Source organism: Ancylobacter defluvii (assembly GCF_018390605.1).
In the GTDB taxonomy this organism is placed as follows: Bacteria; Pseudomonadota; Alphaproteobacteria; order Rhizobiales; family Xanthobacteraceae; genus Ancylobacter; species Ancylobacter defluvii.
In genome coordinates this window covers 109328-166359 of the sequence record NZ_JAHBGD010000027.1, presented here as the reverse complement: position 1 = coordinate 166359, position 57032 = coordinate 109328, and the positions used below count along the sequence as shown (strand labels likewise).

The window sequence follows — 57032 nt, the reverse complement described above, 5'->3', positions numbered from 1 at the left end:
CCAGCCATCCCAGGCAATCCCCATTGGAGTGGCGGGCAACGGCGTCGAACACGACCTTGCCGTCCATCTCGATGGCGAGGGGCGAAGTCTGGAGCGCGTCCAGTTCTTCTTTCGGGAACGATGGACCCAGCAGGTATCCGTCATTGCCCATGCCGTCCGCGACGAAGAGGGAGAACGAGACCTTCCCGTTCTCCTGGAATACGCTTCTGACCAGCTCGGCGCCCAGGCGGCATCTGCCGACGGCGGCCAGCACATCGGCGCGCGTGTAGGGCGGGCCGGTTCTGATCGGCAGATCCCGGTCAAGCGTGACCGCGATTTCGATCTCAAGCATCGTTCCGGGACGCCAAACCAACGGCATGCCTTCACCAACGAGCGGGATCAGACGGGAAACCACCGTGTTGCCCTCCGGCGACTTCGCGACCTTCCATGCGTTGCAGGGGCCGCGGTGAAGGTGCTGGGCGTCGTTCGCCTCCTGAAGGGTGGGCTCCCAGCCGAACGAGGCGGTGGCCACCCTTTCGCCCGACGCGCGCAGCTTCGCGATGCGGCGCGCGGCTTCGGCAACCTTGTTCGACGCGTCGGCGAAAGGGGTCATGGATGGATACCCTTCCGGTCGCTGGCGCTTTCGGTCACCACCAACGCCGTCATGTTCATGACCCCGCGACTGGTGATGAGCGCGGTAAGGGAAGAGACGCGCGTGATGCCTTCAGTCCTGGGGATGATGTCGAGCGCCAGCCGGGTCTCCTGAGACCAATCGGCGGGCGTGCCGCAAAGCGCGGCGTCGACCAGCCCGGCCTTGAGCAGCATGGCTTCGGCAACTGTCGGCTGTTGCCGAAGCCGTCGCCTGGCGGCCGTCGGTGGAACCCCCCGACGTTCGACCAGGGCCACGCAGCGATCCGGCAAGACCGTGAGGCTCTCGGAGTCGCACGACGGCTCCAGGAGCGCGACGGCGTCGCAGAACCTAGCGACGTCCGACGTGTCCCCCTCGATGTCGAAGGCACCGATGCCCGCGAACTTCTTGAAGAGGACGGACTTCCCCTCCATCGCCGGCTTTGAGGCAAGCGGCCCAACATTGCCCAGCCCCAGCACCGCTGTCCCGTTCGTGATGACGCCGACCAGGTTGCCCCGGGCCGTGTAATCGCGTGCCGCTCGGGGGTCCGCCGCGATCGCCTCGCACGGGGCAGCGACCCCGGGAGAGTAAGCGAAAGCGAGGTCCCGCTGCGTCTCCATCCGCTTGGTCGTCCGAATGCCCAGCTTCCCCGGCTGCGGATGGCGGTGGTAGTCTGGGGCAGTTTGCCGAAAGTCTGCGATCATCGTCGGGCTCCAGATCACACGGCAGGTAAGCGGCGGACCCGGCGAACAGGGCCGCCGGGTGCCTCACTCCGCGAGTTCGCGCATGACCTTGATCAGGTCTGACTTGCCCTCGAAGCCGATGCCGGGAATGTCCGGCATCACGATGTGACCGTCCTGGACCTTCACCCCGTCCGGAAACCCGCCATAGGGCTGGAACAGGTCGGGATAGCTCTCATTGCCGCCGAGCCCGAGGCCGGCCGCGATGTTGAGCGACATCTGGTGACCGCCATGCGGGATGCAGCGCGACGGCGACCAGCCGAACTGGCGGAGCACGTCGAGCGTGCGCAGGTACTCGACCAGACCGTAGGACAGCGCGCAGTCGAATTGGAGATAGTCGCGGTCTGCCCGCATGCCGCCATAGCGCAGGAGGTTGCGGGCGTCCTGGTGCGAGAACAGATTCTCACCGGTGGCCATCGGCGCGTCGTAGAATTCCGAGACGGCTGCCTGAAGCGCGTAGTCGAGCGGGTCGCCGATCTCCTCGTACCAGAAGAGCGGGTAGTCGCGCAGCATCTTGGCGTAGGCGATGGCCGTCTCAAGGTCGAAGCGTCCGTTCGCGTCGACAGCAAGGCGCGCCTGCGAGCCGATCTCCTCCAGGACCGCCTCGATGCGACGGCGGTCCTCGTCGATCGGCGCGCCGCCGATCTTCATCTTCACGACGTTGTAGCCGCGGTCGAGGTAGCCCCGCATTTCCTTGCGCAGCGCCGAGTCGTCCTTGCCCGGATAATAGTAGCCCCCCGCCGCGTAGACGAAGACCTTCGGGTTTGCCTCGCGACCTTTCATCTCGGCTAGCAGCCGGAACAGCGGCTTGCCCTCGATCTTGGCGACGGCGTCCCAGACCGCCATGTCGATGGTGCCGACCGCCACCGAGCGCTCGCCGTGACCGCCGGGCTTCTCATTCATCATCATCTTCGCCCAGATGCGATGGGGGTCGAGATTGGTGCCCTCGTCGTTCAGGAGCGTGGCGGGGTCCGCCTCGGTGATCCGGTCGCGGAAACGCTCGCGGATGAGGCCGCCCTGTCCGTAGCGCCCATTGGAGTTGAAGCCGTAGCCCACGACCCGCCGGCCGTCGCGGACGACGTCGGTCACGACCGCGACGAGGCTCGCGGTCATCTTCGAGAAGTCGATATAGGCGTTGCGGATGGGTGAAGCGATCGGCTTGGTGATCTCGACAACGTCGACGATACGCATGGTCGTTTCCCTTTCTTGAACTTGGTTATGTGGACGTTTTCAGCAAGTGGCGTTGGCGAGGTGGTCGTCGTCCGGAGCTTCGTCCGGGTGCCGGGCAGGCTTTCGCGATGCAGGCACACATCCCGCGAGCCCGCATCCCCGCCCCGGCGAGACCGATCAGCAGGGCAAGGTCGAAATGATGGCGACGGAAAACAGCACTTTCGCGTCGATCTGGCCGATGGCCGCCAGGTCGCTCGCCATGTGGCTCGCCGCGGCTATGCCGACGACGGTGCCGAAGATGATGAGCCGGCAGGGGCAGCGGGTGGAATCTGTCAGGTGGGCGCGTCTTCATGGACGTGGACTCTCGCTCGCCCAAGAATGGATGTGCAGCGCTGACGAGCTGAACGGGGACATCTCGGATTTAGGTGGTCGATCGCCGGGCGGCTGCAGAGGAGCCGTAGCGGGGCCAACGAAGTGAGGCTAATGCTGATGAGGTCCCTGTTGATGACGAAGGTGCATAACCAATGGAGTCGATCTGGCTGGAGGATTACCTCGCGCTTGCGGAAACCTTGAACTTCTCACGCGCTGCCGAGCGACGTCATGTGACGCAGCCAGCCTTTTCGAGGCGGGTGCGAGCATTGGAGCAATGGGTGGGAACCGAGCTCTTCGTGCGGACGACCCATTCGGTGTCGCTGACTACGGCGGGCCAGCATTTCCGCACGCAGGCCCAGATGCTGAGCCGCACCATCCAGCAGTTGCGCCGCGACACGCTCGCGATAGCCGAACGCCACGCACAGACGCTGACGATCGCAGCGACGCACGTGCTGTCCTTCACGTTCTTCCCGTCGTGGATCCGCAGGAACGACGAACTGTTCGGCCGAGGCAACCTCAACCTGCTGTCCGACAGCATGGAGGCCTGCGAGCAGATCATAGCGCGAGGCGACGCTCAGTTTCTGCTCTGCCACTACCACGCCGCAGCGCCGGGCAGGTTCGATTCCCATCAGTTCAAGAGCGTCGTCGTGGGCACCGATACGCTCGTGCCGGTGAGCGCGCCAGCGCCAGACGGCCGGCCTCTATGGAGCCTGGAGAACGATGGTGTGTTCGACTACCTGGCCTATAGCGAAAAATCGGGGCTTGGCCGCATCATCGCGGCGGTAAAGGACGACACCCCGTCCCGCGCCACGCCTCACACCGTGTTCACATCCCACCTCGCTGCGACGTTGCTGACGATGGCGAGGTCGGGCGTCGGAGTCGCATGGCTGCCGACAACGCTGGCCGAGGACGACCTCCGGGAGAAACGACTCGTGCCGGCGGCAGGGCCGGACGCGGCCATCCCCGTCGAAATCCGTTTGTTCCGACCCGTAGCCCGGCAGAGCGAGGTCGTAGAGTCGGCATGGGCGGCGTTGACGTAACTCGGCTCCCTGTGTCGTCCGGGACGGCGAGGTCATCCAGGCGAAGTCGCGGCCGCTCTCGAACGCAGAGATACCGTTCACGCTGGTGCGGACGGCCGCGGCAATCAACGGCTCGCCAGACCTCGTTCTCGGTGCGCCTTATCGGCCGAAACCAGATCGTCGGGCAGAGCTGCCCATCTAGAGCGAACCGCCCGCCTTGAAGGCGGGCGGTTCGCTCTAGATGGGCCATGGGTGTCAAGCCGGCCAACGTGGTGAACGTCTAAGTTGGGGGGGCTAACGGGCCTTGGGGCGATGCCCCTTCTGACCGCTGTTGAACCATATCAGCCGAGCCGGTGGAGGTTCCCGAAGAACCTGCAGGGATGCCCCGCTTTCACGTAGCCGACTGCGAAAGCGCGAGGCATTCCGGTCACCCCATACGGCGAGGTAAGCCGACCCGGTCGCGTCATCACGATAGTAGGCTGAGCCGCCGAAGGCTGCTTCAAGGCCTTGTTCGCCCTTCATGCCGCCGCCGCCATAAACCGATACAACGAGCTCGAGCGGCGCAGCAGTCACTACGGCCTCACTCTTGGCAAAGCTTTCTGAACGGAAGACGTGTATCGGCCACTGCTCGCCCATGGCTCATGGTGACATGCGATTCAATAAGTCAGCAATAGAGATCGCGAGCTGACAGTCCCGCCAGGTCTCTGGCTTCTCTCCGAAGTCGGCGCTTGGGCCGCTTCATGGTTGGGTCCGACGAGTGGTGGATCACGCTTTTTCGCGGGGTGACCTTGCGGTCCCCAATCCGCCCTCGATCTCACCGCCCTTCGGTCCCTGGGGGACATCGCTCCGCCCTGCGGCGGATCTCGAAATGCTGTTGGTGAGGTCAGGCTTGGGCCGGCTCAGCCGTCCAGCGGAACGGCACGCGATCGACCCACATCCGATGCAGAATGACGGATAGTCGGCGCGCGACCGCGATCATCGCCTTGGCCATGCCCCGACGCTTGGCGACGCGTAGCCCCCAGGCTTTGAGAGCAGAGGGCTTTGCCTGCGGTCGCAAAAGGACCAGCGCCGCCTCGAACAAGGCTGATCGTAGTGTCTCGTCACCGTTCTTGGTGATCCTGCCGCGCCGCTCGATCTCGCCAGATTGATGCGTTCGCGGTGCCAGCCCGAAATGGGCGCCGACGGAGCGGGAGCGCTGGAAGCGGGCCGGTTCGTCGATGGCCGCTCGATAGGTCAGGGCTATGAGCGGGCCACGCCGGGGGCGCTCATCAGCAGGAGGCAATCGTCGTCGGCGCGCGCCAGAGCCAGCATCTTCTTGTGAAGGCCGACATACTGTTCACGAACGACCCGGCGTACCGCCAGCATCGGCTCGATGATCGTTTGCAATGAGGGCTCGTCCTCGATCAGCTCGAGGATGCGCGTTTCATAGCGAGCCCGCGTCACCATGCCGACCTTGAAACCGAAGTTGCGGAGCAGGCCGCGAATGCTGTTCTCGACATCGAGCAGCTTGGCCTGAAGGAAGCGTCGGCCGCTCAGCAGAGCCCTGATTTTCTGGCTGGCCAGCGTTTTGACGTGGACCGGGCGGTAGAGACCGACCCGCATCATCTGGGCTATGCCGCGCGCGTCGTTGCGATCGGTCTTGTTCGGCCGAGCGCTCAGCACCGCTTGGGCATGGCGGGTCTCGATGCAGATCACTGGGAAGCCTGCCTTAGCCAGCCCGGCATAGAGCCATTGGCAGAGCGGACCGGCTTCCAGGCCGACCCGCGAATAGCGGTCACCGCACACTGACAGGAACGCGCCGATCGCCTCCGGCGAACTCTCCGCCTTGCCTTCCCGGATGATCGTTCCGCCTGCGTCCATCACGCAGACACTCGTCGTCTTCACCGAAACGTCCAAGCCGACAAAGCACTCCATCGCTCTTCTCCTGATCCGCTGGGCTGGATCGGTGGAGCCTAGAACGCATCGGCCACCGCCGCATCGCATCCGCGACGCGAGCCCAATGGCCCAACCTTTTTCATGTCGCGGCGCGCAGGGAAGGAGAAGGAGGACGAGAGAGCGGCTCGCGCTCGCACCCGTCCCGGTCTGTGGTCCTGCCGGGCCCGGCGGCCCGCGCAACGGCTGCGCCGTCCTCCACTTACGTTCCGGTCCTGCGGATGCGCAGCCCTCCCGATCGACCCGGCTTCAGCACCGCCGTGACGGGGTCGCGATCGGCGCGACCTCCGGGACGGAGGTTCAGGAGATGAGCAGGAAAGAAGAGAAGCCACGCGTCGACATCTATGCGCGGATCACCGACAGGATCGTGGCGGACCTGGAGAAGGGCGTGCGTCCCTGGATGCAGCCGTGGCGTTCTACGAATGCCATCGGCCGGGTGACGCGGCCGCTACGGCACAATGGCCTGCCCTATTCCGGCATGAACGTGCTGCTGCTGTGGTCGGAGGCGATGGCGCGCGGTTACGTTTCGCCGGTCTGGATGACCTTCAAGCAGGCGATCGAACTCGGCGGCGCGGTGCGCAAGGGTGAGACCGGCACCATGGTGGTCTTCGCCAGTCGCTTCACCAAGGCCGAAGCCGATGGGAACGGAGGCGAGGTCGAGCGGGAAATCCCCTTCCTGAAGGCCTATACCGCCTTCAACGTCGCGCAGATCGACGGGCTGCCGGAGCGCTACACTGCGAAGTCGGAGCCGGTGCGCGATCCGATCGAACGGATCGAAGAGGCCGATCGCTTTTTCGCCAACACTGGCGCGGTGATCCGGCATGGCGGTGATCGCGCCTTCTATTCCCCCGGCAGTGACCACATCCAGATGCCGCCCTTCCAGACATTCCGGGACGCGGCGAGCTACGTCGCGGTCCTCAGCCATGAGGCCACCCATTGGACATCGGCGCCACATCGCGTGAACCGCGATCTCAGCCGCTATGGCAAGGACAGGAGCGAACGTGCCCGCGAAGAGCTCATTGCCGAACTTGGGAGCTGCTTTCTCTGCGCGGATCTCGGCATCGCACCGGAGCTCGAGCCTCGGCCTGACCACGCGAGCTATCTCGGGTCCTGGCTAAAGGTGCTGGCTGAGGACAAGAGGGCGATCTTCTCGGCGGCGGCGCAGGCGCAGCGCGCCGTCGCCTTCCTGCACAGCCTCCAGCCGACGGTCTCTGAACAGCGCGAGGTCGCCTGATGTTGCATGTTCCGATCATCTCGGGGAAGGCGGCGAGCCCTCCCCGATCCGGAGAGCCTCCATCCTGATGGCTGGTTATTGCGTCGCCAGCATGTGCAAGGGATGAGTGGTCGGGAGAAGGCTGGCAATTGTCATTCAATCGCATTACATTGGTCGGCAGAGGAGGCGCCGATGGTCGCAAACGCTCTCGTTCAAACTCGCATCGATGCCGAAATCCGGGATCGCGCGTCCGCCGTGCTCGAAAGCATGGGCCTGACGGTGTCCGATGCCGTGCGCATCCTGCTCACCCGGACCGCCAATGAGGGCGCGCTTCCGCTGGAACTGATGGCGAACGGCGAGGCGCATGATGTCTGGTTCCGGGCCAAGGTGCTACAAGCGCTGAACGACACCCGGCCCGATATCTCCGACGATGAGGCGGAGATGCATTTCGCGGCACGCCGCGAGTAACGTCCGATCGTGAAGCTTGTCTGGTCAGTCTGGGCGCTCTCCGATCGCGACGGCATGTTCTCTCATATCGAGGCGGATAACCCGTCCGCCGCGGTTTCCATCGATGAGCGGATCGCGGGTGCGGCGCGTCGCCTGCGTGATTTTCCCGAAAGCGGCCGTCCCTGAAGGATCGACCGGACGCGCGAACTGGTGATTTGCCGGCACGCCTTATGTCGCGGCCTATGTCGTGACGGAAACGACGGTTCGTATTCTTCGCGTCCTGCATGGCGCGCAGCGATGGCCGGAGACACTACCCGAGGGTTGACGTTTTCGCCCCTGGAAAGCGGTTCGCGGATCCAGATGGGGTGGGTCCTGATTCGCGGCAGCGGCGCCAGGCATGCGTCGATTCTCGCTACGGGCCTCGATGATGCCGCTGCCAGAGCGGCCAAGGCCGAGGCTGTCATCGCATGACGATATTATGGCGCCCATCTGCAGGGAGGCTTCCCCGCCATGCGGGAGCTGTCCCTCCACCGGGCCGGTCTGTTCGTGCGATGCTCTCCGGGAGATCGTTCCGCCTGATAGAGCGCAGCTGACGGATGTCGTGCTGTCGAGGTCCACCGACCCTAATGGTGGACGGGGCCGAGTGGGCCTTCGTGCGCGCTCCTTTCCCTTCTTTGAACGGCCGTCCCTCCTGCGGGCTCGATGGGGCATGTCTGACCGGAGAACGGCTTCGCCTCGATCGTTTTCCCGCAACGGCCTTGCGCGACTTTCTTCCCCTGCGAACGTCGTCCGCATTCCTCGCGGATCAACAAAGCCGCTTTCTGCCGCCCTCCACTGCGTTCCGGCCCATCACCACCCCGTCACGAAGGCGCGACGGGGACCCCGGTTGGGTGCGGTCCGATCGTCCCCGGTCCTTGCGACTGCCATCGAGGCCGCGAAGGGCGCGGCCCGGAACTCAGGACAAGGAAGACGACAATGGCGACCATCGGCACCTTCACCTCCACCGAGAACGGCTTCACCGGCTCGATCCGCACCCTGACCCTCAACGTCAAGGCCCGCTTCCAGCGCGTCGACAACCCCTCGGAAAAGGGACCGCACTTCCGCATCTTCGCGGCGGGCTCGGTTGAACTCGGGGCGGGCTGGCAGAAGCACTCCGAGCAGACCGGCCGCGACTATCTCTCGGTCAAGCTGGACGATCCGAGCTTCCCGGCGCCGATCTACGCCACGCTGGTCGAGGTGGAAGGCGAGGACGGCCTCCAGCTCATCTGGTCCCGCCCGAACCGGGACTGATCGGGACCGCCAGACGGCCCTGCCTCTTCAGGCAGGGCCGTTCCCATGTCAGGGGAGGCCGCTTCCCTCTCAGCGGCGGCCTCACAAAGACCAGGCATTGGCTGAGGTGCGACCTTCGCGGTCTCTTGGGCCGTCGGCCTATAACCGCGCTTTCGCTTGCCTCGCAGCAGTTCAAGGAACAGCCGGACGGCCTCGTCCTCGCGTTCGAAGGAGTGGTGCTTTGCCTGTCCGCGCGCGCCGATACGCCCCCAGCGGCGGGTGAGGCAGACGTCGCCGAACAGCGTCGGTTCGATCGACAGCACGTAATAGCGGGCCATGTTGCGGGCCGGGTCCCGCCGTTCGACATAGAGCTGGTAGGGCTGCGCAATCATGAGATCAAGAATCGCGCGCGCGGCAAGCCGCGTCCAACCAGAGTTTTGAATCGGTTGGGGCCGACTGATTCATTCCGGTGAAGTCCTGGACCGCCGTCGCGCGGCGCGATCATGCCTGTCGGTCCTTGCGGTGGAACCTGTTCGTCTCGACACAGGCCTTCATATCGCCACGGCGGAACCAGATGGCGCGTCCGCAGCGCAGTGGCGCATTGCCGGCGGTGAAGACGATCTGCTCGTCGGTGCGCATGCGCAGCACCTCGTGCGGCTGGATCAGCGGGCGGGCTGCGAGCTGCTTCGAGCGCGTGCGCGAGGAGCCGGAAGCCTGTGACGACCGGCTGACCTGGTCGATCTCGACCGTGGTGGTGCCACAGTGCTTCGAGATGTAATCGGCGGTCTCGGGATCGTTGATGGCGGCGAAGCTGATCCAGCTCGCCGACTCGAACCATTTGCTGGCGGCGTCGCGTCCGCCCCAGGTCTCGCGCATCTGGCCGATCGATTGGAAAAGCAAAGTGAGGGTGATGCCGTATTTGCGGCCGGCGTCGCGCGCGGTCTCCAGGATGCGCATGAAACCCAGCCGGGCCACCTCATCGAGTAGGAACAATGCGCGGCCCGTCACCTCGCCATTGCGGTTGTAGATGGCGTTCATGAACGAGCCGATGATCACGCGTGCAAGGCCGGCATGCGTTTCCAGCGTCTTCAGATCTAGATTGATGAACACATCGGTCTGACCGGCAGCGAGATCGTCGGAGAGAAAGCTGGAACCTGACACCAGAGCGGCATAGTTGGGGTAGCTCAGCCAGTGGGTTTCCTTCACCGCATTGGCGTAGACGCCGGAGAAGGTCTCCGGCGTCATGTTGACGAAGACTGCGACGTTCTCCTTTACGAACGGCGATTGCGAGCCGTCATAGATCTCCTGCAAACGCGATCGCAGCTTCGGCTCCGGCTCGGACAGATTGGCGCGCACCTGGCGCAGCGTTTGATCCTTCTCGTCCGTGTGCCCCGACAGGCAGACGTCGGCGATGAGCGCGGTCAAGAGCTGCAAGGCCGAGGCGCGGAAGAAGTCGTCACGGACACCGCGCGCACCACCGCTGTCGCTCATGATCCACGAGGCGACCGCGGCGATGTCCTCTTCCTTCGTGCCGCCGAAACGGCCGATCCAGTCCAGCGCGTTGAATCCGGTGACCGGCTCTTTCGGGTCGAGCACATGGACGGTGCGCCCGGCCGCGCGGCGATGGTCGATCACCATGGGCGCGACCTCGTTCGAGGGATCGAGCACGATGAGCGCGCCGCCCCATTTGAGCGCGGTCGGGACAGTCACCGAGGTCGTCTTATAGCCGCCGGAACCAGCGAAGACGATGCCGTGGGAGGAGCCGAAGGAGGCGTCGAAGCAGAGCAGCGGCGAGTGACCACCCGCGCCCCAGCTCTGCCGGTCCATGGCGCGGAACGGCATGGCTGCCGCGCTGTCCCGGTCGACACGATAGCGCTCACCGACGACGATACCGCCAGTTTCGGGAAAGAGCTTTGCCGCCTTTGGCCTCGACATCCAGTCGGCGTCACCGTGAAGCGCGCGTCTGCCGTGAACGCGCTTCGGCGCCGACGCGGCGAAGGCGGCGTTACCTTTCACGGCGACGCGCAGGGCGAAGCATCCGACGATCAGAGCGGCACCGGCGCCGATCGGGTATGCCGGATCGACCTGTGCAAGCGTCGACGACCGCGACGTCGCGCGCAGCACGGCGATGATGATCGCCATCGCGCATCCCGCGACCACGCCCCATCCGGCCGGGCGGATATTGGCGGCGCCGGCGGCGGCGAAGAGGAAGATCACGCCGACCGTAGCGGCGGCCAGGAACGGCAGCGCGAGCCCGGCGCGACCGAACAGCAGGCGCTGTGCGTCGGTCTTGCCGAGTGCGGCGAGCGCCTGCTCGAACCCGGACAGGCCGATCAGCACGCCGATCATCAGCGCGACCGGCACGATCGCGAGCAGGAGCCTACTCGCCGTCATTGCCGAAGGCTTTCGCGCCGATCGCCGCGAGCCGCGCTCGTTCGGCCTCGTCAGCCTTCAACCGTCGGCCAAGCTCGATCAGCGCCCCGAGCAGGACGGCGCGTTTCTCATAGCGAAGGCCCGCCTTGGCGATCAGGCCGCCGAGCTCGATCTTTTCGCGCGTGTCCTTCTTGCGGGCTTCTGTCGATGAGGCCTGGCGCATACGCTCACACCTCGCCAGCGCCATCCGCAGCCGCGCCAGCCGCGACCTTCGTGGCCGAAACGCCGGCATCGCTTCCTGCTCCCGCCCCCTTCCTCCCGATCGTCTTTTCTCCCCTCCCGCGAAACCGGCCGGCGATCTCCTCGAACGCGGCCTGCAGCTCGCCCTCGTCGATCTCGATCTCGCCAAGGCCCGCCCTCAGTGCGAGGCGACCGATCCGCTCGGCCTCTCGCGTTTCGGCAGACTTGAGCTGTTCCTGGAGGCGGGCGATTTCCTCGCGGATTTTCGACGATGGCTTCTTCATTTCCGGTTGGACCTCCTGTTGCGCTCGGTACGGATCGCATCGGGGAAGGGTCTTCCGGACGCCCTGTGATCGAAAGGTGCAGATTTGCACGTCGGCGTAGCCGACACTTTGGTCGATCATCCCGGCCGTCGAAGGAATGGTCCAAGGGCGCAGTAATACGTCGCTGCCGCGACGCCCTGCTCCACCTGCCGCGTGGGAGCTTCCCGTGCCGGCGGGGCTCGGCCGCCGCTCCCGACGAACGCCTGTGTTCCGTTGTCGTTCGGGAGCCTGCGCCGTCTTGGCCATCACGCATTTCACGCCCCAGCTCATCTCGCGCGGCTCCGGCCGCAGCGCGGTGCTGTCTGCGGCGTATCGCCATTGCGCGCGGATGGAGCACGAGGCCGAAGGGCGGATGGTCGACTATTCCGCCAAGCGCGGGCTCCGGCATGAGGAATTTCTGCTGCCGGCCGATGCGCCGGAATGGGCACTCCGCCTGATCGCGGATCGTTCGGTCGCAGGGGCCGCGGAAGCGTTCTGGAACGCCGTCGAGGCCTTCGAGAAGCGCTCCGATGCCCAGCTCGCCAGGGAATTCATCATCGCGCTGCCGGTCGAGCTGTCGGTGGACCAGAACATCGCTCTGGTGCGCGCGTTCGTCGAGACACAGGTGCTGGCCCGCGGGCAGGTCGCGGACTGGGTATTCCACGACGAGCCGGGCAATCCGCACATTCACCTGATGACGACGTTGCGACCGCTGACCGAAGCTGGCTTCGGGTCGAAGAAGGTTGCGGTGCTCGGCGATGACGGTGCACCGCTGCGCAATGACGCCGGCAAGATCGTCTATCGGCTGTGGTCCGGTGAGAAGACCGAATTCATCGAGCAGCGCGAGAGTTGGCTCGACCTCCAGAACAGGCATCTGGCTCTTGCCGGCCTCGACATCCACGTCGACGGGCGATCCTATGCCGAGCGGGGCATTGACCTCGTGCCGACGACCCATATCGGTGTGGCGGCGAAGGCGATCGACCGGAAGGAGGGGGTGGCTGGGTGGTCGCCCAGGCTGGAGCGTGTCGCGCTCCACGAGGAGCGGAGGCTCGAGAACCGGGAGCGCATCCTGCGCCGGCCGGAAATCGTGCTCGACCTCGTCACGCGCGAGATGAGCGTCTTCACTGAGCGCGACATCGCCAAGGTGCTGCATCGCTATGTCGATGATGCCGGTACCTTCCGGCAGCTCCAAGCGCGCATCCTTCAGAGCCCGGACGTGCTGCGGCTGGAAGCTGAGCGCATCGGCTTCGCAAGCGGTGTCCGTGAGCCCGCCAAATACACGACGCGCGAGCTGATCAGGCTCGAAGCCGAGATGGCCAATCGCGCCATGTGGCTCGCCGCGCGATCCTCGTATGGCGTTCGCGAGACGGTGCTCGAGGCGGCGTTCCAGCGTCATGCCCGGCTCTCGGAAGAGCAGCGCGTGGCGATAGCCCATGTCGTCGGCGACGGACGGCTGGCCGCTGTCGTCGGTCGCGCCGGTGCCGGCAAGACCACGATGATGAAGGCCGCACAGGAGGTCTGGGAAGCGGCCGGTTATCGCGTGGTCGGCGCCGCGCTTGCCGGCAAGGCGGCCGAGGGCTTGGAGAAGGAAGCCGGCATATCCTCCCGCACGCTTGCGTCATGGGAACTGGCGTGGAGCAAGGGACGCGAGGCGCTCGACAACAAGACCGTATTCGTGCTCGACGAAGCCGGCATGGTGTCGTCGCGACAGATGGCGCTCTTCGTCGAGACCGTGGTGAAGGCTGGTGCCAAGCTGGTGCTCATCGGCGATCCCGATCAGCTTCAGCCGATCGAGGCCGGCGCGGCCTTCCGCGCCATCGCCGACCGCACCGGCTATGCCGAACTCGAGACGATCTATCGCCAGCGCGAACAATGGATGCGCGAGGCCTCGCTCGATCTCGCGCGGGGGAATGTCGCCGCAGCGCTGAAGAGCTACGAGGCGAACGGCAAGCTCGAGCCCCGAACGTTCAAGTTCGATGCCCTCAAGGCGCTGATCGAGGACTGGAGCCGTGATTACGATCCGGGGAAATCGATGCTGATCCTCGCCCATCTCCGGCGCGACGTGCGTGCGCTCAACGATATGGCGCGGGCAAAGCTGGTCGAGCGTGGCCTCGTGGAAGAAGGCCATGCCTTCCGCACCGAAGATGGTGCGCGCAACTTCGCTCCCGGCGACCAGATTGTGTTGCTGAAGAACGATGCAGCGATCGGCGTGAAGAATGGCATGATCGCCCATGTCGTCGAGGTGCGGCTAGGCTGGTTCAAGGCCATGGTCGGCGAGGGCGAACACCGTCGAAGCATTGAGGTCGACCAGCGCTTCTACGCCCATGTCGATCACGGCTATGCGACCACCATCCACAAGTCGCAAGGCGCGACCGTCGACCGGGTCAAGGTGCTCGCCACGCTCTCGCTCGACCGGCATCTCTCCTATGTGGCGCTGACCCGCCATCGCGAGGATGTCGGCCTCTACTATGGAGCGCACTCCTTCCGGAAGGCCGGCGGCCTGACGCAGATCCTGTCGCAGCATCGGGGCAAGGAAACCACGCTCGACTATGAGCGCGCCGGTTCCTATCGCGCCGCTCTGCGTTTCGCCGAGGCGCGAGGCCTGCATCTCGTCCGCGTCGCCCGCACGCTCGCCGCCGACAGGCTGCGTTGGACCATCCGGCAGAAGGACAAGCTCGCCCGTCTGGCCGGCCGCCTCGCCGTGGTCGCTGCCCGGTTCGGCCTCGGCGTCTCCTCGAAACACACCATCCCGCAAACGAACAAGGAGGCCAGACCCATGGTCGCGGGCATCACCGCATTCGCCAAATCGATCGACAAGGCCGTCGAGGACAGGCTCGCCGCCGATCCCGCCCTATCGAGGCAATGGGAGGAGGTCTCGACCCGCTTCCGCTTCGTCTTCGCCGAGCCGGAGGCCGCGTTCCGCAAGGTCGACGTCGACGGCATGATCAGGAACGCCGACACCGCCAAATCCACCCTGTCGACGATCGCCGCGAAGCCTGAGAGCTTCGGTGCACTCAAGGGCAAGACCGGCCTTCTCACCAGCCGCGCCGACCGAGAGGATCGCGAACGCGCGGCGCTGAATGTGCCGGCGCTCGCCCATGACCTCGAGCGCTATCTGCGGCTACGTGCCGAGGCCAAACGCAAGCACGAGACGGAGGAACGCGCGGCGCGCGTCAAGGTCGCGGTCGACATTCCGGCGCTGTCGTCGATGGCCAGGCAGACACTCGAAAAAGTCCGCGACGCGATCGATCGAAACGATCTGCCTGCCGCACTCGCCTTCTCCCTCGAGGACAAGATGGTGATGGCAGAGCTCGAAGGGTTCGCTCGGACCGTCAACGAGCGGTTCAGCGAGCGGTCCATGCTTGCCAACAGAGCGAAGACACCTGACGGACCCACCTTCGAGAAGCTTGCCACCGGCATGAGCGCCGGCCAGCGCGATGAGCTGAAATCTGCCTGGTCAACGATGCGCACGGCGCAGCAGCTCGCCGCCCAGCAGCGCACCGCCGAGGGGTTGAAGCAGGCCGAGGCGATGCGCCAGGGGCAGCGACAAGGGTTGTCGCTCAAATGACGGTCGGTGCGTCTGTGGATATCGGAAGAGCAGCCGGAAGGTGGAGGGGCGAGACGCGGCGGCGGGCGCTCGCGATCCTGGTCGGCGGCGGGGTTGTGATGGCGGTGATCGCCGTTCCGGGTTGGCTCGGTGGATTGCGCATCAACCTGACTCCGAGCGAGCCGCTCGGGCTGTGGCGGATCGTGCCGCTCGATCGCCCCGCCGCCATCGGGGATCTCATCTTCATCTGTGCGCCGCCGGGGCCGGTCTTGGCCTTCGGCCTCGAGCGCGGATATTTCCGGCGGGGCTCATGCCCGGGCGGCGCCGCGCCGCTCATCAAGACCGTCGCGGCGCTCGCCGGCAGCCGCATCGAAATCGGCACCGACGTCGTGATCGATGGAGCCGCCCTGCCCCGCTCCAAACTGATCATACGCGACGGCGCCGGGCGCGCGCTCACCCCCTGGACCGGCGGCATCGTTCCGGCTGGCCAGATCTTCGTTCATTCCCCTTTCGCAGGTTCCTATGACTCCCGCTATTTCGGGCCAATCCCCGACGCCGGCCTTCTTGGCCCGGCGTGGCCGATCCTCACCGCCCATCCCTGATCGTTGGCGCCCTGCCCTGCTTCTCATCGCGGCCGTCGCCACCGGCTGGATTGGATGGTCCGGGCATGTCCCGACGTTGCCGCTCGCCATGCTGTTCCCGGCGCTTTGGGCGTGGGCGCCGGACCGGGTTACAGCAGCGGCGGTGTCGATGGGGTATTTCCTCGCGGCCTCCCGGGGCCTGCCGCAGGGCGTTTCTGCCTTCTATGCCGCCGATATCTGGCCCGGACTTGGCCTATGGATCGGCGCGTCGTGTCTGTTTGTCGGGGTTCACGCTGCGCTATGGACAACACAACCGGGATGGACACGCGCGCTTCGTTATCTGGCGGCTGCTGTCCTGATGGCGTTTCCGCCGTTTGGGATCACGGGGTGGGCGCATCCCGTGACGGCTGCCGGTGTACTCTTCCCCGGCTGGGGCTGGTGGGGGCTCACGGCTACGGTCGTGATGTTGCTCGTCATGACGACGCGTGCCTGGCCGGTCATGATGTTGATCCTCGCTGGGCTGTGGCTGTGGTCGGCGACGAACCGGACTGAGCCGGCACCGCCCATGGGTTGGAGGGGCGCTGACCTCGCTCTCGGGCGAAATCTTGGCCGCGAGCGATCGCTTGCCTATCAGGACATGCTCATCGCCTTGGTGCGTGAGCGGGCCGCAAGCGGTGCCCACGTTGTGATCCTGCCGGAAAGTGCGCTCGGGTTCTGGACCCCGACCCTCGAAGGCCTCTGGAAGAACGCGCTGCGTGATTCCGACGTTACACTTCTCGCCGGCGCGGCGGTGCTCGACCGGCATGGCTACGACAATGTGATGGTGGCAATTTCCACCGGCGAGGCGAGCGTTCTCTATCGCGAGCGAATGCCCGTACCCGTTTCTATGTGGCAGCCCTGGACGACATGGACCGGAGCGGGGGGCGGTGCCCGGGCCCACTTTTTTGCCAACCCGATTGCCGAACTCGATGACGTCCGGATCGCGCCGGTCATCTGCTACGAACAGCTCATCGTCTGGCCCATTCTTCAATCGATGTGGTTCGGCGCAGAGACGATCATCGCGGCCGGCAATGGCTGGTGGACTGAAGGGTCCTCGATCGTCGACATCCAGAAGGCCAGCATGGTTGCATGGGCGCGGCTGTTCGCCGTTCCCCTGGTGATGTCGTTTAACACCTGAAGCAAGGAGAGACGGGAATGGTCGATGCCGCCCTCCAAGGCAGAGATCGCACGTTCGAATCGTGTTGGGCGCGCCACTTCGGTACAAAACTGCGAACGCCGTTCGCCGCCGCTCCTACGCTTGATGCGGCAGCCAACGTGCGCAGAAGGTCCGATTTATTTCCCATGAGCCGAATCTCTGACTTGCTCACCACCTCGACGCGTTGAGCGAGCGCGCGAAGATGGTCGCGGTGATACTCGCCGGTCTCGGTGCGCAGCTTTGCGCGGGCGACCTCGGAGAAGTGCTTCAGGCTCTCGACGGTAACTTTCGGGCCAGTCCTCTCCACAGCCGCTTGCGCGCGCTCGGCGTCGGCCTGGGCCTGGTCGCGAATCGCGGTCAGCTCGGCGATGCGGTCCTTCAATGAGAGATCGGCCATGTTGATGAGGCCGTTTTCGATCGCCTCATAAAGGCGCTTCAGCTTAGCCTCGGACTCCGTCGCCCGCTTGTTGAGCTCGGTGATGTGGTTGCGCCGCCGCTCGACCCATTCCTCGCGCCGATCAAGAAGCTGTTCCAGAAGGACGGAAAGGCGTTCGGGGTCGAGGATGCGCCGTTCCAGATGATCGATGACGGCGCGGTCAAGCCGGTCCATACGGACCGCAAGACCCTTGCAGCCGGTTTTGCCCATGCGCGCTGTCGTCGAACAGGCGTAGTAGCGATACATGCCGCCGGAACTGCCCTTGCCGGTCCGGAGCGTCATGGCGCCACCGCAGCTGGCGCAGAAGCAGATGCCAGTCAGAAGCGTCGGGCCGCTCACCTCGCGTGGCGGCGTCCATTGCGGGCTTCGCGCCCTGAGGTTCGCTTGCACGGCGCGGAACTCAGCCTCGGTGATGATCGAAGGGACCTGGGCAATCGCGTGCTCGGCTTCCGGTTTGGGGGCTCGGGTCTTGTGGTCCCGCGTGTTGAACCGATGCTCCCCGATATAGGTGGTTCGGGTCAGGATCTGATGGACGGAAGCGATCCCCCAGCGCCCGCCATCGCGGGTGCGGATGTTGCGCTCATTGAGGTAAGCGGTGATCGATTTGATCCCCATCGGGCTGCCGTTGCGCTGCGGATCACCCGTCAGGGCCAGCCTGTAGATTAGCCGGACCGTGTCGGCATGGATCGGATCGATCTCCAGCTTCTTCTTGACCTTGGAGCCGCGCTGGCCGGCAATCACGATGCGGTAGCCGATGGGAGGGCGTGAGCCGTTCCAATAGCCCTGACGGGCATTCTCCTTCATCGCCCGCAGGGTGTGCTTCGCATTTTCCTTCGACTGGTACTCGTCAAACAGCGTCATGATCTGGCGCATCATGACGCTCATGGGATCGTCGCCGAGGTCCTGGGTGATGGAGATCAGCCGCACGCCGTTCTTCGCGAGCTTGCGGACATAAAACTCGAACTGGAACTGATCGCGGAAGAAGCGCGAGAAGCTGTGAACGATGATGACGCCGAAGGGTGCGGGCCTCGTCAGGGCGGCATCGATCATCGCCTGAAAGGCGGGACGCCGATCATCGGTAGCGGTATTGCCGGGCTCAACGAACTCCGCGACCCGCTCCCAACCCTTCGCTTGGCAGTAATTTTCGATCTGCCGGCGCTGATCGGGAATGGAGAGATCGCTATCAGCCTGTCGCCCGGTTGAGACGCGGAGATAGAGAGCGGCTCGCTCCGCGACGCCGGTTGTAGCTCCTACATTCCGCTCCGCTGCATGTCTGGCCACGTCCGGCGTCTCCTCTCACGGAAGAGGGCCGAACAGCTCGTCGAGCACCTCTGCGAAGTGGGCTTCGATGACCCGCAGCTCGACTTCCGTTATCGGCAGCACCTGGGGCCAGTCATCGGTCACGCGGATTCTAGCACGGTCAGATTCGATGGGGCGCGGATTATCAGAAGGCCCCGGCGTCTCTCTCGCATAGGCGTAAAGGTCCACCGGCAATGTGCCGTGGGGCGCACGCACGCGGGAACATCGATTTCGGAGCATACGGCATTTGGACATTTCGCCAGTCTGGATGGCTGACGGGCTTCACGAAATAGCCGTTACGCACGCCGCGGCTTCCGATGGTTGCCGGGTGAATGAGACGTGTCAGCTCGGCCGGTCTAGCCGGCCATTTTCCGCTGTCGAGCATGTCCACTTGCTTTCGATCAGCTCGATTGCGGCCCGCACGCAGTTCCGACCCCTTGCGGCCCCTCGGCTCCCCTCAGCGACGTCTGCTTTGCGCCGCCATTCCGGTCGTTCTGGCTGACTTTCCAAAATCCTGAAAGCGGACGTCGTTTAATGCGGGGCACCGCCACCGGCTTTGTCCGATGCCCTGCCGTCAGGGCGGATTTTCCACTTATGCAATCGGGGCCCATCAGGACTTTCGGGACTCGGGACTAGCCATCCATACCTATTGCTCGCACCATCCCACTTTGCCCTTGGACATGCCGGACGGCGTCCCGAATTCTCGGGATCGCATTGCGAGGGCACCGTACCGCTCACGACCGAGGAACTGATCGACATGCAACGCGCCCGAGAGATCCTCGCCGCAGACGAGCTGCCTTGGGTCGGCTAGATTAGAGCAAGAGTGATCGAAAATTCGGGCGGTGAACCCAGCCAATGAATTGCCCTAAAAGAAAAGCCCGGATACAGTCGAGGAATTAGGGGAGAGAGCACTTCGTCCGAATGCGCTCCCTCACCCTCAAGCCCCACTGGGATTCGGCGACTGTTCGATATGCTGCTCTATCTCCTGCGGTTGACCAACGGAGCGGTCAGCCCGAGTTGGGTGCCGGTATTGCAGCGAGAACCGGTGGAAGCCAATTTGGATCGGTGAAGTCCGTCTGGCAGAACCAGTTATCGACAGCCAGAGCGGCATACATGGTGCGGCTCCACCCGTTAAGGTCGGCGCCCGATCCTTGGGCATTCTCCAACAGATACGATCGGTAGTCCGCAGGCGTCAGACGGGACAGTATCCCGGCGCGCGAGGCGACGATGCGGGTCAGTTCGCCGCCCGCCTGCAGCTCGAAACGGGACGCGATGTCATAGTCCTCGAAATGTCTGACCGCGCGTTGCCTGTCGACCGCGGGCCAGGCATCCGGGGGACGGCATATGTATTCCATCACCAATGGTTTCGCCGTCGTGAGCCGGCCGAAGATCCAACGCTGCTGGAAGAACTGGTCGGCGTCGAAATAGGGATGGAGCGTCTGGTCAACATTGGCCGCTCCGAAGCTGCTTCCCTTGCCGGTATTACAGTCCCGGCAGCACGGCACGAGGTTTGCTGGAGAAACCGAGTGTGCCGGAAAGTTCGCCTTCGGCAAGTAATGGTCCAGCGTATGCACTTGGCCCAACCCCGCACAGAAGGGGCAGAGGCCCTTGGCGGCGACCATGATGTCGTCGTAGACCTTCCTCGACGGCCCCTTGGCTTGGACCATGTAGGCCGAATAGAGGTCGTTGAGCGACTTTTTCGTCAAGGTGCCGATGATGACGGCTCCGGGATTTCCCCTGGCGACCCGTGGAAGGCTCGCCCAAGACTTGGCGGCGCTCGCTGACGCGAAATCGCCCGCTGCCGTCGTCATGTGGTTCCTGTTCGAGACATACGCCGATCGGACTGCGATGTCGGTGACCTCGGCCACACACAGGTCGTAAACATCGACCGGATCGTTGGGCGGTAACGTCAACTTCCTCATGACAGCGTCGATCTGCTAGAATCACGCTCGGCGACCATGGCCCTGAGAATGCCCCTGGCCTCCATCCCGATCTGGCCGCCGTGTTCGGCGATGATCTCGTCGTACGTTCCCCCTGCTCGCACGGCACGTGCGAGCAGATCGTGGAAACCGGATTTTATGACCTCAAGGCCGAAAACCTCGCGGGTCAGGACGCCAGCGTTCTCGCCGAACGTCTCGATGGTGGGCGGTGTGACGACCATCGAGAGCCGCTGCCTGATCACCACGGAGGCGCAGGATCGAGGCACCTCCTGCAATACGACGGGCGAGTGGGTGGCGATGATGGCCACGCCGTTCCGGTTGTGGAGTAGTTCGCTGATGGCTCGGGTGAAAGCGGATAGCAACGGCGGATGGAGATGGCTCTCAGGCTCGTCGATGAGAACGAGGGTCTTTTCCTCCACCTTGGCCACTAGCCGCGATATCGTCAGCAGGACGACAGCGTGCCCCGAGCTCATCTTGTCGACGATGCTGCGGGACTCGCGTTGGAGGACGTCACCCGAATAGGTGACAAGCTGCCCCAGGTTCATCAGCGCGAAATTCTCGTCGGACTCCAGCGTCCTGATGGCCGTCAACCAACGCGTGGTTCTGCCCGAGTCGGAGAAGCACTCACGCAGGCTCGTGGCGCATTCGTCCCGCAGTGCGGTCAGGGATTTCAGCAGGATGCCCCCGTCGTCCTCGCCATCTTTCAGGCCGAGGTAATAGTACCGCGTCCCTTTCTCGGGATCCGGTTGTTCGGCTGGCGGCTTGAACGGATCGAAGGCGCTGAATGCGACCGATATCAGGCTGCTGAAATACGTGCGTTCTATCGGAGTATTGCCGAAGAGACCGGGGCGGTAGAACGCGGCCTGCGTTTCGGTGGGCGCCATGATGGCACGGACCATGTCGTTGAGGATCGTTGTCTTACCGACGCCGTTTCGCCCGATCAGGGCATGGATGTTAGTGCTGGGCTTGGACCCGGCGACTACCTTAAAGCGCATTTCGACAGCGGCCATGGTGTCGGACTGCGGGCGAGCGAAACCAAAGTCGAAATCGGTCAAGGGTGCGCGACCGTCGAGCACCCTCTTGAACTGGCCGTCCTTTTCCAACGAGGACACGCTGACCGACCTGAGCAGTGAGGTGCGAAACACCCGCTGTCCAGATGCAATGCGCTGGTATGCCTCGTCGAATGCCATATCGCGAAGGCCTCGGAGATAGGCTTCCGCAGTCTCGGCAGAAAGGTTGCTGCGGATCTTCTGATAGTACTCGACGTCCTGACCTAGGGAAAAATAGTGCTGTGGTAGGACATCGAACTGTTCTTCTAGGGTGGTGTAGGTGCTTATGTCTTCCGTCTGACTCACGAAACCGATCTTGACGGCTCCCAAGTCGGCCCGCTTGCCCGCGGCGTCGAAGACGACCACGTCGAACATCGTCACGAACGAATAGTCGTTCCAGTGATCGATCTTTAGGAAAGCGACATCGTTCCCGGAGCTTGGGAAAGTCATCGTGCGCGCGATGATGTGAAAGCGCATGTCCACCGTGTCTCTGTTCGTCGGCGGGACTTAAGCGGAACTCCTCAGGTCCCGCAACGCATTCGCCGCCGTTTCCGACATGTTTATGGTTGCGTCGGCATCATTCTGGAGCGCTGGCGTGGATCACGCGGAGCTTGGAATCCCATGCATACGCCCCAATGTCTGCTCAAAATAGGCCCTGGGCCAGAAGCTGACCATCTGCTACCGGCCCCAGAGCGGTAGTGATCCGCGACGTTTCTCCCTTGGCCAATCAAGGCCGAGGAGAACTCACTTGGGCCATTCTCAATTCGATGATGCTATCCGCGGGCGTGCAGCTTGGAGCGCTGGAAAGAAGGTCGGCACCAAGCGTCCGTTCACCCAGAAGCAGATCTGGGCTATTCGCTTCTTCCTTGATCGCGAAAGGCGCATTCGGGATCGTGCGCTGTTTGATCTGGCGGTCGACAGCAAGCTTCGCGGCTGCGATCTGGTCAAGATCAGGATCCGCGATGTGGTCGCCGGACCGGAAATCAAAACCCGAGGGATCGTCGTTCAGCAGAAGACCGCGATACGATCGTCTTTGATCGAGCCGTTAATCCCACAGGAGGCCAAGCCTCAATGCCAGCAAATGAGCGTAGCCGGCCGACTGCCTCCTACCCAAACGCTAGGCCAAGTCCGTTATCGCATTTTAGGCGCCAAGAAGTCGTCCATCCGGTTTCGGCTCCCGGCTGTGCCGTTTGATGAAACAGAACAAATGGCAAGTTTTCGGCGACGGCCGCAGCACTCCAAACGGCGACAAGGGGGTCGGGTGTAGAACGGCAGCTTTTACAGTTTCTAGGCCAGAAGCGGACAGGCAGCAGACGGCCCCAAGCCGGACGTTCAAACATGCACCGGCAAGGTTTGTTTCTGGCGAGTTCACCACCGACGGACTAGGCAATCCTCCGCGTGGTTGCGTTTTTTGCACGGGCGTTGCATCGGGCATTCCGACCGATCCGCCCCACGAGTGCGACGTGGTCACTCGGGATAAGTCTCACTCCGGTCCGGTAGATCCTTGTGGAACAGGATGAACACCAAGGGGTTGCCGGGCTCGGCCATCGCGTCGCTCCGCTGGCCGGTCACCTCTCCGGCCACGCCGCTTGTGTATTCGGCAACCACTTCGCCGAAGCTGTCGCGCTGGATGGCGACCTTCTGTCCAGGCTCCACCTTGTCATTGAGTGTGACCAGATGCTCGACGATCCCGCCTTCGGTTGCCAGGATCGGGAAGGCGCTGTTGCCGACGAAGACGCTCACGTCCTTCCCCGTGCGTCCCATCGGCCCGGCCACGATGCCGTGGTGCTTCAGGACGTTCATCGTGCCTTCCACGAACAGCGCGATCATCCCCAGGTCGAGGACGCGTGCCGCGCCGATTTCCGGCGTGAAGGCGGGGATGCCCACATCCATGAAGGCGTTGTGCAGCACACCCGGATAGACGTGATTGTCGAAGATCTGACCCACCGGATAGAGCTCCACCATCGCCTTGACCTCGGGCACGTCCATGCCGCCGATATTGAAGGCGGTGACCTCGAACCCAGTTGTTCCCGTATGGAAGTCGATGGCGGCATCGGCGTTCGGCCGCAGCAGCCGATTGAACAGCAGGCCGGCATGTCGGCTGGGGGCGGTGAGGCCGTTTTCATTGCCCGGCCATTCCCGGTTCATGTCGATCAGATCGGCGCCTCTGCCGGCATTGGGCCATCGGCGCTGCATGCCCTCCATAGCCGGGCGGGACACGTCGGTGACTGCCATAACGGTGCCCGACATCTGCGCCGGATCGAGCTGGTTCATAACCGTCTGGACCGTATGCACGGAACTAATTTCGTCGCCATGCACGCCGCTGACCAGAACGACACGCTTGCCCGGCTGCGCGCCCCTGGCGACGGTCACGGACACATACCAGTGCTGTCCGGTGGGCATCTCGACGCCCTGAAAATATAGAAGATGCTTCCTTCCCGGCTCCAGGTCGTCGACGTCCAGCGCGCTGACGACCTTTCTCCCCTGGATGACATCGCCGGTATACACCGTTGCTGATGCAGCGCCGTAAGCCGGACTGGAAGCGGTGTGCGTCGAGCCCTGGGCGCTGGCGGAAGGGGCATTGGCGACGAGCCCAGCCGACGCACCGATCGTCGCAACGGACGCGATCATGAAATCGCGGCGGTCGAGGAACTCGTTTGGCTTGTCCGACATGACGTGGATCCTTCCGGTGAGTTGCCCGCCCTTCTCCGAGCATGGTTACGCCCAGCGACGCTGAGTGCAATGCTGCCGGGAGCGCAGGTAGCCGCGTCATTCGCTCTCGTCCGACTGACCGCCGAACATCCGTAACCTGGAGCAAGCCGTAGGCCGGCTCCTGGGAGTCCGGATCATTCCGCGTCTTTCACCCGCCCGAATGAGCAAGTCACTCACACTCCACCTTACGCGATGGCCAGCCCCTGCCGGTCCGCCGCGGCGGGGTCAAGGCCGTAGCCGCGTGAGCGGTGGCGCGAAGCGCCAGCCTTGACGCGGCTGCGACGGACCGGCCTACTGGTTCTGCGCGGAAGCCCTTTTCTGTGAATGGCGTTGGTCGGCAAGCGGACCTGTCATCGAACGGCGATAGATTGCGGGCTTCCCGTTGACGTCGATCGCATATCCGCATGATCGCCCATGTCACCCGCCGCGAGATGTACGATCTCGTTTGGGCCGAGCCGCTTGAGACCGTCGCCGGCAAGCTCGGCCTTTCGCATTGGCAGCTGAAGAATCTCTGCGTTCAGCACCGCGTACCGCTGCCTACGGCGGCCTATTGGCGTGACCGAGCGGCCGGCAAGAACCCGAGGCAGACGATCTTTGCCTCCTCGGCCGATCCCGCGGTCGAGCTCATCAGCCTCGATCGGACGAGCCCGTCAGATCCGGTCATAGAGGAGCGCCTCGAAAGGGCGCGCAAGGCAGCGACAGCGCCGCGCCGGCTGATGAAGCCGCGAGAGCCGAACACACGGACGATAGACTGGAGCCGGATCGACAAACCCCACGCTGCCGTATCGCTGACCGCCCATACGCTGCGCCGCGCCAAGCCGGATAATGACGGCATTATCGCCATTAGCGGGGAAGGCCTGCTGTCGATGCGGCTGGGAGCCGGTTCGATCGAGAGGGCGATCTTCATTCTCGACAGCATCGCGCGCGGGATGGAGGCGCGGGAGATTTTCGGCACCTTCGCAGGCAAGCATGTCGAAGTCCGCCGGGGCGTCGACAAGGTCCCCTTCATCCTGGCGGAGACGATAAAGCGCCGAAAGCACGAGCCTACGGTCGATGAGTTGAAGGCGGAGGAACGCTATCGGCGCTCGGCTCGCTACCGTGATTGGGATTTCACCTACGAACGCCAATATCCCGAGTTCGATTATATCCCGACCGGTGAGCTGACGATCTCCATTGAAGCCTGGAGCATGGACCAGCGCCGACGCAACTGGCGGGACAACACCCGTGCGACCCTGGAGGCTCAACTCGGCTCTATCATCGACGAGCTCCACGGCTGGATCGACTACCGGCGTGATGACCGCCTCAAAGATGAGCGCAACGCACGCCTCCGTCGCCGCGCGGAGGAAAACCGGACGCGTACAGAGGCGCGCACGAAGCGCGAGGAGGAACGCGACGAACTGCTCGACGAGATCGTCGAGATGGGTCGCAAGGCCGAACAGCTGCGCTCCTGGATCGCCTGGGCGGAGGGTATCGAGGACAACGAAACGCAGCGCATGCTTGACTGGTCGCGCAAGCGCCTTAGTGAACTGGAGCGTGCGCTCGATCCCACCTCGTTTGGCGATTGGCTGCGCGAGCGCACCCTGTTCCCGGAAGTCGATCCCTTCGCGCCGCTGCCGACCGATCCTGATCTGGAGACACCGCCGCCACAGGAAAGCTCGGCCTAAAGCCCCAGCCCCCGGTTGCGGCCAAGGCTCCACTCGACGCCACCGTCGCGGGAGACACCGGAGATGTGGCGGCCGATCTGCTTCTCCAGCACAGGTTGCCAGGGCACGAGCTGGAAGCCTAGACCGTCGTCGATCATGGCAAAGCGCCCGCTGACGAGATTGACCGAACCGGCGAGCCGGCCGGACACATACTCGCCCGGCTGGCTCGGGTTGTAGGCAAGACCACGCTCCGCCGCCATGGCACGTCCGACGCGCTCCACCTCGGCCGCCTCAAGGCGAGCGAGAATGTCGCGCGGCGCCCGGACGTTGCCGTTCTCCAGTCGAACGGCATGACCCTGATCGACAAGGCTCTGGCGGCGGCGCTCCAGAGCATTGCTCACCTCGCCGCCGAAGCCCGCGTCAGACAGCTCGGTGCGTTGGCGCGAGGCCAGTTCCCGGTCGAGCCAGGTGGTGCCATCGCTGGCGACCTGCTGGTCGAGATCGAAGGTGGAAAGCGTGCGGACCGCGAAGTCCTTCCTTGCGGTTCGGGCATCATGGGCGATCCCGCGCTCCGGAAGGTCGTCCGGGATCTTCCAGTGGTCGGCGTCAATACGATCGACATGGCCGGTGCGGCGTAGCGATTCCAGCCGGCGTACATGGGCGCGGATGAAGGCATCGAGATCACCGCGCTGCTGCTCGATCACTGGGCGTGCCAGTTCCAGGTGCTCGCTTGGCCGATAGATGCCGCCGCTCCTCTCGGCGATGGTGGCGATGTTGAGGTCCGCCGGGCGGGGATCGGATCTTGTCGGCAGCGGGTCCAGCGCGACGATGTGGCCGCGCTTGATATCCTCCAGCCGGGAGGCGTCGCTGGTCTCGACATGATGGGTGCGTCCGTCCACGCCGTCGATGACCAGATAGAACCGCTCGCCCATCTCATCGCCGGCCAATCCCTTATCGAGCACTCGTCCTATGAGGGCGTGTGAGATGCGGTTGCCATGGGTGACGAACTGCGCGGCCCCGCGCTCGTCAGCGAGCCCGTGATCGGCCAGCGCGCGATGCATGGTGCGCAGGATATCCTCGCGCTCGCCCATCGCTCGGAGCGTGCTCTCGGCGCGCTCATTGATGGTCCAGCGTCCCGGCTCAATCTCCTCGGCGATGCCGAAGCTCTCCAGCCGCTTCACACGGTCGATCAGAACATGCCGATTGGTCCGCACGAGATAGCTCTCGCCAGCGTCCGGCCGCAGATCGAGGATGCCGTGCTCACGCTGCTCGGCGATCATCATCCGATCGAGCCGGGTGAGACGATCGGCGCCTACCTCATGCCGCAGTTTGTTCTGCAACTCGACCTCAGTCTGCGGGCCAAGTTCCAGCGTCATCAACTCGCTCGCCCGATGGCGAATGCCGTGGGCGATATAGTCACCAGCGATGTTAAGGACGCGGCCATCATCCAGCACGCCGCGCACGAGGATATGACTGTGCGGGTGGCCGGTGTTGTGATGATCGACGGCGATCCAGTCGAGCTTCGTCCCGACGTCGCTCTCGATCTGCCGCATCAGGTCACGGGTGAAGCGCTTCAGGTCGCCGAGCTCGGCGGCATCCTCCGGCGCGACGATGAAGCGGAACTGATGGCGATCGTCACCACTGCGCTCGATAAAGGCCTTCGCGTCGACCTCGTCCCCGAGGGCCGAGTAGGCACGACCCTTCTCGCCGTCGCGAGTGACGCCGTCACGTTCGAGGTAGCGCAGATGCGCCCCGACCGCGCCAGCCGAGACCGCACCGCGCATCTTCGGACCACGGCCGCTTTTCTTACCGGCAAACTTCACCACCCGCGCCTTGACCACGACGCGGCGCGAGCGGAACCGGCCTGAAGAACCCGACTGCCAGCCGCCGCTATCGCGCGGCAGCGATGCCATCACCTTGGCGCCGCGACCCCGCGCATTGAACCGGCCGCTGCCGCCCCCCTCCCGGGCAACCCCGCCACCCGGCCGCGCGTCACCACCGGCATCGCGCGCGGCAATCAGAGCCTGCTGGACGAACGGCAGCTCGTGCGTATTCAGCCGCGTCTGCCGGCTTCGCGGCCGGCCCGGCTTGATGTGGAAATCATCTTCACTGCGGCGTGTCACAACCGCAGAATTGGCCGCGCAGGTCAGGCCTACAAGTCAAAAATCATCCGATCAAAGTATAGCGTGGAAACGACGTCTCTGGCGCAGGCCAGGCGGAGCGCACATTGCGCATGTCCGCAAAAATCAAACATCTATCAATGGTTTGAACGATCACTGCGCGGGCCCGCACCTTCCGAAAAGTCGCTTGGACCCGTTTTCCGGAACGGAAAACAACGTGCAGACAACACACTAAGGGTACCAGCCGCGCAGATTGAAAATCCGCTTTATCTTGCCGTCCTTCCCATTTGCTTTTTTACTGAATAATTTAAGCGACCAGATGCGCCGAATATACTACGCAGCAGCAATCGAACAATTTCAGCCACCGCCCAGGACAGCTGACGACGCGCTATCGCCGCCCTATCTGCTTCATCTACCCATGAGGCACGATCGCTGATGCCGTGAATTCGCCGTCAAAAGCCGCTTGGCCCGCAGCCTCGCTGCCGTCGAACCTGCCCTAAAGATGCGCACGCAGTGTCCGCTGCGTGCTGAAACATTGCGACGAAGCTGCCGTCGAACTGCGATGAGTCCGCAGTTTCTTCCAACGCCTGCTGCGGCTGATGCAGCTTCAGTCGGACCCTGACGGCTTACGAAAGCGGACACCTATCCCGCCGTCGGACGCGGAAATGAACTCAATGCCGGCGCGCTCCAAGGCGCTGCGGAGCTTCTCGTTAGTCCTGCGACGTCCGCCTAATGCCCCGTCTTCAGCTTCCAATCGTGCAAGCGTCGGTTCGGACACATCTGCTGCCCTCGCCAAGTCGGCCTGCGACCAATCCAACAGCGCTCGGGCTGCCTTCACTTGTCGCGTCGTAATGAACTCAGGCCCGGGTTCTTCATCCTGAGTTGACACGAGTCAGGCCCTAATTGATATTATTTCTATCGTTTTGACGGCCGGACTAAGTGCGGTAACACTCAGCCCGGCCTGACCACAGCCCAAGCTGCTTGGAGCTCGGATCATGGCTGATTCTGAGGTTAGCACGAGTTTGTCCCCGCCATCCCGGAGGGACGTTCTTTCTGCCGCCCTGCTGACGATCGGCGGCACTTCCTTCAACAGTCCGTCTGCGGCGGCGGCGCACGATGACAGCGCAACGGATGCCGCCGTCCTCGCGTGGAAAGCGTGGCGCGCCGCGCATCGGCGGACTCTCGCTCTGTGCCGGAAACAGCAGCGATTGGAATCCGAACTCGCGCGGAGGATCGGCTTTCCGCAGGCGGTTCTTGCTGCAGCCGAACTGCCGTCGCCGATGAGGATTGGCTCCATGCGGCAGTTCGATGAGCTTGCGGCCGATCTGCCGTCGCTCTGCTCACAGCGCGCAGAAGTCGCTGCCGACCTGTTGGCGCATCAGCAGCGGTGGGAGGACGCAGATCGTGCAATCGGCTACTCCGTCACCCGGCAAGAAGAGGCGGCGGCATCCGACGAAGAAGAGCGTTTGATCGCAAGGCTCTTTGCGGCGGAGGCCATGTCTCTGCGCGGCCTCTCCACGAAGCTCGACGTGCTTATCGCCGTCGGAGCCGAGGGCTCAGAAGGGCGGCATTTTCCTTGGCCGGAATTGCGGCGCATCCGCAGGGATGCGACACGTCTGGCGCAGTTGCAGTCGCAACGGCGATAACTTCTGCGTCCCTGAATTCGGCATCATCGTCATCAATGGCTAGCCAAGAAAGGGCGGCTGGGGACGACATGCCCGACCTGACGACAATGAGGATGGAGATGAAACGGACCTCAATGCTATCGGACGCCCGGTGTTGCGATCACGCCTAGCTGCTGAAGGACAGAATAGAGGTTCGCTACCCCCCAGTGGTCTGCGATCTTGCCGTCCACCACGCGCATCGCGTCAACCGTCTCGAAGCTGATCTTCCTGCCTGTGGCGGGAACACCGAGGAACTCCCCGAGATGCGTACCGTGATAGGTTTTGAAGGTCGTCACGACATCACCATCCGCGCGCTGCCAATGGATCTCCGGCCTGAAGTCGGGAAATGCGACGCGCAGACGCTTGTAGAGGCCAAGAACGTTTGCCTTATCGCGGGCCATGCCCGGCTGAGGCGTGTGATCGTAGAAGTCGTCGGAGAACAGTGTGTCGAAGAGCGCCCAATTGCCTCCGCCCTGAACTTCCTCCGTGTTGCGACGGACAATCGCCTTCGCCTGCTCGCTAACGTCCTGTGTCATCGGATTTTTCCTTCCTAGCTTGAGTTCCGCTGTGCGGCGCCTTCAGCCCTGCTTGATCAGGCTGTGGACCATCAGCGCGCCGCCGAACTGCTGGAGACGGCCGCCCTCGGCGAGCTTGCCGAGTTCGATCGCGGCAAAGCCGAGGCTGTCCGCCAGACCCGCCACCGTCGTCGATGCCGCCGCGTCATTGCTCGACACGAAGATCGTGCGCCGGCCGCTCGGGCCGTCGGGCACCTGCGCAAGCACAGCGGCCGGGAGCGTGTTGAACGCCTTCACGAGGCGGGCGCCAGTGACAGCTTCGGAGACGATCTCGCTCGACAGCCTGCCGCCGAGGTCGGCCGGGGAGAAATCGTTGAAATTGATGGCGTTGGTCGCGTCGACCACGATGCGGCCGTTCCAGGGGCCAGCTGCCTTCACTGTGTCTTCAACGGCGGTGAAAGGGACGGCGAGGATGACGATATCGGCCGCCAGCGCCTCGGAGAGTTCGGCCGGCTGGATATTCGCCCCGAGTTCGCTCACGAGCGGCGCAAGCGAGTCTGGACCACGGCTATTGGCGATCTTTACCGGGATGGACTTGCGGGCGAACTGCCGGGCGAGCGCCGTGCCGATCGCGCCGGCACCGATTATGGCGTAGGTCATGGTTATTTCCTTATCGTGAGTTGTTGGGGCGCGGCGCGTGGTTCACGCTACCCGACGGGGTTTTGTTGGCAGAGGAATGAATTCGGAATCGCCCGGGACGATGGGGAATCGGCCGGCCTGCCAGTCGGCGGCGGCCTGATCGATCCGTTCCCTGCGGCTGGAGACGAAATTCCAGTAGATGTGCCGCTCGCCTTCGAGGGGCTCGCCACCCAAAAGCATCAGGCGCGTCGGCCCAACAGCCCTCAGGATGATCTCGGCGTCGGGCTTGAACACCACCAGCCGATCCCGTCCGAACCGTCCGGTCTGACCGGTCACCTCGATTTCACCCTCAACGACGTAGGCGGCGCGCTCGATATGCTCGGACGCGAGCTTGAGCGTCTTGCCGCTGGCGAGGACAGCATCGGCGTACAGGGTGTCGGAGAAGACCGGCGTGGGTGCCGTCACTCCCTCGAAGCTGCCCGCCAGCACCCGAATGCGCGCGCCGCGATCGTCGATGACAGGGATTTCGCCTGCGCTGACGTGCTGGAAGCCGGGATAGGTCTCCTCCAACGCCAACGGCAAGGCAAGCCACGCCTGAAAACCGAACATCCGGTCGTCCCGCGCCCGAAACTCAGCACCGCTGCGCTCGGAATGAACGATTCCACGCCCCGCGGTCATCAGGTTGACCTGGCCCGGACGAATGGTCTGGAAATAGCCCTCGCTGTCTCGGTGATCCATCTCCCCTTCAATCAGATAGGTGAGCGTGGCGAGGCCGATATGCGGATGAGGGCGCGTATCCACCCCTGCACCCTCGCGAAAGACCGCCGGTCCGAAGCTGTCGAGGAAGATGAATGGCCCGACCATCCGGCGGTGCGCCGACGGCAAAGCCCTGCGGACCTGGAAATCGCCCAGATCCCGCACTGACGGAAGCAGAACTTGGTCAACCTGCGCATTGTTGGATTGGATGCTCATGAACTTCTCCTCATCCCGACTCGAAAGCCCGTACTCCTGAGCGATTGGAAAAAGCTATGCCTGGCAGGCGAACGAAAAAAGCGGCATAAGATCGGCATTTACGTTCGAGGAAATCGGCATGATATCCGAGCCAGGCACCCCCACCCTGGACCAGCTCAAGGTCCTACTGACCGTTGTCGATGTCGGGAGTTTTGCCGGTGCGGCGCGCAAGCTGAACCGCGCCACTTCCGTCATCAGCTACTCAATCGCGAACCTCGAGGCGCAACTCGGCCTCACCCTTTTTGACCGCGAGACCACGCGCAAGCCGCAGCTCACCGAAGCCGGGCGCATGGTCCTGGCCGAGGCGCGGCGTGTCTCCAATGGGATCGACAATCTCCGGGCCAAGTCGAAAGGGATGCTGCAGGGGCTGGAGTCGGAACTGCATGTCGTCCTCGACACGCTGCTTCCCGAGCATCGGGTGGTTGATGCCCTCACGAGCTTTCGAGAACATTTTCCGACGGTCAATCTGCATCTCTATGTGGAGTCTCTCGGCGCCGTCACGCGGCTGGTCCTTGATCGCGTCGCAACTATCGGCGTCGCTGGTCCGTTGGTCACGGTCGATGGAATCGAGAGGATCGGCATCGGCAGCGTTCACATGATTCCGGTTGCCGCGCCCGGCCATCCTCTTGCCACGGCGGAGACGGATCGGGCCGGCGCCGGTCGCGAGCATGTCCAGCTGGTTCTCACAGATCGGTCCGAACTCACCCGAGGCCGTGACATGGCGGTGGTCGGCACGAGCACCTGGCGCCTGGCCGACCTCAGTTCCAAGCACATGCTGCTGAAGGCCGGAATTGGGTGGGGAAACATGCCCGAGCCCATGGTTCGGGATGATCTCGAAGCCGGCCGACTGGTCCGCCTCGACATGCCGGACAGCATCGGAGGTCACTACGTCATGGACGCCATCTATCGCACGGATACCCCGCCGGGGCCGGCGGCCAGTTGGCTGATCGAGCGCTTTCGATTTCAGGCGCAAAGCGACGATGCCGAAGCGGCCTAGCAGCGAAGGGCACGTAGGCATCGCTCCGATGGCGCTGTTCGCGGCGCGGAAGTCATGTCGAATTTATAGATCCTAACCATCGATCCTATTCGTCTATTTCGATAAGAGTTGAATCGCCAGATTGATCTTGCAGCAGCGCTCCATCGGGGAGCGCCGTCTCAGGAAAGCAATCGTCATGTCACAGACCGCCGCCTTGTCGTCGAACTCGTCCAGCACCGCTTCCACAGTGGAAGCTATCCAATCGTTCGTGCCGTTGGCCGGGCGTCTCCTCATCGCCCCGCTCTTTCTGCTTTCGGGCATTTCCAAGCTCTCGGCGCCCGCCGCAACCATCGGGATGATCGCCAGCTCCGGGCTGCCTCTGGCCACGCTTGGTTTTGTGGCTGCCGTCCTTGTCGAGGTGGTGGGCAGCGTCGCGCTCATCGTCGGCTATCGCACTCGCCTCGTCGCCACCGTGATGGCGCTGTTCACCCTCGCCACCGCGCTCGCCTTCCATGCGAACCTCGGCGATCAGAACCAGTTCATTCATTTCTTCAAGAACATCTCGATCGTCGGCGGACTGCTGCAGATCGCGGCGTTCGGTGCCGGACGTTTCAGCCTCGACGCCCGCACGCGCTCTTGAAACGACGCGGAAGGCGCGCCGGATGCGCCTTCCCGACCCGTCACCCGTGCCGTCGTCAGTGCTGAAGATGGCGCCACTTCACCATGCGTTCGCGCAGGTCGAGGACGTCGCCATCGACGGTGAAGCTCCCGTCGCCGCGGTGATGCAGGGTCCGCCGCTCCTCGCGGCCCGGGTTGATCCAGATCCGCCGGGCTTCGAGGATGAACAGATTGTGCTCCTCGACCAGCCGGGTATCGGCCATCTTGCATTCGATATTCGCGAGGCATTCCTTGATCAGCGGCGCTTTCACGTCGCCGGCCGGCTGCGGCGTCAGGCCGAAACGGCCGAACTTGTCGACGGTGTCGCCCGAGCAATTGCCGATGTCGACGACCACCTCCGCAAGATCGACCGTCGGGATGGCGATCACGCACTCGCCCGTCGTCTTCAGGGTGCCATAGCTGTGATCCCAGGGGCCGATGATGCAGCCGATCAGGGGCGGATCGTGCTGGATCATCATGTGGAAACCCATCGTCATGATGTTAGGCTTCCCGTTCCCCACGGTCGTCACCAACACGATCGGACCGGGTTCGAGCAGGCGGAAGGCCTGGGAAGCGGGCAATTCCTTCATGGCTTGGCTCCTTGACCGCCGGCCTTCGCATGCAGAAGAGGCGAAGGCCGGCAATTTCCAGTGCGGGGCGGCTCACCAGCCTTGATTAATGGGCAGGACGAAGAGTTCCGCGACATTCACGTGTGCCGGCGCCTCAAGCGCGAACAGGATGGTGTCGGCGACATCCGCCCCCTGAAGGAAGGTCATCTGCTTGGCGAGATCGTCCATCTGCTGGCGATAACCGGGGTCGGTGATCTGGTCGTACAGCTCGGTGGCCACGGCACCGGGTTGAATGCAGGTGACACGGATGTTGTGCTTCTGCCCGACCTCCATGCGTAGGCCGTCGGAGAAGGCGGTCACGGCGTGCTTGGTGGCGCAATAGACCGATAGCCCCTTGAAGACCTTGCGGCCGGCAATCGACGAGGTGTTGAAGATGTGCCCGGCGTGCTGCTTAATCATCTGTGGCAGTACGGCCGCCGTGGTGTTGAGCAGGCCCTTGACGTTGACGTCGACCATGCGGTGCCATTCGCCGGTCTTGAGCTGGTCGATATCGGAAAGCGGCATCAGGCCGGCATTGTTGAAGAGAATGTCGATCGAGCCATAGGCACCGACCAACTTCGCGACGCCGGCCTCGACGGAGGCCGGATCGACCACGTCCATTTCGATTACCAGAGCGTCGCCCCCTTGTTCGACGATCTCCGCCTTCAAGGCCTCCAGCCGGTCGACGCGGCGGGCTGCGAGGCCGACCTTCACGCCGGCTGCCGCCAGCTTGAGCGCGGTAGCAGCGCCGATACCACTCGACGCGCCGGTGATCAGCGCGACCTTTCCCTTGATGTTGCTCATGGCATGTCTCCCTGTTGCGTGTGGCCCCTGCCAGATCAGGCGACGGGGGCTCGCGTTGGACAGGTAGAAAGCTAAAGACGGTCGGCCTTTCGGGCGCACGGGGGCTTGCGGGTACTGTCGGGATCTTGCTCGATTCCCTGCAGCGAATGTCCCCAGGCAGCAGGCCCGGCCCTAGCCGCGCCGGTAGTCGCTCGGCGACAGGCCGGTCTCGCGGCGGAAAATCTGGGCGAAATGGCTGGGGCTGGAATAGCCGACCGCCATTCCGATCTCGATGACACTGCTGTCGGTTTCCTGCAGAAGCCGCTGCGCTTCCGCCACCCGCTGGCGGATGAAGTAGAGCGATGGCGAAAGGCCCGTCGCCTTCTTGAACAGTCGACTGAAATGGAACGCGCTCATGCCCACCTCCGCGGCCAGTCGATCAAGGTCGAAGGGCTGGTCGAGCCGGGCGGCCATGAAGGCGGTGGCCCGCCGCAACCGCCAGCCCGGCAGCGCGCCCTGTGCACGTCTCTCGGCATCTGCGACCGCGTAGTGGCGCACGAGGTGGACGGCGAGGCTCTGCGCCAGTCCGGCGACGAACAAGTCCCCACCGCCACCTTCCGTTACCAGTTCCGTGTGAAGCAGGCCCAGCAATTTCGAGAGGGTGGCGTCCCGGCCGCCCGAGACGTCCCGAAGCGTGACAGTCCCAGCAGCCTTGCCGAGCATCTCGCGCGCCACTCGGTCGAACAGCGGCACCGAGACATAGAGGTGCATCACCTCGAAGGGCTGGTGGGCCTCCGCCTGCCACCGCAGCTCATAGGGCGTTGGCGAGCGGGTCAAGAAGAAGTCGCCGACGCTCACATGGCTCGCGATCCATGTGCCGCCAACCTCGCGCTCCTCGACAATGGCCTTGCCCGATATCACCCACACGATCAGCGGTTCCGCGACGGCCGGAACCAGGAAGGGATGTTGTACGTGCCTGCGGCAGAAGACTTGCGCGAAGACGTCCTGCCAGGCGGGGCCGTCACCGCTGACGAGGGTGGTGCCGCTTATGTGGCTTTCGAGCCCCGCGGGAGAGGTCCGGTCGGGGGGGGGCGACGGAGTGGATGGCGCGTTCGGTACCAAAATCATCTCCCGTGCATCCGGCATGCGCGTGCCCCTTAACGATGTAGCGCCGGCGACGTTCATGTCATCCGGCGCTACCAACGACAGGCAGACAGTCGATTGAGCTGCAGTCAGCGCGGCAGCTTTTCGTCGCGGTACAGGATCATGCCGGCATGGTGGAGAACCCCGTCGATGAACTCGCCATCGGCAGTGAAGCCGGTGTCATCCCAGTAGTCGATGTGATTTCCGCGCACCTCGTAGCGGCCCCGATAAGCACTCTCCGTCCGGCCCCGCGCCTCGTCATAGCGGCCATTCGGCAGCAGGTTGTGGCGGATATGGCCATCCCCGGTGATCCACATGCCGACATAGGGATGGTCGGCATCCGGTGCGGAGGCTTTGGTTCGAGCATGGTTCATCTGGGCATGTCCTTGCTGGATCGAGGTGCCGGCGAGAAGCAAAACGGCGGCGGCTATTGAGAGGTGCGAGCGGTGGGGCATGTTCATCCTGGCCTCCGCTCAGGCACTGGCCGTCGGCCGGATGACGATCTCGCTGGTGTCGATGTCGGCGGGTTGACCGACGACATGGACGATCGCATCGGCGATGGCTTCGGGCTTCAGGGCGATCTGGCGATAGGCGACCATGGCCTCGGCCGCGGTCGGATCGGTGATCGAGTTGGCGAGTTCGGATTCCACGACGCCGGGATAGACGCAGGTCACGCGGATCTTGTCGCTCTCCTGCCGCAGGCCATCGGAGATCGCCCGCACCGCGAATTTGGTGGCGCAGTACACAGCGGCCGTTGGGGAAACGGCGAGGCCGCCGATCGACGAGACATTGATGACCTGCCCGGCGCCCTGGCGGTTCATCACCGGCAGCACAGCCGCGATCCCGTGGAGGACGCCCTTGATGTTGACGTCGATCATCCGATCCCACTCGTCCACCTTGAGCGCCGCCATCGGCGAGAGCGGCATGACGCCGGCATTGTTGACGATGACGTCAATGCGCCCGAAAGCGGCCAGCGCGGCGTCGGCGAAGGCCTGAACGTCTTCGCGGGAGGTCACATCGAGACTCCTGTAGATTGCCGTGCCACCGGCTGCCTCGATTTCGGCCGTCAGATGCTCGAGCCGATCCGTCCGCCGCGCTCCGAGCACGACGACGGCTCCGGCCTTGGCGAGTGCGCGGGCGGTCGCTTCGCCGATGCCGCTGCTGGCCCCGGTGATGAGAACGATCTTGTTGGCGAGAGTGCTCATGGAACGATTCCTTCTTCTAGGTGGGCTGGAGAATGGTGAGGCGCCGCTGCGGCCGGCGGGATATGTCCCGGATGCGCGCTCGCAGGGCACGGAAGCTGGCTAGGCGGTTTCCGGGAGATCGGTGCTGCGGCTGACGTCCTCCCACCGCCGCAGGTCGTCATCGAGGTGATCGAGCCGCGCCTGAGCGCGTCGGAGCGCGTCGCTGCCGAGCAGCAGATCGAGCGGCGGCTCTTCCGCCTCGACGGCTTCGAGAATGGCCAGCGCCGCAAGCCGCGGGTCGCCGGCCTGCCGTCCATCCCGGCACAGAAGACCGTCGACGGCACGGCCGCTCGTGGCGGCATAGTCGTCGATATGCGCCGCGGTGCGGAGGATGGAGCGGCTCGACAGGAATTCCGTGCGGAACGCGCCCGGCTCGACGGCGGTCACCCAGAGCCCGAACGGCGCCACTTCCTGCGAGAGCGCGTAGGAAATCGCCGATAGTGCGGCTTTCGTACCGGCATAGATGCCTGAGCCGGGAGCCGGTGCGATGCCGGCAATGGACGAGATGTTGACGATGTGCCCGCACCCCTGAGCCCGCATTCGGGGCAGCGCATGACGGATGACGGCCAGCGGGGCGAAGAGATTGATGTTGAAGATGTCACGCACCTCCGGATCGGAGGCCGCTTCGACAGGCCCGAGAAGGCCGTAACCGGCATTGTTCACCAGCACGTCGATGCGCCCGTGCAGTGCATAAGCCGAGGCGAGCGCCTGCTTGATCGAGGCGGGATCGCCCAAATCCAACGGGAGCACCTCAAGGTCCTGCTTGGAGAGTCCCCCCGGCAGGGCACCGTCGCGCGTTGTGCCGATCACCCGGTCGCCGCGCTCCAGTGCGACCTGCGCAAGGGAATGTCCCAGGCCACGGGCTATTCCCGTGATGAACCAAACCCGGCCGGTCATGGCTTTCTCCTTCCTATGCGCGAGCCCTGATTGGCTCGCCACTGTGGAAGGGAGATTAGATTGTAACCTTGCTGCCTATAATCCGGCGCGTTTCAACATAGCTTGTTAGTTGAGGCGATATAATTGGATGATCGACCCCAACGACGATGCACCCCGACTGGGACCGGGGCGCATCGGGGATGTCGGGACAATCAAGCCACGCGCGACCGAGATCAGGTTTCCTCGAGCTGAAGCTGGCCAGGTGATGATGCCGCCAGTTCAGCCCAATCGAGCTCCTCTTGAACGGCCTGGAAGACATCGTCCTCGATTCCCCCCGTCCGGCGGATGCCCGCCAGCGCGGTCCGCATCTCATCCAGCACCGACCGGCGCAATTGATCGACCTCTCCTGCGGAACGCCGGCTATCGTGCGGCGCGACGGCGGCACGCTTGGCGCGATAGATGTCACGCAGATGCACGGCGGCGGCGCCGTTCTCGCCGGAGAGGTGGTCAAGCGCTGCGTCCAGCAGGACGGCGCGGGTCGTCGCAACTTCGGCCTCGAAGGACGTATCCGGCTGCACCTCCAGGAAGCGGATGAGCGGGCCAAGCGTAAGTCCCTGGCCGATCAGCGTGCCGAGCACGACGGCGAGCGAGCCGAGAACGATGAGATCGCGTCCGGGAAAGTCGGTCGGCAGATAAAGCGCGGCGGCCAACGTCACGACGCCCCTCATGCCACACCACGACACGATGCAGGCCTGCGCGAAGCTCGGCGCGTCCGGCCCGCCGGCCATGTGCGTTCCACGGTACATGGCGCGATTGAACAGCAAGACCCAGGCGATGCGGACAAGTACGACGGTTGCCAGCACCACGCCGGCGAAAGCCAGCGCCTGCCAGGCTTCGGCCGCGTTCAGCCCCATGAGGATAGCGCGGGCCTGCAAGCCCATGAGCAGGAAGGCAAGTACATTCAGGACGAAAACCGCCGCTTCCCAGACGGCATAGGAGTGAACACGATCCCGAGCGGATTGGCGCTCGGGGAAGTAACGCGCCACTCCCATGGCGAATGCCACGATGCACAGGATCGCGGAGAGGTGCAGCCGTTCCGCGATGACCCAGACGCCGAAGGTGGCGACGAATTCCAGCAGCCGGCTGCCCAGCGTGCCGGCAAAACTGGGGGCGATGCGGACATAGACGAGCGCGAAGCCGATCCCCAGCGCGATGCCTCCGGGAGCGGCGATCAGGATCATCGAAAGCTGGTTTCTGGAGACTTCCGCCTGTGAGCTTAAAGAAATGGCGGCGCCGAGAATGAGCAGCGCGAGAGCGTCGTTGAAGAGGCTCTCGCCCTTGAGGACGGCGATCGTCCTGCGCGGCAGAGAGAAGCGCGCCAGCACGGCGGTCGCGGCGGCCGCGTCCGGCGGAGCGACGATCGCTCCCAGCGCAATTGCGGCCGCCAGGGGAAGGCCGGCCAAGGCCATGCTCACCCATGCCACTGCAGCCGTCGTGATCACCACGGCGAAGGCGGCCAGAGCGAGCAAAGGCTTCCAGTTGCTTTTCAATGCCCTCGGCGAGAAGTCATAAGCCGCATCGAAGAGCGCCGGCGCGATGAACAGCGCCAGGGCGAGTTGGGGATCGATTTCGATGACCGGCGTCCATGGCAGCGTCGCAACCAGTACTCCCGACAGGGCCAGCATCGTCGGATAAGGAATGTTCAGTCGCCGCGATACATGCAGCAGTCCGACGGCGACAAGGACGAGGATCAGCATGTTCTCAAAGAGGGCCATCTAACTGTCCCCCGATCATGCCGAACGCAGTGCGCGAGGGGAGTGCGGAAGGCTTCTCCAGCGCACGGGGCGGGTGACATTCGAGGTCGTCGCCGGTGCATTCAGTTCCGAGAAGGTCAGGAGCTCGAACTTGGGTTCGGCGAGATGGTGCAGCAGGCCGAGATACCCCTGCATCCGGGCGTGCCGCAGATTCTCCTTGAGATCTTGCCGGGACCGCCACGTCTCGTAGATGCACCACACGCCCGCTTCGTCCTGCGACCGATGCAGGTGGTACTCAAGGCAGCCGGGGGCGGCACGGCACGGCTCTACAAGCCGTTCGAGCTCATGGCCCAGCACGTCTTCCAGTCCGGGGCGGGCGCGCAGGATCGTGATGTTGGTCAGGCTTTCCATAACAAGCTCCCATTTCTCCATCGCCACCCGCTGTGGGGAGGCTTGCTCATGGAAGGGATTATGCTTTGCGAAGGTCGGATCGATAATCGACGGAAATCTACGCTTCTTTGTTAGCCGAGGGGATATAATGAGGCCGCACGCGGCCTCGCCCGCAGTGCCCAGGCTGTGGCCGGCCGATCGCGCGACGCTCAACGCCGACTGAAGCGATAACCCGCGTGATGGAGTTGCCCGTTCTTGAACTCTCCGAACGCCCAGAAGCCGAGATCGTCCCGATAGACGATCCGCTCGCTCTGTATCCAGTACGCGCCCCGATAGGCGCTCTGCCGGTCTCCGCGCGCTTCTTCATAACGGCCACCTGGCAGCAATTCCTGGCGGACGAATTCATCCTCATCGATCCACGTACCGAGATAGGGATGATCGTCGATCTTCCCCTCGACAGGCGTTACCACCTCGACCGCATGCTCGATCGGCTTGCCGTTCCACCGCCGGATCCTGCCAGCGGCGATCAGCATGTCGAGATGCCGGCCCGGAGCCGTTGCCGGCCACGCGGCTGCCACTGAGACCGATAGCTGCGCGACCTGTGTTGGCGCCGAAACGGCCAGGCGGATAACGGCAATGTCCGCCGTCGCTGCCGGAAACAGCGTGGCCGCTGAGGCGGGATCTGCGAAGTTCACATGCGAGGGCAGGATCAGTGTACCCTCGCAATCGATGACGATCGTGTCGTCGTCATCCGGCCCTGTGGAGAGGCCGGGGCCGACGGCTACGATCACTGAGTCGCAGATGAGGACATCCGCCCGCTCCCAGTCGCCGATACGGGGATCGAGCGTTAGGACCGCGCCACCCGCTAGCAGGATCGGGCGATGGCCTCCCACTTCATTGGCGATAAGCGCTGCAAGGAGCTCACTGCAGCGTCTCGGCCGGCCTTCCATTGTCATAAGCGATGCCCCCTTTCGTGCTCCGTCATGCGCGCATCCGTGCCAGCGCATCGAGTGTTCATGGATCCTGACGGGCCGTCATGCGCAAAGCATCCATGAAGGCGCGCAATGCGGGCGCCATCTGTCGCTGCCGGGGATAGCAGAGGAAATAACCGGGATAGGGCTCGCAATATGGATCGAGCATCCTGACCAGGCGGCCCTCGGCAATGAGAGCATCGGCCTCCCGGTTGGTGGCGAAGGCGATGCCGGCGCCATCCAGGCAGGCGGCGAGCATCATGGCCCGGTCGCTCACGATGATCGTGCCCTTGACCACTAGTTCAAACCAATTGCCGTTTCGGCAGAACTCCCAAGCATAGGGGAGGCTCTGCCCCGCCCACCTCCAGAGAATGCAATTGTGATCGAGTAACTGTTCGGGCGCCTTGGGCGTCCCGCGCCGGGCGATGTAGTCTGGGGTCGCCACGGGATACTGTACCAGCGGACCACCGATCTCGACCGCGATCATGTCCCGTTCGACCACTTCGCCGGGGCGGATGGCCACGTCCCATCCTCCCGACACGATATCGACGACGGCATCATCGACGGTCACATCGACCGTGATCTCGGGATAGGACCGGCTGAACGCGCCCAGCATCGGTAGGACGAATGCTTGTGCCGCGAGGCGGGCGGCGTGCACGCGCACCGTACCGGCCGGCGTGTCCCGGAAACGCGTCGCACTGGCGAGGGCTGCATTGATCTCGTCCATGGCGGGGCGCAGGCGAAGCAGCAGGGTCTCTCCGGCGGGGGTGAGGGCCACGCTGCGCGTGGTGCGATTGAGCAGGCGGATACCCAATCGTTCCTCGAGGTTGCGGATGGTCTGGCTGAGCGACGAAGGCGTGACCCCTAGGCGCTCGGCGGCGCGGCTGAAGCTCAGCAGTTCCGCGACCGTCACGAAGGTTCGAAGCTGCGCGAACTCGCTTCCCTGGACCGTCGGCGTCATCCCCATCTCCGAAAGCTGCGGTCAAACTACGTAGCAGCTATCGGATAATCAGTCATGATCGGTGTCCATTCTTAAGCTTGCCGCGTAGGGCAGGTTGCGCGAGCATCCGGGCCGGAGGTAAAGTGCCGGGCTTTTATCCGCAGGGCACTTCCGCCAGCAGATCACTTGCCCCATTCCGGGCCGCCATCTGTGCAGGTCTGTCCTCCATCGACGGGCAGGACGATCCCCGTGATCCAGGTGGCCTCTTCGCTTGCCAAAAAGGCCACGGTTGCGGCGATCTCTTCGGGTTGTCCCGCCCGACGCAGGGGAACGCGCTCCCACGCCTTCTCCAGCAACGCCTCGTCTTCCATGATGGCGTCCACCATCTCGGTCACAGTTAGGCCAGGAGCCACTGTGTTGGCGCGTACACCGAACTTACCGAGGTCGCACGCGATCGAGCGGGTGAGGTTCGCTACCCCGCCCTTGGCAGCATTGTAGGCCGCGTGGTTCCACCCTCCGCCTAAGGACGAAACGGAGCCGATGTTTACAATGGAACCCTTGCTCGCGATGAGATGCGGTACAGCCGCTCGGCTCATATAGAACACGCCGGAAAGATCGGAACTCAGGCAGTCATCCCATTGCTCATCCGAGGTCCCCTCGATCGTGCCGACGAGATTCATGCCGGCGGCGTTTACCAGCGTATCCAGGCGGCCGAACCGTGCAACGGTCGCGGCTACCAGCGCATCGCACTCCCGCCGACTGGCAACGTTGGCGACAAAGGTGGCGGTGCGCGTCGCGGGCATGTCCGACGCGGTTTCTGTTAGCCGCTTTTCCGTGCGGCCTGAGATCATGACAGCCGCACCTTCCGCGGCGAGGCGATGAGCGATTGCGGCTCCAATTCCGGAGCCACCGCCAGTGACAAGTGCTACCTTTCGTTCAAAACGCTGAGGCATGACAGACTCCTTCGTCACGCCCGGCGGCGCGACGGCGCCGCTGGGCAGGTTTCAACGTTATGAGTGTTGTAGTGTCAGGTGGCCGGGAAGTCGGCCGAGCGGGAGAGTGTCTCCCAGGCGGTCACATTGGCCCGAAGGCGTTGATCTTTTCCAGCGTGAGCTCCACCGCCTCATTGCCGAGCAATAGGTTATGCGGCGGCTCGGTGGCCAGCACGGCGTCGCGGATCGCCTGGGCGGCACGGGCGGGATCGCCAGCCTGCCGTCCCACGGAGGCATGATAGGCCCGGCGGGCTTCACCAGCGGTGCGGTCGTAATCGCTTATGACAGTCGCCGCCTCACTCGAAGAGCCCGCCCATTCGGTGCGGAAGCCGCTCGGCTCGACGGCCATGACACGGATGCCGAGCGGTTGGACCTCGCGGCGCAGAGTGTCGGACAACCCTTCGACGGCAAACTTGCTGGCGCAGTAATAGCCAACGCCTGTAAACCCGATCAGGCCACCAATCGAAGACAGGTTGACGATGGTGCCGCCGCGACGCCCCCGCATCCCCGGTAAAGCCGCATGGATCATGTTGGCCGTGCCGTAGAAGTTCACCTCGAACAGGCGCCGTGTGTTGGCCTCGTCGGTCTCCTCCACAGCGCCGAAGAAGCCGATGCCGGCATTGTTGACGAGAACATCGATCCGCCCGAAATGCGCCTCCGAGGCTGCAACAGCGTCGAGGCACTGCGCACGATCCGTAACGTCGAGGGGAAGGATAAGGGCTCACCCTTGTGCTTCAGATCGGCGATCTTGGAGATATTGCGGGCGGTGACCACGACATTGTCGCCGCTTGCGAGCAGATGTTCGACGATGTATCGACCAAATCCCGTCGAGCATCCCGTCACCAGCCACACTTTGGATGTTTGCTTGCTCATATGATTGCTCCTTTGGGCCGATCAATATTGCGGAGAAACTTGCCGGTAGGCACAGATCTCCACTTTTCCGACGCAAAGCTCCGGGACCTTTGCCATGAATGCCCGCACATAGTCGGAAGCCATGTGCAGATCGAAGTCGGAGGGTTGCCGCCAGTCCTCCAGAACCATCCAGGCATGCGGATCGTCCTTGGACTGGTGGATTTCGTAGCGAAGGCAACCTTTCTCCTGCCGCGACGGCGAGACGAGCTTGAGCAACTCGGAGCCAAGCTCGTCCGATCGGCCGGACCGGGCGTTGAAAAAGGCGGCATTGGTGAGTTCTGCCATCTTTGTCTCCTGTCCTGGGCATAACCACCCGCATCGTGAGAGCAGGCGGCACCTTCGGCATCGCTTTGTGACTTGCGTTTGGATCCTGCTTTTTGCCGCGTTACACCCCGTGGAGCGCGACGATCCGAGAGCCCGCCGCCGTGCGGCGTTGACGCGCGAGCGGCGCGTATTCCGGCGAGGAAAAAAGTCGGCGGATGGCATCCATGTCGGGAAACTGAAGGATCAGCATGTTGGTGGCTGGCCAGCCCTCAAGGTCAAGCGGGGTCTCGTCGAGGGCTATGAGGTGGCCGCCGAGGCGCTCGACGAGCGGCAAGGCCTTGGAGCGATAATCCGCGATGGCGTCTGGATCACGGATGTCGAGATCGACAACGAGATAGGCTGACATGAGTATCTCCCTCTCACGGCGTTCACGGTCGGAACGCCAAATTGACAGGCAGAAACCCTAGATCGGCCTGAGGGGGCATCGCTTCCTTGAACTTGCGGAAGCTGTCGCGACTTTGCTCTTTTGCGCTCCCTCAAACCCTGGCGTAGGTTGCCAGTCAAGTTGGCCCGGAGCATCCGTATCTTAGAAAATCATTCTGCAGCGTTGCGCGGCCACATCGTGCCTCCGCATGAACTCCTCAAGCGCGGGCTAGAGAGTTCCAGCGAATACGTAGTTCTCACTTTCATCCACGTCGGCGCGCCAAAACTTCTCTAGGCCACGCTAAGGGCATCCCGTAACAGCTGGGGACCGTCGAAGCGACGATCGACATTTTGCGCCCTGCTCCAACGTCGAGGATCTCGCCCGCAGGGCGTGGGAGATCCTCGATCTGTCACCTCAGCGGCGCTCGTACCAGTCCTGCAGTCGGTACCAGGCCGCGACGAAAGGCACGAACCAGGGATTGCCGGAATAGAGTGGCACGGCGGTGAAGCGCTCGCGGTCGAAGGCGGTCGGGCGGTTCTGGCGGCCGAGGATCTTCTGGGCGGTCTGGTAGCCGAGATAGGACATCAGCGCGACGCCGTTGCCGTTGCAGCCAGCGGCGAACTCGGAATTGTCCCGATGGCCCATATGGGCGACCTTGTCGACCGTCATGGCGACGAAGCCGCTCCAGGCATGGGTGATCTTGTAGGCTTTCAGCTCCGGCCAGATTTCCGTCATCCGTTCATAGATCGCCGGCGCCGCGTCGCGGTCCTCGCGCTCGAAGAAACCCGGGCGCGAGCCGAACAGGATGCGGCTGCCGTCCGGGGAAGGCCGCGTATAGATCACGTCGCGCCGCGTATCGGAGATCATCCGCCCCTTGGGAATCAGCGCTTCGATGAGATCGGACGGCAACGGTTCGGTGGCGATCTGGTAGCTCTTCACAGGCACGATGCGCCGCGCGAGGTCGGGATGGCCATCCTTGCGTGTATAGCCGTTGGTGGTGCTCACCACATGCTCGGCGATGATGTCCCCGCGCTCGGTCGGGACGAGCTTCAGCTCGCCATCGGTGTCGCGCACCGGGCCGGCCTTGGCATGCGAGCGCAGCTTCACACCGGCCATCCGGGCGCGTCGGCGCAGAGCCTGATGGTATTTCCCGGGATGCAGCCCGCCATATTCGTCGACCACCATGCCGCCGAAATAATAGTCCGAGCCGATCACCTGCCGCTGGTTGCCGCGATCGTAGAGATGCACGGTCACGCCGGTCTTCTCGGCGAGGATGCGGCCGTTGCGGTGGGTCGGCTCGACCATGGATGGCGCATGGGCACCGAAGAACCGGCCGGTGATCTTCAGGTCGGCGTCCAGCCCCTCTTCATTGATGAGCGTCTGCAGATAATCGAAAGAGGCGATGCTGTCGCCGATCATGCGGTCGAACAGTTCTGGGTCGATGCCCTTGATGGCACCGCCTACCACCAGTTTCTGGCCGCTCGACACCATGCCGCCCGAGCGGGTCGAACCGCCTTCGCCGATCCGCCCGCCGTCGATGACCACGACATCGAGCCCGGCGCGGGCGAGTTCGGTGGCCGCGTTGAGCCCGGCATATCCCGAGCCGATGACCACGGCATCCGCGCGGGCGGGAAGCGGATCGAGGTCGGTCTCCGGCTCGGCGGCCTCCCACCAATAGGGGTCGGCCTTGAAGCCTTCCGCGAAAATGTCTGCTGCCGACATGGCACTGCCTCTGCTGACTGGACGGGAGGCGCCTAGAGCACCTGCCCGAGGAATTCGCGCGTGCGCGGGTCCTGCGGCGCGTCGAAGATCTGTGCCGGGGGACCGCTCTCGACGATGCGACCGTGATCGGTGAAGCAGACCCGCTCGGCGACCTCGCGCGCGAACTTCATCTCGTGCGTGACCAGGATGCAGGTCAGCCCCTCATCGACCAGTTCGCGGATGGCGGTGAGGACCTCCTTCACCGTCTCGGGGTCGAGTGCTGCCGTCACCTCGTCGAACAGAATGACCTGCGGCTCCATGGCCAACGCGCGGGCAATGGCGACGCGCTGCTGCTGGCCGCCGGAAAGCTGCCCGGGATAGGCATCCGCCTTGTTGGACAGCCGCACCTTGGCGAGCAGGCGATGGGCACGCTCCTCGACCTCCCTCCGGTCGTGGCCGAGCACCTGCACCGGCGCCATCATGATGTTCTGCAATGCCGTACGGTGCGGGAACAGGTTGTATTGCTGGAACACCATCGCCACGCGGTGGCGCAGCGGGCGCATCTCCTTCTCGCTTCGCAGCTTGTGGACCTCGATCTCGCCGACCCGGATGCGGCCCCCATCGATCGGGATCAGCCCGTTGATGCAGCGCAGGATGGTCGACTTGCCCGATCCCGAGGGCCCGATGATGCACACCGCCTCGCCATCCTTCACGGAGAGCGAGATGCCTTTCAGTACCTCGAAGGAAGCGAAGCTCTTCGTCACCGCGTCGAGTTCGATCAGCGCATTGGTGCGGTTCATAGGGTGTCTCCCTTGACCGACTGCTCCATCCGCCGTGCCAGAAGCGCGATCGGGTAGCAATAGGCGAAGAACAGGAACAGAGTGGTGATGTAAAAATAGACGATGACCCGCTCGTTCTCCATGGAGAGAAGGGTGTTCAGCGTCGTGAGAACATCCTGAATACCTGTCACCGTCGCGAGCGACGTGGCGATCATCAGCAACGCGTAGAGGTTCATCCAGCCGGGAATCATGCGGCGCAGCGCTTGCGGCAGGATGATGCGGCTGTAAATCGCCATCGGCATGTAGCCGAGCGCGCGCGCCGCCTCCCACTGGCCGGAATGGATCGACTGCACCGCGCCGCGGATGATCTCGGCGAAGTTCGCCGCGGTCGGCAGGGAGAGGCCGATCACCGCCTTCACGAAGGCGGGCACGGCAATGCTCACGCCGAACAGCCGCACGTTGAACGGGATGATGTAGAGCATCGCGAACAGCAGCACGAGCCAGGGCGAGTTGCGCAGGAAGTTCATGACGAAGAAGCAGGGTAGGCGGACGAGCCGGCTCTTCGCCATCATGCCGAAGGCCAGCAGCGTGCCCATGATCGCGGCCAGCGCCATGGAGCCGAGGCCGAGGAAGATGTTGAGCGCGAAGCCGCCGGTGAGCGGCCAGCCGGAGCCGCTGCCGGTCAGCAGCAGCGGCAGGCGCAGCCACACGCGCTGCCAGTAGGCCGCGCCTCCCAAGAGGGCATCCGCCGCAATCCATCCGGCGAGCGCGAGCACGATGGCAAGCTGAACAACGCGCTTCTTCTCGTGATAGGTGAGGGGCCACTGCATCTCAGTGCCCCTTGCCGTAACCGGGGAAGGCGAGCGCGCGTTCGATGCGCGACATGCCCCAGGACAGGACGCTCACCAGCGACACGTAGATCAGCAGCACCAGCAGCATGACCTCGGCGGTGCGGAACGTGTCGTTGTAGATCTGACCCGCATAATACATCAGCTCCGGCACGGTAATGACCGAGGCTTGCGAGGTGGTCTTGAACAGGTTGGTGAGAATGTTGGTCAGAGCCGGGAGGCAGATGCGGCTGGCGATCGGCACCTCGATGCGCCGGAACCGACCCCAGCGGCTGTAGCCGAGCGAGCGCGCCGCCTCATTGACCGAGCGCGGCAGGCTCTCCAGTCCCGAGCGAAAGGCCTCGATACACAGCGCGCCCCCGAAGAAGCTCAACGACACCAGCGCGCAGTCGAAGGCCGAGAGCAGCGGCACGCTCAGGCCGGTTACGGGATCGGTCACGCGCAGTCCGATGGTGCTGAGTGTGAAGTAGAAGAACAGCATCTGCAGCAATGGCGGTGTATTGCGGAACAGCTCGACGAACAGCTCGATCAGCGCATCGAGCCAGGCGATCCGAAGGCTGAGGGCCAGCGCCCCGAAGGTGCCGATGAGGACGGCGACCGCCGAGGAGGCGAGCGCCAGTCCGATGGTGTTGAGCGTTCCGCGGAGCAGCCAGCCTTGATAGACCGGATCGCTCAGCCAGGAATAATCGAGACCGAACAAGTGGTTGCTCCGCGGAACGGGGGGTCAGGGCTTCAGTTTCGCGGCTGCGGCCTTGGCGCGCTCGGCGATGTAATTGGAGTGCGGCATGCCATAGGTGGTTTCCCACTCGATCAGCTTGCCTTCGGCCTCCGCCTTGGTGATCGCCTTGTTCACCGCGTCGCGGAAGGCGGTATCGTCCTTGCGGATGCCGGCCGCCTGCGGGATGTACTCATAGGGGTCGACCGCGATCTTGTAGTCGGCCCATTCGGCTTCTTCGGTCTTCTTGCGCAGCGTCATGTCGTCGAAGACGAAGCCGACGCAGCGATTGTCCTTGAGCGCGCGGTAGGCTTCCGGCTGCGTCTTGAACGCGGTGAGCTGAACGCCGAGGTCCTCGGTCAGGTGCTTGTTGTAGTAGGAGCCCTGAATGCCGCAGAGCGTCAGCCCCTTCAGTTCTTCCCATTTGGAGAAGGTCGCTGCCTTGGGGGCGATGACGGATGGGCCGGGGGCGGAGACATAGTACTCGGAGAAGTCGATCACCTTGCCCCGCTCGGCGGTGACACCGAGGGTCGCCAGGATGATGTCAATGCGCCCGGAATTCAGGAACTCGATGCGGTTGGCGGCGACCACGGGGACCAGTTCGGCCTTGCCCTCGGGGCCGAGCAGTTCCCTGGCGACGTATTTGCCAAGATCGACCTCGAAGCCGACGATCTCGCCCTTGTTGTTCAGGAACCCGTAGGGCGGGTAGTCGTTCTTCACGCCGATGGTGAGCGTGCCCTTGGCCTTGACGTCGGCAAGGGTGTCGGCCCCCGCCGCAGTGATACCCAATGCCACGACGATCGAGGTGGCGATGGTCAGGATGGAAGTTCTCACGTTGCGTCCCTCTGGTTCTGGTTGGACCTTACGTTGCGTGGTGCGGGGGATCACGGCCGACGGGAAGCCCGCCGCGCCCACCAGTCTGACTAAAATTTGACCGAACCCTCGTCTGCTTGTTTTTTATACATTGATTGCCAGAACTTCTCATATTACAAGCTCATGGCAAATGTTTTGTCACTATGTGGAATTGATAGATGGCGACTTCCACGGCAGGCGGGTCGCAGCTTCTGGATCGCGCGGCGCTCCTTCTCGACCTCATCGCCGACGGCAATTCGGAAGGAGCCACGCTCAAGGAACTGGTGGAGCGTTCGGGCCTCAACACCGCGACCTGCCACCGCATTCTCAACACGCTGGTCGGGCATCGGCTGCTGGCCCGTGACGACAAGCGCAGACGCTACCGGCTCGGGGCCAAGATGTTCATCTATGGCGCGCGCGCGGCGCGTGGGCCCGGGCTCATCAGCCGCTGCGAGATGAGCCTGTCGCGGCTGCGCAAGAAGACCGGCGAAACCACCCATCTGATGGCGCGCCACAACCACGATTCCCTCTGCCTCGACCGCCGCGACGGGGAGTGCGTGGTGCAGACGCTTACCGGTTCGATCGGCGGTTCGGTGCCGCTCGGTGCCGGGCCGGGCAGCATCGCCATGCTGGCCTTCCTCGAGCGCGAGGAGCAGGAATTCATCCTGCGCGCCAACGAGGCGCGCTTCGCCTCCTTCCGCGACCTCACCACCGACAAGGTCTCGCGGCTGATCGAGGAGACGCGCGGGCGCGGCTACGCCGTGGACATCGGCGAATTGATCCCCGGCATAGCTGGCGTCGCCATGCCGATCCACGACGAGGTCGGCGTGCCCGTCGCCTCGCTCGGCTTCACCTTCCTGTGCGCCAAGATCGTGCCGGACTTCGTCGACAACTACGCCGCCCTGCTGCGCGCCGAGATCGACCTGATCGAGAGCCGAAACTGAATGCCGGGATCAGAACGACTCTTCCAGCGTCCAGTTGACCGCGAATTCGGCGACGCTTGACGTGTTCGGCAGTTCGATCAGGAAGCGGATCGCGCGGCCGATGTCGACCGGGTCGGTCAGTTCGTCGGCCGTGCGCGTGGTCAGCGGCAACCCCATGTCGGTGGCGACGAAGCCGGGGCACACGGCGGTCGCGCGGATGCCGAGTTCAAAGCCGGTGTGGCGGATCGCATGGGCGAGGCCGGTGGCGGCGAATTTCGACACCGAGTAGAGGCTGGACACCGCCGATTTCACCCGCTTGCCGGAGAGCGAGGAGACGATGATCACCCGTCCGCGCCCGCTGGCCGAGAGGTCGTCCCAGGCCGCCTTGGCGAGTCGTCGTGGCGCGGCGACATGCACCTCCATCAGCCGGGCAAGTTCCTCGTCCTCCGCGGTGATCACATCCTTGCGGATCATGACGCCGGCATTGGCCACCACCGCGTCGATGCGTCCAAAGCGGTCTCTCGCCTCGCTCGCCCAGCGCTCGGCGGCGGCGGGATCGGTCGCCTCATAGGCGCAGGCCTGCACCTGTCCGGGTCCCTCCACCGCCCAGTCGGACAGCGCGGGGGTGCGCATGCCGAGCGAGACGTTCCAGCCAGCCTGCATCATCACGCGGCCGGTCGCCGCGCCGATGCCGCGTCCGCCGCCAGAGATGAGAACGGTGCGTGTAGCCATGATGATCCTCTCAGGCGTGTGGCGGCAGCTCGGCGCCCTCGCGCCGGGCCGCGCGCGTGTCGGCGTAGCGGAAATAGCGCAGCCGCAGCTTCGGCGCGTAGTCCATGTAGAACGGGGCGGCCTTCAGTGGCTCGATACGCAGAGACAGGTCCTTCTCCGGCACGCCCATCGCCCATTCGGAGAGGATGCCGCCCAGCATGGAGCCGGTAGGCACGCCGCGGCCTGACAGGCCCGTCAGCGCCACCACGCCGGGCGCAAGGCCGTAGAGCCGCGGCACGGTGCGAACCTGCATGTCGAGCTCGCCGTACCAAAAATACTCCCAACGGATCGGTTCCTTGATCTGCGGATGCAGCCATTTCAACCGGTCGGCCATTACCTGGTGGGTATAGGCCATGTCGGCTCCGCGTGCGCCCATCGGGAACATGGAGGCGACGATGCGGCCTTCGGCATTGTACTTGTAGACATAAATGTCGCCGCGCCCGTCATGCATGGTGGTATCCTGCGGCAGGACCGACTTGCGCAATTCCGGGCTGAGCGGCTGGGTAGCGCAGACGAACACCTTGAGGATCTTGAAGCTGCGGTCGAGCTTGGGCCACGCCTTCATTGTGTAGGCACCGGTGGCGAAGATCACCTTGTCGGCGACCACTTCGCCGCGCGGCGTCTTGACCTTCCAGCGCAGGCCTTCGGGCTCGATGTCCTCGGCCGGCGAGCCGGTGTAGAGCGTACCGCCCTCCTGGATCACCGCCCGCGCGAGGCCGCGGGCATAGCCGAGCGGGTTCATGTGGCCGGCTTCCTCATGAAACCAGCCGCCATGGAAGCGCGGGCTGCCGGTGAGCGCTTCCACCTCGTCACGGCCCAGCAGCCGGGTGCGGGCACCGACGCTGTTGTATTGGTCGACCTTTCCCTTAAGCACCTCGACCGCTCCAGGACGCAGGGCGCCCATGACGTAGCCGTTCTGCCGCCATTCGCAGTCGATCTGATAGTCGCGGATCATCGCCGCCACGCGGTCGTTCGCCCGTGTCTGGCGGTGGATCAGCCGCTCGGCCCACGGCTCGCCGAGGATCTTCCGCAGTGCCGGTAGGCTGTAATAGCTGAAGGTCGGCGTGCAATGGCCGGCATTGCGACCGGATCCGCCAAAGCCGGCTTCTTCGGCTTCCAGCAGCACCACTTTCACCCCCTGCCGGGCGAGCTCGAGTGCAGTCGTCAGCCCGGTGAACCCGGCCCCGACGACGCAGACATCGGCGCTGACTCGGCCTTCGAACGGCGCCGTCTGCAGTGCCGGCGCGGCCGTGGCGTACCAGAGGGTGGTGGCGAAGGGGGAGAACTTGCTCATCGTCTTCCCTGCCGAGGCAGGCTCCGAAATCCGCAGGGATGTCGGTAGCCGATCACGTCGCCGGCCGAGACGTCAATATTATTTCACAATGAGAATTTCATATGCTGATATTCTCACATATTGATAAGTTGCTGGTTTATGTGCCGTGTGAGGCAAGATGGAGAGATGCTGACTGGAGCGCACCAAATCCGCCAAGCGAGAGGTGCCGAGCTTCACCTGGGGCCGCGCGGTGTTCACGCGGCGTAGCGCCTCGTACGCTGCCGAGCAGGCCAATCTGCATGCCAAGGGCGGGCTCATATACGGCTGGCTACGATCTGCCGAAGGCCATCATCAGTAGGGCATGCCGCTCACCATTTTACACATCTTGAAGAAGAGCCGGACCGGAAAGGCGCGGACCAATAGCCTCCGCCAAGCGCGGTTTAGAGCGCTGCAGCGGAAACGTAGTTCTCATTTTTATCAACGCCGGTGTACCTGATGCAGGTCCGAATGGCAGACGCCGCAATAGAGCACCTCCATCGCGACATCGTTCGGCCGCAGCTCACGCCGCTCGAAATCATAGGGACTGAGCGGGGTCGTCTTCGAGCGCGCCGCGCAGCCAATGGTCTTCATGGGCTTCTCCTGTGCGTGGCCGCCGCACCGCTGACGCGCGGCGCCGGAATATCCACGCCTGAACTAGGACGGGCAACCCGGCAGGGGTAGAGCCGCCGCGCGCTAGCTCTCATGACGGGCGCTCATCAATGGAAGTCGCGTATGCGAGGCTCGGGGGCGCCGCCCCCGATTGATGAGGCTCCCTCATCACGCCATGCGCACTCCGGCCGGTAGTCGCAGGGAAAGCCGCCCTCTAACCTCGATCCACCTTGCACCGCCGCACGTCTCCCGCCGCGCGGGACGGGCGACAGCTCGGCGGGAGTCGTCCCGGACGGTGCCGGCGTCGCTGCGTGGCGACCGGCGCGCGCGCCCTTTCATTGGAATCATTATGCTGACTCACGATATGCCCGTCGTCGAGGGCATGGCGGAGACCACCGCCTCCCCTGCCGCGAACTGGAGCGCGGTCTTCGCGCTCTCGCTCTGCGTCTTCACGCTCATCGCATCCGAGTTCATGCCTGTGAGCCTGCTCACCCCTATCGCTACCGAACTCCGCGTCACCGAAGGGCAGGCCGGGCAGGCCATCGCCGTCTCCGGCGCGTTCGCGGTGCTCACGAGCCTGTTCATCACCGCCGTCGCCGGCCGCCTCGATCGCAAGATCCTGCTGCTCGCGCTGACCGGCCTGATGATCGCCTCCGGCGCGATCGCGGCGACGGCGCCGAGCTATACGGTGTTCATGATCGGGCGTGCGCTGATCGGCATCGTCATCGGCGGCTTCTGGTCCCTATCGGCAGCGACCGCGATGCGGCTGGTGCCGGAACAACAGGTGCCGAGGGCGCTCGCCATTCTCAATGGCGGAAATGCCCTGGCTACCGTGGTCGCCGCCCCGCTGGGCAGCTTTCTTGGCGGGATCATTGGCTGGCGCGGCGCCTTTTTCTGCGTTGTCCCGGTCGCCGTGGTGGTCTTCGTCTGGCAGCTCATCAGCCTGCCCTCGATGAAGACCGAGGGGCGCGCCACCTCCGCTCATGTGTTCTACCTGCTTCGTCGGCCGGTGGTGTGCTTGGGCATGGCGGCCGTCAGCGTGTTCTTCATGGGCCAGTTCGCGCTGTTCACCTATCTGCGCCCCTTTCTTGAGACGGTGACGCGGGTCGATCTGTCCGCGCTGTCGCTCATCCTTCTACTGATTGGTGTGACCGGCTTCATCGGCACCCTGCTGATCGAACGCTTCGTGAGGATCGCCCTTTACCGCACCCTTATCTTCATCCCTGCCATCATGGCGGTGATCGCGGCGGCGCTGATCGGCTTCGGCGCGTCACTGCTGGTGACTGCCGCCCTGCTGGGCGTGTGGGGCCTGCTCGCGACCTCGGCGCCGGTCGGCTGGTGGACCTGGCTGTCGCGCACCATGCCGCGAGACGCGGAAGCCGGCGGCGGGCTGATGGTCGCGGTGGTCCAGCTCGCCATCACCATCGGCGCGACGGTCGGCGGCGTGCTGTTCGATGCCCGCGGCTATCAGGCGACATTCGGGGCCGCCGCCGTGCTGCTGGTGATGGCCGCCTGGCTCGCCGCGAAGACGGCCCGGCGGGCCGCTCTCGTTGCGTCCTGACGGCGTGCCTTTTGACCCGCTCATGAGCCGAACGAAAACCCGCCGGATCGCTGATCCGGCGGGTTTTTCTTCGTCAGGTCCAGAGCGCGGTTGCGGGCCGGAACTTCAGATCGGTCGTGATCGCCCCCTTAACCCGACCCCGAAAACGCTGCAGCCGCCACCTCGTCGCGGTGAGGGGCGGCTGCCCCGGTGGTGCCGGGGTGGGGGCTATGGGACCGAAACGTGTAGGTCGTTAGCCCGCCATGTCCGTCAGGTTGCTGCGCGAGAGCGGCAGGCTACGGATTCTCTGGCCGGTCAGGACCGAAGCGGCGTTGACCACGGCGGGTGGCACGCCGGGAAGGCCGGGCTCGCCGATTCCGCCCATGGGAGCACCGCTTTCGACGATGCGCACATGCACCTTGGGCATCCGGTCGGGCGGCAGGATTGGGTAGCCGTCATAGTTGCGGGCGCGAGGGACGCCCCCTTCATATACGACTTCCTCCAGCAGCGCCGACGACAGCCCAAGCGCCACGGCCGAGTTCACCTGTGCCTCGATGATCGCGGGGTTCACGATGCTGCCGGGATCGACCGCCACCCACACATTGTGGACGACGACCTCGCCCTGCTTCAGCGAGACTTCGGCGATGGTCGCGACCTCGCTGCCAAAGGGCGAAGCCATGGCGACGCCACGGGCGCGCCTTGTGCCGTCCTCGGCGGTGAAAGGACCGCGCTTCCAGCCGCCGGAAAGCTCTGCGACCGCCTCGATCAGGGCGCGGTGGCGCGGGCTGTCCGCGAGAAGCCGGCGGCGCAGCTCGTAGGGGTCCTGCTTGCCGGCGTCGGCCATCTCGTCGAAGAACGTCTCATAAAAGAAGTCGTTCATCGAATGGCCGACCGAGCGCCAGAAGCCGATGATTGCGGGATCATCGACATGGATCTGGCCAACGCGGCGATTGCCGATGGCGTAGACCTTGCCGGCGATGCCTTCGACGGCAGAGCTGTCCACCTTGTCGGCCGTGCGGCCGAACCAGCGCCCGGTCGCGCCCTCGCCGACGGTAACCGCGCTCAGCGCGACCGGCATGCCGCTGGCGTCGAGGCCGGCGCGGAAGCGGGCGACGCTCATCGGCCGGAGCGCGTCGCGCAGGAACTCCTCTTCCCGTGTCCAGAGCAGCTTCACCGGCCGGCCTGTCGCTTTCGCGAGGATGATCGCCTGCTGATAGGGATTGGCGGTCTGGTAGAGGAAGTGCCGGCCGAAGAAACCGCCGAGGATCGGCGAGTGGATGATGACCTTTTCAGGCGCGATGCCGGCCACCTTGGCCGCATCGGCCTGGAACATCTCAGGCGCCTGGTTGGGCGCCCATACCTCCAGCGTGCCGTCCGCGTTGAAGCGGGCGATCGCCGAGGGCGGCTCCAACTGGGCATGGGCGAGATGCGGGGCATCGAAGCTTGCCTCTACGATCCGGGCGGCACCCGCCAGCGCCGGGCCTACCTCGCCATGGGTCTCGAAGGCGAGGCCGTCGCCGGTGCGCGCCTTGAGGTCGGCGAGGTGCTTCTCCGAGGAGTAGTCCGCCGGCATGACCCGGACCGTGCTGCCGGGAGCGGCCTCGGCCCAGGTGATCTGAAGTGCCTCCACGGCACGCCGCGCCCGCCACCAGCTATTGGCCAGCACGGCGACGGCGCCGGGCAGGCGGTGCACGGAGTGGACGCCCGGCATCGCCTTGACCTCATCCTCGTTGGCGAGGGCGCCAGGTTCCATCCCGAGACGAACGCCATGCTGAACGGCGCCGTAGAGCATGCCATCCACCTTCAGGTCGATAGCGTAGGTCGCCTTGCCGGTCGACTTGTCACGAATGTCGATGCGGGCGACCGGCTTGCCGATCCAGCGGAAATCCTCGCGGGCGCGCAGGGGGACGTCCGTCGGCACCGGCAGAGCGGCGGCCGCAGTCGCGAGATCGCCATAGGGGATCGAGCGGTTCGAGGCGGCGTAGATCACCCGGCCGGGCTGGGTCGCGAGTT

The 57032-nt window shown here is 64.2% G+C and carries 51 protein-coding genes and 4 pseudogenes (2 of these 55 running past the window's edge); 15 read left to right on the top strand and 40 right to left on the bottom strand.

All coding sequences use genetic code 11. The annotated features are described in order from the left end of the window. The 3 genes from KHC24_RS23105 to KHC24_RS23095 form a co-directional block, all read right to left on the bottom strand. On the bottom strand, positions 1-592 hold the 5' portion of the coding sequence (locus tag KHC24_RS23105; protein WP_213366401.1) for a 2-keto-4-pentenoate hydratase. It extends 182 nt beyond the left edge of the window; the window shows 592 of its 774 coding nt (coding positions 1-592); its start codon is at positions 590-592; the stop codon falls past the left edge of the window. Further along, the gene (locus KHC24_RS25465; RefSeq protein ID WP_213366398.1) at positions 589-1311 is read right to left on the bottom strand and encodes a phosphate acyltransferase; all 723 of its coding nucleotides are present in this window, start codon (positions 1309-1311) and stop codon (positions 589-591) included. Before KHC24_RS25465 ends, KHC24_RS23105 begins: the two co-directional genes overlap by 4 nt. A 63-nt stretch (positions 1312-1374) precedes the next feature. Beyond that, the gene (locus tag KHC24_RS23095; protein ID WP_213366396.1) at positions 1375-2538 is read right to left on the bottom strand and encodes a mandelate racemase/muconate lactonizing enzyme family protein; all 1164 of its coding nucleotides are present in this window, start codon (positions 2536-2538) and stop codon (positions 1375-1377) included. Positions 2539-3041: 503 nt separating this feature from the next. On the opposite strand from KHC24_RS23095, the gene KHC24_RS23090 reads away from it, so the two are divergent. Further along, on the top strand, positions 3042-3929 hold the full coding sequence (locus KHC24_RS23090) for a LysR family transcriptional regulator (RefSeq protein WP_213366394.1): 888 nt from the start codon (positions 3042-3044) through the stop codon (positions 3927-3929). A gap of 862 nt (positions 3930-4791) precedes the next feature. Here KHC24_RS23090 and KHC24_RS23085 read toward each other — a convergent pair. After that, positions 4792-5822, bottom strand: a pseudogene (locus KHC24_RS23085) (IS110 family RNA-guided transposase). A gap of 325 nt (positions 5823-6147) precedes the next feature. Here KHC24_RS23085 and KHC24_RS23080 point away from each other — a divergent pair. The 4 genes and pseudogenes from KHC24_RS23080 to KHC24_RS23065 all read left to right on the top strand — a co-directional run bounded on the left by KHC24_RS23080 (position 6148) and on the right by KHC24_RS23065 (position 8790). Beyond that, complete coding sequence (locus KHC24_RS23080; RefSeq protein WP_213366571.1) at positions 6148-7074, top strand: ArdC family protein; 927 nt, start codon at positions 6148-6150, stop codon at positions 7072-7074. 171 nt (positions 7075-7245) lie between these two features. After that, complete coding sequence (locus KHC24_RS23075; protein ID WP_213366391.1) at positions 7246-7521, top strand: type II toxin-antitoxin system RelB/DinJ family antitoxin; 276 nt, start codon at positions 7246-7248, stop codon at positions 7519-7521. A 9-nt stretch (positions 7522-7530) separates the two neighbouring features. After that, positions 7531-7825 (top strand): annotated as a pseudogene (locus KHC24_RS23070) (type II toxin-antitoxin system RelE/ParE family toxin). A 650-nt stretch (positions 7826-8475) separates the two neighbouring features. Beyond that, a complete protein-coding gene (locus KHC24_RS23065) occupies positions 8476-8790 on the top strand; it encodes a DUF736 domain-containing protein (RefSeq protein ID WP_213366388.1) in 315 nt (104 codons plus the stop codon). Positions 8791-8924: 134 nt separating this feature from the next. Here KHC24_RS23065 and KHC24_RS25275 read toward each other — a convergent pair. From KHC24_RS25275 to traC, 4 genes and pseudogenes are all read right to left on the bottom strand, one after another. Further along, positions 8925-9161, bottom strand: a pseudogene (locus KHC24_RS25275) (WGR domain-containing protein); the annotation flags it as partial. Positions 9162-9270: 109 nt separating this feature from the next. Beyond that, positions 9271-11163, bottom strand: coding sequence for a Ti-type conjugative transfer system protein TraG (gene traG / locus KHC24_RS23055; RefSeq protein WP_213366382.1), 1893 nt, complete (start codon positions 11161-11163; stop codon positions 9271-9273). Continuing rightward, the gene (gene traD / locus KHC24_RS23050) at positions 11150-11389 is read right to left on the bottom strand and encodes a type IV conjugative transfer system coupling protein TraD (RefSeq protein ID WP_373878557.1); all 240 of its coding nucleotides are present in this window, start codon (positions 11387-11389) and stop codon (positions 11150-11152) included. Before traD ends, traG begins: the two co-directional genes overlap by 14 nt. Continuing rightward, positions 11370-11666, bottom strand: coding sequence for a conjugal transfer protein TraC (traC, locus tag KHC24_RS23045; RefSeq protein ID WP_213366379.1), 297 nt, complete (start codon positions 11664-11666; stop codon positions 11370-11372). Before traC ends, traD begins: the two co-directional genes overlap by 20 nt. A gap of 277 nt (positions 11667-11943) precedes the next feature. On the opposite strand from traC, the gene traA reads away from it, so the two are divergent. From traA to KHC24_RS23030, 3 genes are all read left to right on the top strand, one after another. Beyond that, complete coding sequence (gene traA, locus KHC24_RS23040) at positions 11944-15252, top strand: Ti-type conjugative transfer relaxase TraA (RefSeq protein ID WP_213366376.1); 3309 nt, start codon at positions 11944-11946, stop codon at positions 15250-15252. Positions 15253-15350: 98 nt separating this feature from the next. Next, positions 15351-15833: a conjugative transfer signal peptidase TraF gene (traF, locus tag KHC24_RS23035; RefSeq protein ID WP_246547541.1), complete on the top strand. Its 483-nt coding sequence runs from the start codon at positions 15351-15353 to the stop codon at positions 15831-15833. A 16-nt stretch (positions 15834-15849) separates the two neighbouring features. Then, entirely contained in the window at positions 15850-16989 is a 1140-nt protein-coding gene (locus KHC24_RS23030) for a conjugal transfer protein TraB (RefSeq protein WP_246547596.1), read from the top strand. Here the strand turns inward: KHC24_RS23030 and KHC24_RS23025 are convergent. The 3 genes from KHC24_RS23025 to KHC24_RS23015 form a co-directional block, all read right to left on the bottom strand. After that, entirely contained in the window at positions 16979-18724 is a 1746-nt protein-coding gene (locus tag KHC24_RS23025; RefSeq protein WP_213366366.1) for a recombinase family protein, read from the bottom strand. The genes KHC24_RS23030 and KHC24_RS23025 overlap by 11 nt on opposite strands. Positions 18725-19749: 1025 nt before the next feature. Further along, on the bottom strand, positions 19750-20664 hold the full coding sequence (locus KHC24_RS23020; protein ID WP_213366365.1) for an HNH endonuclease: 915 nt from the start codon (positions 20662-20664) through the stop codon (positions 19750-19752). Continuing rightward, entirely contained in the window at positions 20661-22208 is a 1548-nt protein-coding gene (locus KHC24_RS23015; RefSeq protein WP_213366363.1) for an AAA family ATPase, read from the bottom strand. Before KHC24_RS23015 ends, KHC24_RS23020 begins: the two co-directional genes overlap by 4 nt. Before the next feature lie 271 nt (positions 22209-22479). Here KHC24_RS23015 and KHC24_RS25270 point away from each other — a divergent pair, with 271 nt between their 5' ends. After that, the gene (locus KHC24_RS25270) at positions 22480-22998 is read left to right on the top strand and encodes a site-specific integrase (RefSeq protein WP_246547539.1); all 519 of its coding nucleotides are present in this window, start codon (positions 22480-22482) and stop codon (positions 22996-22998) included. A 200-nt stretch (positions 22999-23198) separates the two neighbouring features. Here KHC24_RS25270 and KHC24_RS23005 read toward each other — a convergent pair whose 3' ends face one another. After that, positions 23199-24404, bottom strand: coding sequence for a M14 family metallopeptidase (locus KHC24_RS23005; RefSeq protein ID WP_213366361.1), 1206 nt, complete (start codon positions 24402-24404; stop codon positions 23199-23201). Between the two features lie 443 nt (positions 24405-24847). Here KHC24_RS23005 and KHC24_RS23000 point away from each other — a divergent pair, with 443 nt between their 5' ends. Then, complete coding sequence (locus tag KHC24_RS23000) at positions 24848-26107, top strand: hypothetical protein (RefSeq protein ID WP_213366360.1); 1260 nt, start codon at positions 24848-24850, stop codon at positions 26105-26107. On the opposite strand, the gene KHC24_RS22995 is transcribed toward KHC24_RS23000, so the two are convergent. Together KHC24_RS22995 and KHC24_RS22990 are read right to left on the bottom strand one after the other, a co-directional pair. Further along, the gene (locus KHC24_RS22995; protein ID WP_246547538.1) at positions 26104-27999 is read right to left on the bottom strand and encodes a DUF3363 domain-containing protein; all 1896 of its coding nucleotides are present in this window, start codon (positions 27997-27999) and stop codon (positions 26104-26106) included. The two genes, KHC24_RS23000 and KHC24_RS22995, sit on opposite strands and share 4 nt — an antisense overlap. 814 nt (positions 28000-28813) lie before the next feature. Next, positions 28814-29044, bottom strand: a complete 231-nt coding sequence (locus KHC24_RS22990) for a helix-turn-helix domain-containing protein (RefSeq protein WP_271180522.1) — start codon at positions 29042-29044, stop codon at positions 28814-28816. Positions 29045-29201: 157 nt separating this feature from the next. On the opposite strand from KHC24_RS22990, the gene KHC24_RS22985 reads away from it, so the two are divergent. Next, a complete protein-coding gene (locus tag KHC24_RS22985; RefSeq protein WP_213366356.1) occupies positions 29202-29852 on the top strand; it encodes a hypothetical protein in 651 nt (216 codons plus the stop codon). 116 nt (positions 29853-29968) lie between these two features. Here KHC24_RS22985 and KHC24_RS22980 read toward each other — a convergent pair whose 3' ends face one another. The 3 genes from KHC24_RS22980 to KHC24_RS22970 are packed head-to-tail and all read right to left on the bottom strand — an operon-like array spanning position 29969 to position 31996. Next, positions 29969-30406, bottom strand: a complete 438-nt coding sequence (locus tag KHC24_RS22980; RefSeq protein WP_213366355.1) for an ester cyclase — start codon at positions 30404-30406, stop codon at positions 29969-29971. A 42-nt stretch (positions 30407-30448) separates the two neighbouring features. Next, positions 30449-31045: an NADPH-dependent F420 reductase gene (locus KHC24_RS22975; RefSeq protein WP_213366352.1), complete on the bottom strand. Its 597-nt coding sequence runs from the start codon at positions 31043-31045 to the stop codon at positions 30449-30451. Between the two features lie 42 nt (positions 31046-31087). After that, positions 31088-31996, bottom strand: coding sequence for a pirin family protein (locus tag KHC24_RS22970; protein WP_213366349.1), 909 nt, complete (start codon positions 31994-31996; stop codon positions 31088-31090). Between the two features lie 121 nt (positions 31997-32117). Between KHC24_RS22970 and KHC24_RS22965 the strand changes: the two genes are divergently transcribed. Further along, positions 32118-33032 (top strand): LysR family transcriptional regulator, encoded by a 915-nt coding sequence (locus KHC24_RS22965; protein ID WP_213366562.1) that lies wholly within the window; start codon positions 32118-32120, stop codon positions 33030-33032. A gap of 175 nt (positions 33033-33207) precedes the next feature. Beyond that, positions 33208-33651, top strand: coding sequence for a DoxX family protein (locus KHC24_RS22960; protein WP_213366345.1), 444 nt, complete (start codon positions 33208-33210; stop codon positions 33649-33651). Positions 33652-33706: 55 nt separating this feature from the next. On the opposite strand, the gene KHC24_RS22955 is transcribed toward KHC24_RS22960, so the two are convergent. The 19 genes and pseudogenes from KHC24_RS22955 to KHC24_RS22865 all read right to left on the bottom strand — a co-directional run bounded on the left by KHC24_RS22955 (position 33707) and on the right by KHC24_RS22865 (position 49846). Then, complete coding sequence (locus KHC24_RS22955; RefSeq protein ID WP_213366560.1) at positions 33707-34258, bottom strand: flavin reductase family protein; 552 nt, start codon at positions 34256-34258, stop codon at positions 33707-33709. 72 nt (positions 34259-34330) lie between these two features. Next, the gene (locus KHC24_RS22950; protein ID WP_213366342.1) at positions 34331-35080 is read right to left on the bottom strand and encodes an SDR family oxidoreductase; all 750 of its coding nucleotides are present in this window, start codon (positions 35078-35080) and stop codon (positions 34331-34333) included. Positions 35081-35251: 171 nt separating this feature from the next. Beyond that, positions 35252-36205: an AraC family transcriptional regulator gene (locus tag KHC24_RS22945; protein WP_271180520.1), complete on the bottom strand. Its 954-nt coding sequence runs from the start codon at positions 36203-36205 to the stop codon at positions 35252-35254. Between the two features lie 86 nt (positions 36206-36291). After that, positions 36292-36576: an Atu4866 domain-containing protein gene (locus KHC24_RS22940; RefSeq protein ID WP_246547590.1), complete on the bottom strand. Its 285-nt coding sequence runs from the start codon at positions 36574-36576 to the stop codon at positions 36292-36294. A 99-nt stretch (positions 36577-36675) separates the two neighbouring features. Beyond that, positions 36676-37407: an SDR family oxidoreductase gene (locus tag KHC24_RS22935; RefSeq protein WP_213366554.1), complete on the bottom strand. Its 732-nt coding sequence runs from the start codon at positions 37405-37407 to the stop codon at positions 36676-36678. 99 nt (positions 37408-37506) lie between these two features. Further along, positions 37507-38343, bottom strand: a complete 837-nt coding sequence (locus KHC24_RS22930) for an SDR family NAD(P)-dependent oxidoreductase (RefSeq protein ID WP_213366337.1) — start codon at positions 38341-38343, stop codon at positions 37507-37509. A gap of 212 nt (positions 38344-38555) precedes the next feature. After that, a complete protein-coding gene (locus KHC24_RS22925; RefSeq protein WP_213366334.1) occupies positions 38556-40097 on the bottom strand; it encodes a cation:proton antiporter in 1542 nt (513 codons plus the stop codon). 15 nt (positions 40098-40112) lie between these two features. Beyond that, entirely contained in the window at positions 40113-40487 is a 375-nt protein-coding gene (locus KHC24_RS22920; protein WP_213366331.1) for a putative quinol monooxygenase, read from the bottom strand. A gap of 188 nt (positions 40488-40675) precedes the next feature. Further along, complete coding sequence (locus tag KHC24_RS25265; protein WP_246547534.1) at positions 40676-41422, bottom strand: Atu4866 domain-containing protein; 747 nt, start codon at positions 41420-41422, stop codon at positions 40676-40678. A 58-nt stretch (positions 41423-41480) separates the two neighbouring features. Continuing rightward, positions 41481-42398 carry a LysR family transcriptional regulator gene (locus KHC24_RS22910; RefSeq protein ID WP_213366328.1) on the bottom strand — a complete coding sequence of 306 codons (918 nt, stop codon included), beginning with the start codon at positions 42396-42398 and terminating at the stop codon, positions 41481-41483. A gap of 161 nt (positions 42399-42559) precedes the next feature. Next, the gene (budC, locus tag KHC24_RS22905; protein WP_213366325.1) at positions 42560-43330 is read right to left on the bottom strand and encodes a meso-2,3-butanediol dehydrogenase; all 771 of its coding nucleotides are present in this window, start codon (positions 43328-43330) and stop codon (positions 42560-42562) included. A 74-nt stretch (positions 43331-43404) separates the two neighbouring features. Beyond that, a pseudogene (locus KHC24_RS22900) lies at positions 43405-44242 on the bottom strand (oxidoreductase). 21 nt (positions 44243-44263) lie between these two features. Next, a complete protein-coding gene (locus tag KHC24_RS22895) occupies positions 44264-44566 on the bottom strand; it encodes a putative quinol monooxygenase (RefSeq protein ID WP_213366322.1) in 303 nt (100 codons plus the stop codon). A 100-nt stretch (positions 44567-44666) separates the two neighbouring features. Continuing rightward, positions 44667-44951, bottom strand: coding sequence for a DUF1330 domain-containing protein (locus tag KHC24_RS22890; protein WP_213366319.1), 285 nt, complete (start codon positions 44949-44951; stop codon positions 44667-44669). 432 nt (positions 44952-45383) lie between these two features. Next, positions 45384-46691 carry an NAD(P)/FAD-dependent oxidoreductase gene (locus KHC24_RS22885; protein ID WP_213366316.1) on the bottom strand — a complete coding sequence of 436 codons (1308 nt, stop codon included), beginning with the start codon at positions 46689-46691 and terminating at the stop codon, positions 45384-45386. Between the two features lie 32 nt (positions 46692-46723). After that, positions 46724-47470, bottom strand: coding sequence for an amino acid ABC transporter ATP-binding protein (locus KHC24_RS22880; RefSeq protein WP_246547532.1), 747 nt, complete (start codon positions 47468-47470; stop codon positions 46724-46726). Further along, positions 47467-48279 carry an amino acid ABC transporter permease gene (locus KHC24_RS22875; RefSeq protein WP_213366313.1) on the bottom strand — a complete coding sequence of 271 codons (813 nt, stop codon included), beginning with the start codon at positions 48277-48279 and terminating at the stop codon, positions 47467-47469. The genes KHC24_RS22880 and KHC24_RS22875 overlap by 4 nt, the downstream gene beginning before the upstream one ends. Position 48280: 1 nt before the next feature. Next, complete coding sequence (locus KHC24_RS22870) at positions 48281-48997, bottom strand: amino acid ABC transporter permease (protein WP_213366311.1); 717 nt, start codon at positions 48995-48997, stop codon at positions 48281-48283. A gap of 24 nt (positions 48998-49021) precedes the next feature. Beyond that, complete coding sequence (locus tag KHC24_RS22865; RefSeq protein WP_213366308.1) at positions 49022-49846, bottom strand: transporter substrate-binding domain-containing protein; 825 nt, start codon at positions 49844-49846, stop codon at positions 49022-49024. 197 nt (positions 49847-50043) lie between these two features. Between KHC24_RS22865 and KHC24_RS22860 the strand changes: the two genes are divergently transcribed. Continuing rightward, a complete protein-coding gene (locus KHC24_RS22860) occupies positions 50044-50808 on the top strand; it encodes an IclR family transcriptional regulator (RefSeq protein WP_213366305.1) in 765 nt (254 codons plus the stop codon). A 9-nt stretch (positions 50809-50817) separates the two neighbouring features. Here KHC24_RS22860 and KHC24_RS22855 read toward each other — a convergent pair whose 3' ends face one another. The 3 genes from KHC24_RS22855 to KHC24_RS22845 all read right to left on the bottom strand — a co-directional run bounded on the left by KHC24_RS22855 (position 50818) and on the right by KHC24_RS22845 (position 53461). Further along, positions 50818-51519: an SDR family NAD(P)-dependent oxidoreductase gene (locus KHC24_RS22855; protein ID WP_213366302.1), complete on the bottom strand. Its 702-nt coding sequence runs from the start codon at positions 51517-51519 to the stop codon at positions 50818-50820. Positions 51520-51529: 10 nt separating this feature from the next. Next, complete coding sequence (locus KHC24_RS22850) at positions 51530-52852, bottom strand: NAD(P)/FAD-dependent oxidoreductase (RefSeq protein ID WP_213366299.1); 1323 nt, start codon at positions 52850-52852, stop codon at positions 51530-51532. Between the two features lie 456 nt (positions 52853-53308). Further along, positions 53309-53461, bottom strand: coding sequence for a hypothetical protein (locus tag KHC24_RS22845; protein ID WP_373878556.1), 153 nt, complete (start codon positions 53459-53461; stop codon positions 53309-53311). 367 nt (positions 53462-53828) lie between these two features. Between KHC24_RS22845 and KHC24_RS22840 the strand changes: the two genes are divergently transcribed. Then, a complete protein-coding gene (locus KHC24_RS22840) occupies positions 53829-55040 on the top strand; it encodes an MFS transporter (protein ID WP_373878555.1) in 1212 nt (403 codons plus the stop codon). 232 nt (positions 55041-55272) lie between these two features. Here the strand turns inward: KHC24_RS22840 and KHC24_RS22835 are convergent, their stop codons facing one another. Then, positions 55273-57032: the 3' portion of a xanthine dehydrogenase family protein molybdopterin-binding subunit gene (locus KHC24_RS22835; protein WP_213366296.1), read on the bottom strand. The gene runs 490 nt beyond the window's last position; 1760 of the gene's 2250 nt are visible here — the last part of the coding sequence; the start codon falls outside the window, past its right edge; it ends in the stop codon at positions 55273-55275.

Excerpts from the sequence above, each read along its gene's own strand:
- KHC24_RS25465 (WP_213366398.1), bottom strand. The coding sequence starts at position 1,311 with ATGATCGCAGACTTTCGGCAAACTGCCCCAGACTACCACCGCCATCCG.
- KHC24_RS23095 (WP_213366396.1), bottom strand. The coding sequence starts at position 2,538 with ATGCGTATCGTCGACGTTGTCGAGATCACCAAGCCGATCGCTTCACCC.
- KHC24_RS23090 (WP_213366394.1), top strand. The coding sequence starts at position 3,042 with ATGGAGTCGATCTGGCTGGAGGATTACCTCGCGCTTGCGGAAACCTTG.
- KHC24_RS23080 (WP_213366571.1), top strand. The coding sequence starts at position 6,148 with ATGAGCAGGAAAGAAGAGAAGCCACGCGTCGACATCTATGCGCGGATC.
- KHC24_RS23075 (WP_213366391.1), top strand. The coding sequence starts at position 7,246 with ATGGTCGCAAACGCTCTCGTTCAAACTCGCATCGATGCCGAAATCCGG.
- KHC24_RS23065 (WP_213366388.1), top strand. The coding sequence starts at position 8,476 with ATGGCGACCATCGGCACCTTCACCTCCACCGAGAACGGCTTCACCGGC.
- traG (WP_213366382.1), bottom strand. The coding sequence starts at position 11,163 with ATGACGGCGAGTAGGCTCCTGCTCGCGATCGTGCCGGTCGCGCTGATG.
- traD (WP_373878557.1), bottom strand. The coding sequence starts at position 11,389 with ATGGCGCTGGCGAGGTGTGAGCGTATGCGCCAGGCCTCATCGACAGAA.
- traC (WP_213366379.1), bottom strand. The coding sequence starts at position 11,666 with ATGAAGAAGCCATCGTCGAAAATCCGCGAGGAAATCGCCCGCCTCCAG.
- traF (WP_246547541.1), top strand. The coding sequence starts at position 15,351 with ATGGCGGTGATCGCCGTTCCGGGTTGGCTCGGTGGATTGCGCATCAAC.
- KHC24_RS23020 (WP_213366365.1), bottom strand. The coding sequence starts at position 20,664 with ATGAGGAAGTTGACGTTACCGCCCAACGATCCGGTCGATGTTTACGAC.
- KHC24_RS23015 (WP_213366363.1), bottom strand. The coding sequence starts at position 22,208 with ATGCGCTTTCACATCATCGCGCGCACGATGACTTTCCCAAGCTCCGGG.
- KHC24_RS23005 (WP_213366361.1), bottom strand. The coding sequence starts at position 24,404 with ATGTCGGACAAGCCAAACGAGTTCCTCGACCGCCGCGATTTCATGATC.
- KHC24_RS23000 (WP_213366360.1), top strand. The coding sequence starts at position 24,848 with ATGATCGCCCATGTCACCCGCCGCGAGATGTACGATCTCGTTTGGGCC.
- KHC24_RS22995 (WP_246547538.1), bottom strand. The coding sequence starts at position 27,999 with ATGGCATCGCTGCCGCGCGATAGCGGCGGCTGGCAGTCGGGTTCTTCA.
- KHC24_RS22985 (WP_213366356.1), top strand. The coding sequence starts at position 29,202 with ATGGCTGATTCTGAGGTTAGCACGAGTTTGTCCCCGCCATCCCGGAGG.
- KHC24_RS22980 (WP_213366355.1), bottom strand. The coding sequence starts at position 30,406 with ATGACACAGGACGTTAGCGAGCAGGCGAAGGCGATTGTCCGTCGCAAC.
- KHC24_RS22975 (WP_213366352.1), bottom strand. The coding sequence starts at position 31,045 with ATGACCTACGCCATAATCGGTGCCGGCGCGATCGGCACGGCGCTCGCC.
- KHC24_RS22970 (WP_213366349.1), bottom strand. The coding sequence starts at position 31,996 with ATGAGCATCCAATCCAACAATGCGCAGGTTGACCAAGTTCTGCTTCCG.
- KHC24_RS22960 (WP_213366345.1), top strand. The coding sequence starts at position 33,208 with ATGTCACAGACCGCCGCCTTGTCGTCGAACTCGTCCAGCACCGCTTCC.
- KHC24_RS22955 (WP_213366560.1), bottom strand. The coding sequence starts at position 34,258 with ATGAAGGAATTGCCCGCTTCCCAGGCCTTCCGCCTGCTCGAACCCGGT.
- KHC24_RS22950 (WP_213366342.1), bottom strand. The coding sequence starts at position 35,080 with ATGAGCAACATCAAGGGAAAGGTCGCGCTGATCACCGGCGCGTCGAGT.
- KHC24_RS22945 (WP_271180520.1), bottom strand. The coding sequence starts at position 36,205 with ATGCCGGATGCACGGGAGATGATTTTGGTACCGAACGCGCCATCCACT.
- KHC24_RS22940 (WP_246547590.1), bottom strand. The coding sequence starts at position 36,576 with ATGAACCATGCTCGAACCAAAGCCTCCGCACCGGATGCCGACCATCCC.
- KHC24_RS22935 (WP_213366554.1), bottom strand. The coding sequence starts at position 37,407 with ATGAGCACTCTCGCCAACAAGATCGTTCTCATCACCGGGGCCAGCAGC.
- KHC24_RS22930 (WP_213366337.1), bottom strand. The coding sequence starts at position 38,343 with ATGACCGGCCGGGTTTGGTTCATCACGGGAATAGCCCGTGGCCTGGGA.
- KHC24_RS22925 (WP_213366334.1), bottom strand. The coding sequence starts at position 40,097 with ATGGCCCTCTTTGAGAACATGCTGATCCTCGTCCTTGTCGCCGTCGGA.
- KHC24_RS22920 (WP_213366331.1), bottom strand. The coding sequence starts at position 40,487 with ATGGAAAGCCTGACCAACATCACGATCCTGCGCGCCCGCCCCGGACTG.
- KHC24_RS25265 (WP_246547534.1), bottom strand. The coding sequence starts at position 41,422 with ATGACAATGGAAGGCCGGCCGAGACGCTGCAGTGAGCTCCTTGCAGCG.
- KHC24_RS22910 (WP_213366328.1), bottom strand. The coding sequence starts at position 42,398 with ATGACGCCGACGGTCCAGGGAAGCGAGTTCGCGCAGCTTCGAACCTTC.
- budC (WP_213366325.1), bottom strand. The coding sequence starts at position 43,330 with ATGCCTCAGCGTTTTGAACGAAAGGTAGCACTTGTCACTGGCGGTGGC.
- KHC24_RS22895 (WP_213366322.1), bottom strand. The coding sequence starts at position 44,566 with ATGGCAGAACTCACCAATGCCGCCTTTTTCAACGCCCGGTCCGGCCGA.
- KHC24_RS22890 (WP_213366319.1), bottom strand. The coding sequence starts at position 44,951 with ATGTCAGCCTATCTCGTTGTCGATCTCGACATCCGTGATCCAGACGCC.
- KHC24_RS22885 (WP_213366316.1), bottom strand. The coding sequence starts at position 46,691 with ATGTCGGCAGCAGACATTTTCGCGGAAGGCTTCAAGGCCGACCCCTAT.
- KHC24_RS22880 (WP_246547532.1), bottom strand. The coding sequence starts at position 47,470 with ATGAACCGCACCAATGCGCTGATCGAACTCGACGCGGTGACGAAGAGC.
- KHC24_RS22875 (WP_213366313.1), bottom strand. The coding sequence starts at position 48,279 with ATGCAGTGGCCCCTCACCTATCACGAGAAGAAGCGCGTTGTTCAGCTT.
- KHC24_RS22860 (WP_213366305.1), top strand. The coding sequence starts at position 50,044 with ATGGCGACTTCCACGGCAGGCGGGTCGCAGCTTCTGGATCGCGCGGCG.
- KHC24_RS22855 (WP_213366302.1), bottom strand. The coding sequence starts at position 51,519 with ATGGCTACACGCACCGTTCTCATCTCTGGCGGCGGACGCGGCATCGGC.
- KHC24_RS22850 (WP_213366299.1), bottom strand. The coding sequence starts at position 52,852 with ATGAGCAAGTTCTCCCCCTTCGCCACCACCCTCTGGTACGCCACGGCC.
- KHC24_RS22845 (WP_373878556.1), bottom strand. The coding sequence starts at position 53,461 with ATGAAGACCATTGGCTGCGCGGCGCGCTCGAAGACGACCCCGCTCAGT.
- KHC24_RS22840 (WP_373878555.1), top strand. The coding sequence starts at position 53,829 with ATGCTGACTCACGATATGCCCGTCGTCGAGGGCATGGCGGAGACCACC.